Below are 57,230 nucleotides of genomic sequence, written 5' to 3' on the forward strand. Positions count from 1 at the left end.
CGGTGGTGCGCGGGACGGTGCCGGACCACTCGGTGGTGGCCGGGGCGCCCGCGCGGGTCGTGCGCCGGTGGGACCCGGTGGCGGGGTGGCAGCCGCCGATCCGGACGCCCGCGCCGGTCCCGATCCCCGACGGGGTCACGCCGGAGCAGTTGCTGGCGCTCGCCGAGTGGGACGCGGAAGGGGCGGGGGAGTCCGCCTAGGAACCGGCGGGCGGCGTACCTCGACCACGCCTCATGGGCCCTGGAGGGGTGCCGCCCTCGCAGTACAGTTCGGTGAACGTCGGGTGCACCCCACCTCGTTCGACGTGTTGGACTCTGTCACCGAGACAACCGAGACAACCGAGACAACTGAACGACTGAGACGACTGAGACTTTGGACGGAATGTGTCGGACCTCGACCTGCTGACCCAGTCCCTGGCGCGGAACGTCAAGCGCTGGCGCACCGAGCGGGGGTTCACGCTGGACACCCTGGCGGCTCGCGCCGGTGTCAGCCGCGGGATGCTCATCCAGATCGAACAGGCCCGCACCAACCCCAGTCTCGGCACCGTCGTCAAGATCGGAGACGCCCTCGGCATCAGCATCACCACCCTGCTCGACTACGCGCAGGGGCCGAAGGTCAGGGTCGTTCCGGCCGAGCAGGTGGTCCGGCTGTGGCACACCGAGGCTGGCAGCTACAGTCGGCTGCTGGCCGGTACGGAGGCACCCGGTCCGCTGGAGATGTGGGACTGGCGGCTGATGCCGGGGGAGGGCAGCCGGTCGGACCCGCATCCCGGGGGCACGGTCGAGATCGCGCACGTCACGGCGGGCGAGCTGACCCTCACCGTGGAGGGGGCCGAGTACCGGGTCCCGGCCGGCGCGAGCGTCACCTTCGAGGCGAATGCGGCCCACGAGTACGCCAATCGGGGCGAGGTGCCGACCGAGATGGTGCTGACGGTCTCGGTGCCCGGCGTGCACTGAGACGCCGGACCAGGGCGTCCACGGCTTTGTTACCGTGCGGCCCATGCGCGCACCCATCGGAGACTTCGACCACGCCACCCCCGCCCCCGACTGCCTGGACGATCTCGTCCGCCCGGTCGCCGACGCCGTACGCGGCTGGTCCGGCAGCGTGCCCGCCGACCGGTTCCTGTACGTCGAGACGGACCCCGAGTGGGCCGACACCGCGGTGTTCGTCCAGCACTACGGGCAGGACCTGCTCGAACGGTCCGCCAACTGCGTGGTCGTCGCGGGCAAGCGGGGCGGCGAGTCGAGCCTGGCCGCCTGTGTCGTGCTCTCCACCACCCGCGTCGACGTCAACGGCGTGGTCCGCCGCCAACTGGGCGCCCGCAAGGCCTCGTTCGCGTCGATGGACACGGCCACCGGGGAGACCGGGATGGAGTACGGCGGCATCACGCCCGTCGGACTGCCGACGTCGTGGCCGGTCCTGGTCGACGCGGCCGTCGTCGACCTGCCGTACGTCCTGGTCGGCAGCGGACGGCGGCGCGGCAAGCTGCTGGTGCCGGGGAAGGCGTTCGCGGAGCTGCCGAACGCGGTGGTGCTGGAGGGGCTGGGCGTCACCGTCTGAACGGCGGCCCCGGTGCGGCCCCCAGCCCGCCGATCCCGTCCGGGCGATCCGTTCCGCCCGGAACGCCGACGTCGAGCCCCGGGCGGCGGCCCGGAACCCGACGAGGTGTGGCTGAGGACGGGCCTCAGGCGGCGGCGCCCGCCTTGCTGGTGAGCTGGGCCAGGACCTCGGTGAGGCCGGTGACGACCTCGGCGTCGTCGGCCGGGTGGGTCTCGGCGAAGCGGACGACCGAGCCGGGGATGGAGAGCTTGGCCTCCTCCAGGACCGTGGCGCCGGCGATGCCGACGGCCTTGCGGGTCTCGTCCTGCGCCCACACGCCGCCGAACTGGCCGAACGCGGTGCCGACCACGGCGACGGGCTTGCCGGTGAGGGCGCCGGCGCCGTACGGGCGGGACAGCCAGTCGATGGCGTTCTTCAGCACGGCGGGGATGGTGCCGTTGTACTCGGGGGAGAAGAGCAGGAAGCCGTCGGCCTGGCCGGCGGCCTCGCGCAGCCGGGCGGCGGCGGCCGGGAGGGCGGCCTCGTTGTCGATGTCCTCGTTGTAGAACGGGACGTCGGCCAGACCCTCGTACAGCTCGATCTCGACGCCCTCGGGGGCGTGCTTCACGGCCGCCTCGGCGAGCTGGCGGTTGTGCGAACCGGCGCGAAGGCTGCCGACGAGCGCGAGGATGCGTACGGACATGAGCTGACTCCTTGCAAGGATGTGCACGTAGGGAACACGTGAGGAAAAGCCGACGGACCGAGGCCCGCGGGAGAAGCTAAACGGACCGGGGTCCGTTGAAATTTGTAGCAGCTATCCGGACCGGGGTCCACTTGTGTGTGGTGAGCGTTACGCTCTTTTCATGAAAGAGTCGCTGCCGCCCTTCCCGGCGCCTCAGGCCCCCGACCCCCTCGACGGACTGCTGGACCTCGCCACCACCGCTCCCGACCAGCCCCGGCTGCGCGCGGACGCGGCCCGCAACCGTACGCGGCTGCTGGAGGTCGCCGCCCGGCTCGCGACAGAGTGCGGAGCCGCCAATCTGACGATGGAGGCCGTGGCGAGCGCCGCCGAGGTGGGCAAGGGCACCGTCTTCCGGCGGTTCGGCGACCGGTTCGGGCTCCTGGTCGCGCTCCTGGACCACCATGAGCGGGAGTTCCAGGCATCCTTCCTGACCGGCCCGCCGCCGCTCGGCCCCGACGCGCCTCCCGTGGAGCGGCTCCGGGCCTTCGGCGCCGCCACCATCCGCCACGAGTACGCCCACCGCGACCTCTACCTCGCCGCCCGTGCGGACGCCACCCGCAGTCACGCCAACCCGGCCGCCCAGCTCCGCCTGAGCCACCTGTGCATGCTGCTGCGCCGCGCCGGCGTCCGGGGCGACATCGAGCTGCTGGCGCAGACCTTGCTGGGCTACCTGGACATCAACCTCGTCGACCACCTGGTGGAGCGGCGCGGGATGTCCCTCGACCGGCTGGAGCTCGGGTGGGGGGACCTGGTCACGCGGCTGGTCGTGACGGCTTAGCGCAGCCCAAGCGACCGCTTGGTAGCTTTGGCGAGGGTGTCGGGGAGGTGCCTCGTACGCCGGGCGGAGCGGGAGGGGCCACATGACCGACACGAACGTGGTGAACGGCGTCGGCGGCGCGGGCGACGTAGGCGGCCCGAGCGGCGGGCGCGCGGGGGCGGACTTCGTCGGTACCGGCTTCTTCTCGTCCGTGGACGACGTCTCCGCACAGCTCGCGGAAGCCGGCTATCTGGCCTCCACCGCCGTCGCCACCACGGTCTTCCTGGCCGACCGGCTCGGCAAGCCACTGCTGGTGGAGGGCCCCGCGGGCGTCGGCAAGACCGAGCTGGCCAAGGCCGTCGCCCAGGTGGGCGCCGCCCGCCTGGTCCGACTCCAGTGCTACGAGGGCATCGACGAGTCCCGCGCCCTGTACGAGTGGAACCACGCCAAGCAGCTGCTGCGCATCACGGCCGGGCGTGACGAGGCCTGGGACGAGACGCGCTCCGACATCTTCAGCGACGAGTTCCTCCTCACCCGCCCCCTGCTGACCGCGATCCGGGGCGACGAGCCGACCGTGCTCCTCATCGACGAGACCGACAAGGCGGACGTCGAGGTCGAGGGGCTGCTGCTGGAAGTGCTGAGCGACTTCCAGGTCACCGTTCCCGAGCTGGGCACGATCGCCGCGACCCGACGCCCCTTCACCGTCCTCACCTCGAACGCCACGCGGGAACTCTCCGAGGCGCTCCGCCGCCGCTGCCTCTTCCTCCATCTCGACTTCCCCGACGCCGAGTTGGAGCAGCGGATCGTACGGCTCAGGGTCCCCGGCCTGGACGCCGCGCTCGCCGAGTCGCTGGTGCGGGTGGTCGGCGCGCTGCGCGAGATGGAGCTGCGCAAGGCACCCTCCGTCGCCGAGACCATCGACTGGGCGCGCACCCTGCTGGCCCTCGGCGCCGACACCCTGGACGAGGCGGTCGTCCGGGACAGTCTCGGCGTGATCCTCAAGCACCAGGACGACATCGAGAAGGCCGCGCGGAAGCTGACGCTGGTATGAGCGGTTCACCCGTCGTCCCGGATTCCTCCGATGCTCCCGCCTCTCCGCTGGCCGAGCGGCTGACCGCGCTGGTCCGGGCGTTGCGAGGCCACGGGATACGGATCGGACCGGGCGAGACCGTGGACGCGGCAGCCGTGCTGGAGGTGCTGGGTCTCGCCGACCGGGAGCGGATCCGGGAGGGGCTGGCGGCGTCCGTATGGGGTTCGGTGGAGGGCTCACGCTCGGCCCGGGAGGGGGCTCCGCGGCCGGGATCGGTTCGGCAGGGTTCACCGAGCGGCTGGACGCCGACGAGGTCCGGCGCCGGATCGAGGACTTCCGCGACCGGGTACGGACCGAGGCGCGGCGGCGGGTCGCCGAGCGCCGGGGCGCGGACATGATCGCCGAGCGGGGTGTCGCGCGGAGCGCCGACCAGGTCGACTTCCTGGTCGCGAACCGTGAGCAACTCGTCGAACTGCGCCGTACCGTCCAGCCGTTGGCCCGTAAGCTCGCGACCCGGCTGGCCGCCAGGCGGCGCCGGGCCGCACGCGGCCAGATCGACATCCGGCGCACGCTCCGGCGCTCGCTGTCCACCGGGGGCGTACCGCTGCGCCCCGCCCATCGACGGCAGCGGCCGGCCCGCCCGGAGATCGTGCTGCTCTGCGACGTCTCCGGGTCGGTCGCCGGGTTCGCCAACTTCACGATGCTCCTGGTGCAGGCGATGCGGGACCAGTTCAGCAAGGTGCGGGTCTACGCCTTCGTCAATCGCGTCGACGAGGTCACCCGCCTCGTCACCACCGGGCAGGCCGACCCGGCCGAACTCGGCCGCCGGATCGCTGCCGAGGCCACCCTCACCGGTTGGCACGGCAGCAGCGACTACGGGGCCGCGCTCGGTGAGTTCGCCGAGCGCCATCTCGACGCAGTGGGCCCCCGTACGTCGGTGATCGTGCTCGGGGACGCCCGCACCAACGGGTTCGACCCCAACGCGCAGGCCCTGCGGCGCATCGCGGCCCGGGCCCGCCGCGTGCACTGGCTGAACCCCGAGACACCGAGCACCTGGGGGGTGGGTGACTCGGCCGCCCCGGTCTACGCCGGGATCGTCGACATGCACACCTGCCGGAACGCGCGGCGGCTCGGGGAACTGGTGACACGGTTGCTGCCGGTGTGAGGGATCACTCCCGGCCGCCGGTGTCGATCACACAGAAGCGGTTGCCCTCGGGGTCGGCGAGGACGACGAAGTCGGCGTCCTCCGGGTAGTCGTCCCAGTCGACGCGGAGCGCGCCCAGACCGAGCAGCCGCTCGACCTCGGCGGCCTGGTCCCGTGCGTCGCCCGCGTAGAGGTCCAGGTGCACCCGGGGCCGATCCTGCACGGGCGTCTCGCTGAGACCCACGGAGATCTGCGCGCCGACGCCCCGCGGATCCACCAGGACCACCCAGTCGTCCTCCGGCTCCTCGCGGGGGACGTACCCGAGGGCTCCCCTCCAGAACGCCGCCGCCCGCCGCACGTCGGAGGCGCCCAGCACCACCGATCCGATTCTCAGCACGGTCCGATTCTCGCCCCTGCGGATCCGCCGCCGTACGGCGATGCTGGAAACAGGCCTCGACCTCAGGAGGTGCGCCCATGTCCCGCACCGTCACCGTGGGCATCGACGGGTCGCGCGAGAGCCTCGCCGCGGCCGAGTGGGCGGCCCGGGAGGCGCGGCTGCGGGCCCTGCCGCTGAGGCTGCTCAATGTCTGGGAGCCGGTTCCCGAGCCGATGGGGCGGGCGCCGGTGCTGGGGGCGGAGGGTGAGCCGGAGCCGGAGGAGGCCCGGGGCCGTGAGGGGGACCACGGCGCGGGGGTGGGGAAGGTCCTGAGGGAGGCGGCCGACGGGATTCGGCAGCGCCACCCCGGTGTGGACGTCGGCGTCGACCAGCTGACGGGGCGGGCGTCCGAGCAACTGGTGAAGGCGGCTCCGGAGGCCGAGCTGGTGGTCCTCGGCTCCCGGGGGCTCAGCGGCATCGCCGGCTTCCTGCTCGGTTCCGTGGGGCTGCACGTGGTCGCGCACACCGAACGGCCCGTCGTCCTCGTGCGGGCCGGGGAGCGGGCGGCGGACGAGCACGCGCCGGGCCCGGCCGGGGCTCCGGTCGCCGCGACGCCGTTCCGGCCCGTCGTGCTCGGCGTGGACCTCGCGCACCCGGACCCCACGCTGATCCGGTTCGCGTGCGAGGCGGCCGCCGCGCGGGGGACCGCGCTGCGCGTCCTGCACGACTGGAGTCCGCCGCCGCGGTCCGGACTGCGGGAGAGGCCGGGCCTGGGCGAGGATCTCGATGCCGACCTGGGCGGTATGGACGCCGCCGGGCTGAGTGCGGCGCTGCGTCCCTGGCGGCTGGAGTATCCGTCCGTCGAGGTGGTGGAGGCGTCGCGGCGCGGGAAGGCCGCCGAGCATCTGCTGGAGGCGTCCCGGGACGCCTCCCTGCTCGTCGTCGGGCGCCGCGTCCGCCGTTCGCCGCTGGGGGCGCACATCGGTCCGGTGACCCATGCGGTGCTGCACCACGCCGGGGTACCGGTGGCGGTCGTTCCGCACAACTGAAGACATCGATCCTCTCAAGAAGCATCGATATCGATCACAAGACGACCAAAGTCAGTCCTAGAATGCCCTCTTGCAGTCGCACGCTACAGACGTGGCATCGCGTTCCGGTCCGTGCGGTTGAAATCGGGGGCCACGGGGGCCACGGGGGCATCGGGGGATTCGGTGGGGGGAAGAGCTGTGCCTGCGGGCTTATTGCGGTTCATCGCGCTGCGGGCGTGGGCGTATCGCGCTCTCCTGGGCGCGGTCCTGATGACCGTGCTGCTGACCACGGCCGTGCTGGCCGCGCTCACCGCCTACTCGGGCGCGATCGGCGACGCGGCGTTGCGGCGGTCGCTCGCGGAGCAGCGCACCGCCGCCGAGGCCGCTCTGGTGCTCAAGGCCGACGTGCCGGCCGACGAGCGGCAGGCGGCCGACGGCGCCGTACGAGCGGCGGCCCGCACCGTCTTCGACGGGCTGCCCGTGCGGGTGCGCACACTGCTGCGGTCCGGGCCGTACGCCCTGCCGGGAAAGCTGCGGCCGCCCGCCGAGCGGGGCGGGAACCCGGACCTCACGTACTTCGCGGCCCTGGACCGCAGCCAGGTGCGGACCGTGGCCGGTCGGCTCCCCCGCGAGACGGACGCCTCCGGGACGATCGAGGTCGCCCTGCCGCAGAGCGCCGCCCGGCGGCTCGGCGTGGCCCCCGGCACCCGGCTGACCGTCGACGACCAACTGGACGGCCCCGCGGTGCCCGTGGTGATCACCGGCGTGTACCGGCCGGCGGACGTCCGGGCCCCCTACTGGCAACTGGACGACCTGGGCGGCCGCGGGGTGAAGGCGTCGAGCTACACGACATACGGCCCCCTGCTCACCGCCGCGGGCGTGCCGACGTCGGGCCGGGTGAGCGTCGGCGCGTCGGGCTGGCTGGTCTCGGCCGACTACTCCTCGCTGACGACGGACCGGATCGGCCCGCTGCGCGAGGCCGCCCGCTCGGGCAACGCGCAGCTGCGCGAACACCCCGCGCTCAGCAGCGCGACGACGGCGGACACCGCGCTGCCCGACGTGCTGGACCGCGTCGAACGCTCCCTGCTCGTCACACGGGCCGGCATGCTGATCGTCGCCGGGCAGCTCGCCCTGCTCGCCGCCTGCGCCCTGTTGCTGGTCGCGCGGCTGCTCGACTCCGACCGCGCGGGCGAGACCCGGTTGCTGCGTGCGCGTGGTGCCACCCGGGCACGGCTGGCGGGCCTCGCCGCGCTGGAGGCCCTGCTGATCGCCGCGCCGGCGGTGGTGCTGGCGCCGTTGCTGTCGGGCCCGTTGACGCGGCTGCTGGCCGCGCAGGGTGCGCTGGGCCGGACCGGGGTGCGCGTCGAGGTGCCGGTCGGGGGCCGACCCGAGGTGTGGGCGGTCGCCGCGGCCGTGGCCGGGCTGTGCGCGCTGGCGGTGGCCGTCCCGGCGTGGCGGGCGACCCTCGCGGGCACCGTCGCGGTGCGGGCGGGAGCGCTGTCCGCACCGCTGCGCGCCGGGGCGGACGTCGGGCTGCTGGCCGTGGCCGGTGTCGCCTTCTGGCTGCTCGGCAGCCAGGACTCCGGTGCCGTCACCGCCGACCGCGACGGGGTTCTCGGCGTCGACCCGCTGCTGGTGGTGGCGCCCGCCCTGGTGCTGTTCGCCGGCACGGTCCTGGTGCTACGGCTGCTGCCCCTGCTGGCGCGGGTCGGCGAGCGGCTGCTGACCCGAGGGCACGGGCTGACCGCGGCCATGGTGGGCTGGCAGTTCAGCCGTCGCCCGATGCGCGGGGCCGGTCCGGTCCTGCTCCTGGTCATCTCCGTGGCGCTGGGCGTGGTGGCGATCGGGCAGCACGCGTCCTGGCTCCGCTCCCAGGCCGACCAGGCCGACTTCCGCGCGGGCGCCGCGGTACGTGTCGTGGCCTCCGGGGGCGGGGTCGTCGGCCGTACGGACGTGTACGCCGACCTCCCGCACGTGGACGCGGTCGCCCCCGCGGCCCGGGGCACGATGTCGCTCTCCGGCAGCCGCAAGGCGACCGTCGTGGCGCTGAACACGACGGAGGCCGCCGGGACCGTGCTGGCGCGGCGCGACCTGTCGGACGGCCCGCTGCTCGCCGGACTCGCGCCACGCGGCGCCCCCTCGGGCATCGCGATACCCGAGGGCACCACCCGGCTCACCCTGACCGCCGCCCTGCACAGCACCGCGCCGGGGACCGAGGCAGACGTCACGCTCACGGTGCGGGACCGCCACGGAACCTCCTACGACCTGCCGTCCGGCCACCTCCCCGCCGACGGCCGTGAGCACCGGCTGACCCCGGACCTCGACGGCGCGCGGGGGCCGCTGGCGCTGATCGCGCTCCGGCTGAGCACCGCGCAGCCGACCGAGCGCGCCGACCGGCACCGCCTGGTCGTCGGCGGGCTCACGGCGACAACGGGCGACGGTGACGTCCGAGAGGTGACCCTGCCGACGAAGTGGACGACGGCCGTCGAGGCCGACTCCGGCGCCGCCCCACCCGAGGACGAGGCCCGGCCGACCCTGCCCCGGCTCACGTCGACCGCACCCCTCACCCTCTCCTACGACACCGGGTACCAGCTGCCCGAACTGATGCCGCCCGCCCTGCCGCTGGAGGTCAGGCTCAAGGTCGTCCAGCCCGCGGCGCCCGAGATCGTCGCGGTCGCCACCGACCGGTTCCTCGTCGCGTCCGGCGCCCGTGAGGGGCAGCGCGTGGAGGTCACGTTCGACGGCCGTTCCGTGCCCGTACGCATCGTCCGCACCGCGAGCGCCCTGCCCACCACGGAAGCCACCACACAGGACGGCGGGGCCCTGTTCGTCGACCTCCGGGCCGTCAACCAGGTGCTGGAGGCCCGTTACGGAACCAGCCTGAAGCCCACCGAGTGGTGGCTGGGCACGGACGCGCCCGGGGCCACCGCGGCGGCCGCGCGCGCCCTGCCCGACGTCGATCCCGAGCAGGTGACGGTGCGCGACGAACTGGCGGCGAAGCTGCGCGACGACCCGTTCGGGGCGGCCCCGGAAGCGGCGCTGATCGCGGCGGCTGTGGTGACGGTCCTCTTCGCCTCCCTCGGCTTCGCGGTGAGCGCGGCAGGGGCCATGCGCTCCCGGGACGGCGAGTTCGCCGTGCTGCGCGCTCTCGGGACACCGCGCCGCCGGCTGGCCCGGCTGGTCGTCGTGGAACACGGCGTCCTGGTGACCCTGGCGCTGCTGGTCGGCACGGCCCTGGGCACGGTGCTGACGCACGCGCTGGTGCCCCTGGTCGTCCTCACCGGACAGGCCACCCGGCCGATCCCGCCCGTGCTGGTGGAACTCCCGCTCCTGCGGCTGACCGCCCTGCTGGCGGCCCTCGCGGCGGGCCCCGCCCTCGTGACCGTGGCCCTCGCCCTCCGGCGGGCGAAACCCGTGACGGCTCTTCGGGACGAGGTGACACAGTGAACGCGCGGCCGGTGCCCCCTCGGGACGGAGACTCGAACGGAGTGCCCGCTGGGGACAGAGACACGCACGCGGTGCCTGCCCGGGACGGTGACCCGAACACCGTGCCCCCACTGGACGGGGACACGAACACGGCGCCCGCTCGGGACGGAGACACGAACACGGTGCCCGCTCGGGACGGAGACACGAACACGGTGCCCGCTCGCGACAGGGAGACCAAGGCCGTGCCACGGACCGTACGGGCCGGACTGCGGACCCGGCTCAGGGCCTTCGCCGGTACCTCCGTGGCCCTCGCGCTCCTGGTCGCCGTGACCGCCGCGCTGGCCGCCGCGTACCCGCGCGCCGTCGACCGGTACGGGGACGCCGGGCTGCGCCGGGCGGTGGAGCAGGCCCTGCCCGACCAGACGACCGTGCAGATCCAGGTCCCGCTGCCCTGGATGGACTCGGTCGCGGAGATAGAGGCCGCCCTGCGCCCCGCACCGCTGACCGAGGCGCGCGCCGAGATTCTCGCCACCGCCGAGGCGCCGCTGGTCCCCGACCGCGCGCAGTCGTCGTACGGCGTGCGCACCACCGTCGGCCTGGAGGCGTCCGACCCCTGGCTCCCCCAGCCCGCCGGTCGGCCCGCCCAGATGGTGCTCGCCGCCCAGCAGGACCTGGGCTCCCACGCCCGGCTCCGCGCCGGCCGGTTGCCGCGCACCACGAGCGCGCCGGTGACCGCGGCGACCGAGCAGGTCGAGGCCGCCGTCACCGTGGAGACCGCCCGCACCCTGCACATCCAGGTGGGCTCGGTGATCCACGTACCGGGCTCGGGCCGCGGCCCGCTGGCCGTCCGGATCACCGGCATCGTCGCCCCCCGCGCCCCCGAGGGCGCCTACTGGTCGGCGCTGCCGGTGCTGCGCACCCCCGCGCTGAGCCGGCGGCCGGACCTCCCGCCGTCGGAGGTCCACTGGCTCGCCGGCCTGCTCCTCGCCCCCGACGCCGGTCCGGCCCTCCTGGGCACCTCCGGGCGGCCTGAGCGGTACTGGCACGTGGCCCCCGAGGTCGCCACCCTGCGCGGCCACGACCTCGACCGGCTGGCGTCCGCCGTGGCCGCCCTGGAATCGGGGCCGGGAGTGCAACGACTGCGGACGGTCGTGGACGACGGCCTGGAGGCCCAGACCAACCTCGACGAGGTCCTCGCGGACCACGCACGGCTCCGCTCGGGGATCGACCCGCTGCTGCTCCTCGCCGCCGTCGGGACCGGCAGCCTCGCCGTGATCGTCCTCGCCATGGCGGGCGGCGTGGCGGCCGATCGCCGGCGCACGGAGCTGGCCCTGTTGCGCGCTCGTGGAGCCTCACTGCCCGGCCTCGCCGCGCGCCTGCTGGCGGAGACGGTGGTGGTCGCGGTGCCCGCCGGCGCCCTGGGGCTCGCTGCCGCACTGTTGGTCCTGCCCGGTGCCCGCACCGCGCCCGCGGTCGTCACCGCCCTCGCCGTCACCCTCTTCGCCTGCCTCGTGCTCCCCGTGCGCGCCGTAGTGGCGCACCGCACGGTACGGACGCACGACGGGCGGGAGGACCTCACCGCCGCCCGCCCCTCACGGCGCCGCACGGTGGCGGAACTGACCGTCCTGGTGATCGCCGTGGGGGCGGTCGCCGCACTGCGCCGCCAGGGATCCGGCAGCACCGGCCTGGTGGCCGCCGCCCCGCTGCTGACGGGCGTCGTCGCGGCTCTGCTGCTGGCACGCCTGCACCCCCTGCCGCTGCGCGCGCTGAGCAGGGCGGCCGCCCGCCTGCGCGGCCTGGTGATCCCGCTGTCGCTGGCCCATGTGGCCCGCGCCCCCGGCTTCGCGGTGCTGCCGCTGCTCGCCCTGCTCAGCGCCCTGACCACGGCCGCGTTCGGCGGCTCGGTCCTGGAGGGCGTCACGGCGGCCCGCGACCAGGCCGCCCTCCACGAGGTGGGTGCGGACGGCCGGATCGAGGCCACCACCGGTGAACTGCCCCGAAGCCTGCCCGACCGCGTCCGCCGACTGCCCGGCGTCCAGGACATGACGCAAGCGCACATCACCTACGACGCGAAGCCCGAACAAGGCAGCCGGCTGATCCCGCTGGCCGCCGTGGACCCCGAGGGCTACGCCCGGCTCTCACAGCGCACGGGCACGGGACCGTTCGACGCGGCCGGCCTCCGGCAGGCGGACGCCGGGACGGCGGGCGGCGCCGACCGGCCCCTGCCCGCGCTGGCCTCACCCCGCGTGGCCGACGAGTACGGCACCGGCCCCTACTCCGTCCAGCTCCCGGACGGCACCTCCGTCACCGTAACGATCACCCAGGTCCGGGAACGCACCCCGGCCGTGTCCGGTGAGGAGTTCCTGATCGTGGACCGAGCGGGCCTTCCCCGCGGCGAGGCGCGTGCGACGACCCTGCTGCTGACCGGTGACGCCCTCGACGGCCGGGCGCTGCGCTCGGCGGCGGACGGCACGGCGGTGACCGTCCGGCTGCGCGCCGAGGAACGCACCCGGCACGTCGACTCACCCCTCCAGTCGGGCGCGGAACGCCTGTACGGCGTCGCGGTCGCCGCGGGCGCCGGGTACGCGATCCTCGCGCTCGTGCTGACCGTGCTGCGCACCGCACCCGAACGCGGCGCTCTGCTCGCCCGGTTGCGCACGATGGGCATGACCCGGGCCCAGGGCCGCCGACTGCTGATCCTCACGGCCCTCCCGCAGGCGTTCCTGGCCGCGGCGGGCGGCGTACTGACCGGCTGGGTCGCCATCCACCTGCTGGCGCCCGGCGTCGACCTCACGGCGATCGCCCTGGCCTCCCCGTCCGCTCCGGAAGGGGCCGTGCTGCGCACCGATCCGCTCTCGCTGGCGGTCCCGGCGCTCGCCGTGCTGCTCCTGGCCGTCGGGGTGCCCGCCGGCCAGGCCTGGTGGACCAGCCGGCGTGGCGCGGTACGCGAACTGAGGCTGGGTGACGTCTAGGGCCCCGCGACCGAGCCCCCTCCGACCGAGCCACCTCCGGCACCGGCCCGAGTCCCTCCGACCGCCCAGGAGCAGCCGATGACCAGCAGCCCGACCTTCCACGAACTCGCCGACCGCGCGCTCGCCGCGCGTGACGCCGCCGCCTACGGCCAGGACGCCCTGATCAGCTGCGACCGCCTGGTGCGCATCTTCACCGCCGACGGCGTGGAGGTGCAGGCCCTGCAGGGCCTCGACCTCCTCGTGCGCGAGGGGGAGCTGCTGGCCCTGGTCGGCGCCTCCGGCAGCGGCAAGTCCACCCTCATGAACATCCTCGCGGGACTGGACAGACCGACCGCCGGCGCGACCCGCGTCGCCGGCCACGACCTGGTCACGATGTCCGCCAGGGAACGGCTCGCCTACCGCCGCAGCACCGTCGGCTTCGTCCGGCAGCAGACCTCCGCCAATCTCCTGCCCTATCTCACCGCCGCGCAGAACGTCGCCCTGCCCCTGCAGCTGGCCCGTGCCCGAGGCGGACGCCGAGCCCGGGCCGAGCGCTCCCTGGAACTCCTCGACCTGCTGGACGTCGTCGAGTGCCGCGACCGTCGGCCGCAGGAGATGTCCGGCGGCCAGCAGCAGCGTGTCGCCCTCGCCGTCGCCCTCGCCAACGATCCCGCGGTCCTGCTCGCGGACGAGCCCACCGGCGAACTGGACTCCCACACCGCCGAACAGGTCTTCGCCGCGTTCCGCACCGCCAACGAGGAGCTGGGGACGACCATCGTGATCGTCACCCACGACCAGTCCGTCGCCGGCGAGGTCCGCCGTACGGTCGCCATCCGGGACGGCCGCACGGCGACGGAGGTCCTGCGCCACAGCGAGGTCGACTCCGCCACAGGGCAGGAGAACCTGGTCGCCCGGGAATACGCCATGCTCGACCGGGCCGGCCGCCTCCAGCTCCCCGCCGAGTACACCCGGGCCCTCGGGATGCGCGACCGCGTCGCCCTGGAACTGGAACCCGACCACATCGCCGTCCGCCCGGACGAGCCCCGCAACGGCCGGGACCCTCGCAGTGGTGGTGACGGCCCAAACGGCAGTGACGGCCGAAACGGCAGTGACGGCCGGGGCTCGGGGGGAGGGCAGCCGGAGGGCTGAGGCGGGACGGGTCAGGACTCGGTGATCTCGCCGTCCTTCAGCTCCAGCACACGATCGGCGAGGTCGAGGAGCGTCGTGTCATGGGTGGCCACGAGCGCCGTGATCCGTTCGCTGCGGACGACCGCGCGCAGCAGTTCCATCACGGAGTGCCCGGTCTCCGCGTCCAGCTGACCGGTCGGCTCGTCGGCGATGAGGATCGAGGGACTGTTGGCCAGGGCGCGGGCGATGGCGACCCGCTGGCGCTGCCCGCCCGACAACTCGCCCGGCCGCTGCGCCGCGTGGTCCGCGAGCCCCACGAGGGACAGCAGCAGTTCGACGCGCTCCCGCCGCTCGCGCGGATCCGCCCCGCGCAACCGCAGGGGCACGCCGACGTTCTCGGCGGCCGTGAGGATCGGGATGAGCCCGAACGACTGGAAGACGAAGCCGATGCGCTCCCGGCGCAGGGCGAGGAGGGCGTCCTCGTCCTGGTCGCCGAGGTGCAGACCGTCGACGGTCACCCGCCCGCTGTCCGGTTCGTCCAGACCGCCGACGATGTTCAGCAGCGTGGTCTTGCCCGAGCCCGACCGCCCCTTCAGGGCGACGAGTTCCCCCTGGGGGACCTCGAAGGAGACGCCGCGCAGCGCGTGCACGGCGCCGGCGCCCCGGCCGTAGGACTTGTGTACATCCGTCACCCGCAGCATGGCCGCGGTCACCGCCTGGCCCATCGTGCCCCCCGTATGCTCCGCCGATTCCGCAGCGCACCAGTGTCGCACCCGGTGCAACGCCCGGCAAAGTCCCCTGTGTTGGGGCGGTACCGCCTCGCGGAGAGGCGCCCGCACGGGGCCGGCGGTGTCAGCCGAGGCGGGGGATCTCGATCGCCGGGCAGCGGTCCATCACCATGTCCAGGCCGGCCTCGCGGGTGCGGCGGTAGGCCTCCTCGTCGATCACGCCCAGCTGGAACCAGACCGCCTGGGCACCGATGCGGGCCGCCTCGTCGGCGACGGGACCGGCGAGGTCGCTGTTGACGAAGACGTCGACGACGTCCACGCGGAAGGGGATCTCGGAGAGGGAGGCGTAACCCTGCTCGCCGTGGACCGGCTCGGCCTTGGGGTGCACCGGGACGACGCGCTTGCCGTAGCGCTGGAGGACCTGTGCGACGCCGTACGCCGCCCGGTCGCGGTTGGTGGACAGGCCGACGACCGCCCAGGTGTCGCCGAGTTCCGTCAGGATCTTGCGGATCGTGGCGGGGTCGCCGTACATGTGCCGTCTCCTCTGTCCGTCCGTACGAGGCGCGCCCGGTGGCGGGGCCCGTCTGCGCCAACAGCGTGCGGTGTCGGGGGATTCCCGGCGCGGGGCCCTCACGGGTGCGTCCGTGAGGGCGTGCACGGCGCGCTCAGGGCGGCCCGTCGACCGGAAGGCCGTCCTCCGCACTGCGTCCGGCCGGTTCCGCGCCTACGCTCACCCCGTGCTGCGTATCACCGACGCCCGGACCGGCGAACCCGCCGAGATCCGCAGGGCGCTCACCCGGGTCCACGCCCATGTGCCGGGGGAGGACACCTCGGCCCTGCGGGTGCTGCTGGTCGCCGACGTCCTCGCCCGTGCCCTGGAACTGGACGGAAGCCCCGTCCTCCTGGTCGCCGACCCGTCCGCCGAACTGCGGCGCCGCGCCGACGACCTCGGCGTCCGGCCGAACGAGACCATCGCGACGAGGGGCGGACAACGGGTGCTGCGCGTGACCGGCCCGGGGGCGTCGGGGCCGGGGCGCGATGACCACGGTGACGGCGCGGGCGACGGTGCCGAGAGCGCCGTCGGCACCGAGCGCGCCGACACCGACGTCACGGTCGAAGTCGCCCCGGTGCGGGGCACCGAGGCGGCGGCGTCGGGCACCGCCCTTCGGCTGGCCCTGCTCACCCACCCCCGCCGGGCGCCCGCGACCCTCGACGCCACCGCGCTCACCGAGGCCGCCGCCACGCTCGACCACTGGCGCACGGCGGTGGCGGCGTGGGCGACGCGACCGTCACGGCCGGTTCCCGAGCCCGTACGGCAGGCCCTGCGCGCCGCATGGGAGGACGACCTGGACGTCCGCGCGGTGCTCGGCGTACTGCGGGACGTGGAGAGCGCCCCGGACGTACCGGACGGGGCGCGGTTCGAGACGTACGCCTACGCGGACCGGCTCCTCGGACTGGAGCTCACTCGTCAGATCGGAGCATCGGCATGAAGGCGCGCGCCGGAGCGGGCCCGCTGCGCAGACTGATCGTCCTGCGGCACGCCAAGTCCGCCTGGCCGGTGGGCGTCCCCGACCACGAGCGGCCCCTGGCACCACGGGGCCGCCGAGACGCCCCCGCCGCCGGGAGGGCCCTCGCCGACGCGGACTGTCTGCCCGACCTGGCGGTGTGCTCCACGGCCGTACGGGCACGGCAGACCTGGGAACTGGCCGCCGCGGAGTGGGGCACGCCACCGCCCGTACGGCACGACGCGCGGGTGTACGCGGCCGAGGTGCCCGAGCTGCTGGAGGTGGTGCGCGAGACCCCGGACCGGGTGCGGACCCTGCTGCTCGTCGGCCACAACCCGGGTCTGGAGGAACTCGTCCTCGACCTGGCAGGCGACGCCCTCGACGACGCGCTGGACGAGGTGCGCACCAAGTTCCCCACCTCGGCCATCGCCTTCCTCTCCTGGCACGGACCGACCTGGTCGGCACTCGCCCCGGGCACGGCCCTGCTGACGGACCTGATCGTGGCCAGGGGCAGAAAGCAGACGGAGGGGGCCAAGGGAACCAAGGGCGCCAAGCGTGCCAAGGAATGAGGATGCGACGGCCGCCCGCACCCAATCCCGCATCCCGGCCAGCACCCCCCGCCGACCCGCTTCGGGCTGCGCATAGGCTGGCCGGATGCAGGACGAGTACCGCACCGTCGCCCGCGCGGGAGTGCACGAGACCGAGGTCAACCGGTCCCGTTTCCTGTGCGCGCTCGCCCCGGCGGCCACCGAGCAGGAGGCGCAGGAGTTCGTCGCGGCCGTCCGCAGGGAGCACGCCGACGCCTCGCACAACTGCTTCGCGTACGTCGTCGGCGCCGACGCGGCCGTCCAGAAGGCGAGCGACGACGGCGAGCCCGGCGGCACCGCGGGCGTCCCGATGCTCCAGATGCTGCTGCGACGGGACATGCGGTACGTCGTCGCCGTCGTCACCCGGTACTACGGCGGGGTCAAGCTGGGCGCGGGCGGACTCATCAGGGCGTACGGCGGCGCCGTCGGCGAGGCGCTCGACGCGCTGGGCACCCTCACGCGCCGGCGCTTCCGGCTGGCCACGGTGACCGTCGACCATCAGCGCGCCGGCAAGGTGCAGAACGACCTGCGGTCCACCGGGCGCCAGGTCCGCGACGTCCGCTACGGCGAGGCCGTCACCATCGAGATCGGACTGCCCGACGCCGACGTGGACGCCTTCCGCGCCTGGCTCGCCGACACCACCGCGGGCACCGCCGCATTCGAACTCGGCGGGGAGGCGTACGGGGACGCGTGAGCGCCGCCCCCTCCCGCTCCTCGCCCGCCGGTAGCCGCACATATCGGACTGAAGTTCTGAGCCCGTCGTGCGGTGGAGCCCGTGCGGGGCCGCCGCAGCCCCGGCTCTCGCGGGGCTCACCAGCGCGGACGCCCACCGCGTCGGCCCGACACGCCCATGTCCGGTTCTTGTCGGTCCGCGTTAAATGCGTGGACTGTGAGCCTCCGCCGACGGGACACTTCCGACTTCTCAACCTCCGGGAGTGTGATGGGGACATCAGATACGCGAGGGGCGACGCCGGGCAGGAGCGCGGTCGTTCTGGCGCTGCGCCGCTACGGTCAGGAACTGCTGCGCCTGCGACGACTGGCCCTGCCGGCCATGCTGCTGCCGGCCCTGGGCAACATCGGCATCCGCTACGTCGCCCCCCTGCTGATCGCCAAGCTGGCGGGGCAGGCCGCCGACGAAGGGGGTCTCACCCTCGGTTCCGCGCTGCCGTACGTGCTGGCGTTCGGGGTGACGCTGCTGCTCGCCGAGGTCGTGTGGCGGGTCGGGCAGCACTGCCTGAACAGGGTGGACGCGCTCGGCATGGAACACCTCTACGTGAACGGAATGGACGAACTCCTCGCCAAGGACGCGGCGTTCTTCCACGACAACTTCGCCGGCTCCCTGACCAAGCGGGTGCTGAGCTTCGGCAAGCGCTTCGAGGACTTCGTCGACACGCTGACCTTCCGGATCGTGGGCAGTCTGGTCCCCCTGCTGTTCGGGGCCGTGGTGCTGTGGACCTACGAACCGATGCTCGTCGTCGTCCTGCTGGCGATGATCGCGGTGACCGTGGTGGCGGCGACACCGCTGATCCGGCGTCGGCAGCGACTCGTCAACGACCGTGAGGCAGCGGTCGCCCGGGTCTCCGGCCATGTCGCCGACAGCCTCGTGAACATGGAGACCATCCGGGCGTTCGCGGCCGAGGCACGGGAGGCCGAGGAACACCGGGACCGTGTCGCGGACTCCCGGCGCCTGACCCTGCGGTCGTGGGACTACGGCAATCTGCGCGTCGACACCCTGATCGCCCCCATGTCCATCCTGGCCAACGTGCTGGGTCTGGTGGTCGCCATCGCCCTCGGGGGCTCGGGCAGGGGAGTCGAGGAGGTCGTCGTCGCCTTCACCTACTTCTCCAACGCGACCCAGATCATGTTCGAGTTCAACCAGATCTACCGGCGTCTGGAGAACTCGATGACCGAGGCCGCGCAGTTCACCGAGCTGCTGCTCGATCCGCCCACCGTGCTCGACCCGACGGACCCCGAACCGCTCGCCCCCCGCGACACCGGCGTCCGCTTCGAGAAGGTGACCTTCGCCCACGCGGGCGCGAAGCCGATCTTCCAGGGACTCGACCTGGACGTGCCCGCGGGCGCGCGCATCGGTCTGGTCGGCAGGTCCGGCGGTGGCAAGACCACGCTGACCCGGCTCCTGCTGCGGATGTCGGACATCGACGACGGCCGCATCCTCATCGGTGGGCAGGACATCACCCGGCTGCGCCAGACCGATCTGCGCTCACTGATCGCCTACGTCCCGCAGGAACCCGCCATGTTCCACCGCAGTCTGCGGGACAACATCGCCTTCGCCCGGCCAGGCGCGAGCGATGAGGAGATCCACGCCGCGGCCGAGGCCGCGCACGTCACGGAGTTCGTCGGCCAACTCCCGGACGGCTTCGCCACCCTGGTGGGGGAGCGGGGGGTGAAGCTCTCCGGCGGCCAGCGCCAGCGTGTCGCCCTCGCCCGGGCCATCCTGCGCGACGCCCCCGTCCTGCTGCTCGACGAGGCGACCAGTGCGCTGGACTCGGAGAGCGAGATCCTCGTCCAGGACGCCCTGTGGCGGTTGATGGAAGGCCGGACGGCCCTCGTGGTCGCCCACCGGCTGAGCACGGTCGCCGGCATGGACCGTCTCGTGGTCCTCGACCGCGGGAGCGTCGTCGAACAGGGCTCCCACGAGGAACTGCTCGCGGCGAACGGTGCCTACGCCAAGCTGTGGCGGCACCAGTCGGGCGGCTTCCTGGGCGAGAACGCCGAGCCGGATCTCACCGGACCGGTGCCGGAAGCCGGCCTCGACGGGCTGCCCGCGCCGGCACCGGCGACGTGACGGAGTGACGCCGAGGGGAGCCCCGCCCGCCCCCGGCGGGGCTCCGCGGCACCGTGCGGTCGCGGGATCGCGGGATCGCGGGATCGCGGGACCTCGTATCGAGGCCCGTGCGGGACCAGGTGCCCACAGGCGTTAGCGTGGTCGGTGCGAGAGCCGGGACCGGCTGGTCCGGTGCCGGGGCCACAGGTGAAAGAGGGGGACGTATGCAGGTCGGAGCAGTTTCTTGAGAATTCTGCACACATCCGACTGGCACCTCGGCCGGTCGTTCCACCGGGTGAACATGCTCGGCGCGCAGGCCGAGTTCATCGCTCGACTGGTGGCGACCGTGCGGGAGCGCGACGTCGACGCGGTGGTCGTGGCGGGGGACGTGTACGACCGGGCGGTGCCGCCGCTGGCCGCGGTCGAGCTCTTCGACGACGCCCTGCACCGCCTGGCCGAGCTGGACGTGCCCACCGTGATGATCTCCGGGAACCACGACTCGGCACGACGGCTCGGTGTCGCGGCGGGCCTCATCGGCCGGGCCGGCATCCATCTGCGGACGTCGGCCTCGGCCGCCGGCACCCCCGTGATGCTGTCGGACACGCACGGCGATGTCGCCTTCTACGGGCTGCCCTACCTCGAACCCGCCCTGACGAAGGACGAGTTCGGGGTCGAGAAGGCCGGCCACGAAGCGGTGCTCGCCGCCGCCATGGACCGGGTGAGGGCGGACCTGGCGACCCGGCCGGCGGGCACCCGTTCCGTCGTCCTGGCCCACGCCTTCGTCGCTGGCGGCGAGCCCAGCGACAGCGAGCGCGACATCTCCGTCGGCGGCGTCTGCGCCGTGCCGGCCGGTGTCTTCGACGGCGTCGACTACGTGGCGCTGGGGCATCTGCACGGCAGTCAGACCCTCACCGAGCGCGTGCGCTACTCCGGTTCCCCGCTGCCGTACTCCTTCTCCGAGGCCGACCACCACAAGAGCATGTGGCTGGTGGACCTCGGCGCCGACGGTTCGATCGACGCCGAGCGGATCGACTGCCCCGTGCCGCGCCCCCTCGCCCGGCTCCGGGGGCGGCTGGACGACCTGCTCGCCGATCCGGACCTGGCCCGGCACGAGGAGGCGTGGGTCGAGGCCACCCTCACCGACCCCGTCCGGCCCGCCGAGCCCATGGCAAGGCTCTGCGAGCGCTTCCCGCACACGCTCAGCCTCGTCTTCGACCCCGAACGGCCCCCCGGCGACCCGGACGTCTCCTACGCCCGGCGCCTCGCCGGCCGGGACGACCAGCAGATCGCCGAGGACTTCGTGGCCCATGTCCGCGGTACCGGCCCCGACGCCCACGAACGGGCCGTGCTCAGGGACGCGTTCGACGCCGTACGGGCCGACGCGACGGTCCGGGAGGTCGCCCGATGAGGCTCCACCGGCTCGACATCGCCGCCTTCGGCCCCTTCGGCGGCACCGAGTCCGTCGACTTCGACGACCTCTCGGCCGCCGGACTGTTCCTGTTGCACGGCCCGACCGGCGCCGGCAAGACCTCGGTCCTGGACGCCGTCTGCTACGCGCTGTACGGCTCGGTGCCGGGGGCCCGGCAGAGCGGCCAGGGCATGAACCTGCGCAGCGACCACGCGGCACCGGCGGACCGCACCGAGGTCCGTCTCGAACTCACCGTCGCAGGACGCCGGTTGGAGGTCACCCGGCAGCCCCCGTGGGAGCGCCCCAAGAAACGTGGCGCGGGCACCACCGTCGACAAGGCGCAGAGCTGGCTGCGCGAGTACGACGCGGCCGCCGGCGCCTGGAAGGACCTCAGCCGCTCCCACCAGGAGATCGGCGAGGAGATCACCCAGCTCCTGGGAATGAGCCGGGAACAGTTCTGCCAGGTCGTGCTGTTGCCGCAGGGCGACTTCGCGCGGTTCCTGCGCGCCGACGCAGAGGCGCGCGGGCGGCTCCTCGGCCGCCTCTTCGACACCCACCACTTCGCCGCGGTCGAGAAGCGGCTCGCCGACCGCCGTCGGGAGACCGAGGCCAGGGTGCGCGAGGGTGACGCCGCGCTGCTCGCCGACGCCCACCGGATGCAGCAGGCGGCGGGGGACGCCCCGGACCTGCCCGAGCTGTCCCCCGGGGTCCCCGGCCTCGCCGACGCGGTCCTCGCCTGGGCCGCCGTGGCCCGCAGCACCGCCCGGGAACGGCTCACCGTCGCCCACTGCGCGCGGGCGGCGGCGGAGTCGGCCCGGGCCGCGGCCGACCGCGTCCTGGACGACGTACGCGAAGTGGCGCGGCTGCAACGGCGGTTCGCGGAGGCCCGGGAGCGTGCCGCACGGCTGGCGGAACGGGCGGGCGCCCACCGGGAGGACCGGGCGCGGATGGAGCGCGCCCGCAAGGCGGAAGCCGTGGCCCCGGCACTGGAGCTGCGTGACGCGGCCGAGGACGAGCACCGCAGGGCGAGGGCGGAGGAGGAGGACGCGCGAGCACGCCTGTCGGGGGAGTACGCCGACGCCGGAGCCGCCGGACTCGCCGCCGCCGCCCGCAGGGCCTCCGAGGAACTGGGGGCGCTGGAGTCGGCCCGCCGTGCCGAGCGGCGACTCGCCGTACTCCGCACCGAACAGGCCGATCTGGACAGCGAGGAGCGGGCGGACGAGGGCGTCCTGCAGGACGCCGAGGGCTGGCTCGCCGAGTGGGAGACCACCCGGGCCGAACTGCGCGCCCGTATCGAGTCCGCGCAGGAGGCCGCCGCCCGCGCCGAACAGCTCGCCGTGCGGCGCGAACCCGCCGAGCGACGGCTCGCCGCCGCCCGTCAGCGCGACCAGCTCGGCCGAGACACCGACGCCGCCCGGGCGGAGGTGCTCCGCCTCACCGAGCGGGCGGGGCAGGCCCGCACCCACTGGCTGGACCTGAAGGAACAGCGGCTGTCGGGGATCGCGGCGGAGCTGGCCGCCGGACTCGTCGAGGGGCGGCCGTGCGCCGTCTGCGGCGGCACGGAGCACCCCGCGCCCGCCCGGAAGGACGCGGGCCATGTGGACCGCGAGGCGGAAGAGGCGGCGCTCGCCGCGTTCCAGCGCGCCGACGAGGAACGGGCCGGTGCGGAACAGCGACTGGGGCTCGCACAAAGGGCATTGGCCGCCGCGAGCGCCGAGGCGGGCGACGCGCCGACCGAACGGCTCGCCGCGACGGCGGCGGAGCTGGAGCGGGAGCACACGCAGGCCCGGCGGCTCGCCCTCGACCTGCACCCCGCGCAGGAGGCGCTGCTCCACGCCGAACAGGAACGCGACCGACGGGCCGCCGCACGACAGGAGGCGGCCGTCAGGGCCGCGTCCCGCGACACCCGGCGCGACACCCTGGAGCAGGAACGCACCGCCCTGGAGGCCGAGTTGGCCGAGGCGCGGGGCGATGCCGAGAGCGTGGCCGAGCTGGCCGGCCGGCTGGAGGTGTGGGCCGCGAAGCTCGACGGGGCCGCCGAGGCCGCCCGGGCGGCCGAGGACACCGCGCAGCGCCTGAAGGACGCCGACGCGCGCCTGGCGGACGCGGCGTTCCGCGCCGGGTTCGACACCCCGCGGGAGGCGGCCGCCGCCGTGCTCGACGACGCCGCCCACCGGGATCTCCAACACCGCCTCGACGCCTGGCAGTCGGAGGAGGCGGCCGTGCGGGCGGTGCTCGCGGAGGTGGAGACGGCCGCTGCGGCCCAGCAGCCGCCCGCCGACCTCGGGGCCGCCGAACGTGACGCCGAAGCCGCCGCCCGACGGCTCCAGCACGCCGTCTCCGCGTGGGACGCCGCCGAGCGCAGCCGCGTCCAACTCGACGGGCTGTCCGCGCGGGCCACCGCCTCCGTACGCCGACTGGCACCGCTGCGCGAGGAGTACGACCGGGTCGCCCGGATGGCGGGGCTCGCGGCCGGCACCTCCGCCGACAACGAGCGCCGGATGCGCCTGGAGGCGTACGTCCTCGCGGCCCGGCTGGAACAGGTCGCGGCCGCCGCGACCGTACGGCTCCAGCGGATGTCCTCGGGCCGCTACACCCTCGTGCACTCCGACGACCGGGCCGGTCGGGGGCGCAGCGGGCTCGGGCTGCACGTCGTCGACGCCTGGACGGGGCGCGAGCGGGACACGGCCACGCTCTCCGGCGGTGAGACGTTCTTCGCCTCCCTCGCGCTCGCCCTCGGTCTGGCCGACGTCGTCACCGACGAGGCGGGCGGCGTACGGCTCGACACCCTCTTCATCGACGAGGGGTTCGGCAGCCTCGACGACCAGACCCTCGACGAGGTCCTCGACGTCCTCGACGCGCTGCGCGAACGCGACCGCAGTGTCGGCATCGTCAGCCACGTCGCCGATCTGCGCAGGCGGGTCCACGCCCAGCTGGAGGTCGTGAAGGAACGGACGGGATCGGTCGTGCGGCAGCGGGGTCGGTGACCGGCGGGCGGGGACGGGCCGTGCGGCAGCGGGGGTCGGCCACCGGGACGGGCCGTGGGGCAGCGAGGTCGGTGGTGCGCCGCGCAGCGAGGTCACCGACCCAGCGGGCGGCGGGGCAGCGGTGAGGAGTAGACGACGCTCGTCGTCACCGACCCGAGCGCGCCGATCTTGCCCGACACCTCTTCCAGGTGGCGCATCGAACGGGCCGCGACCTTGATCACGAAGCAGTCGTCGCCGGTGACGTGGTGCGCCTCCAGGATCTCGGGCGTGACGGCCACCAGATCGTGGAACGGCTTGTAGTTCCCCGTGGGGTAGCGCAGGCGGACGAACGCCAGGATCGGCAGCCCCAGCCGCTCCGGGTCCACGACGGCCGCGTAGCCCTGGATCACACCCGCCTCCTCCAGGCGCCGCACCCGCTCGGTCACGGCGCTCGCCGACATCGACACGGCACGGGCGAGCTCGGCGAAGCTGGCCCGGCCCTCGCGCTGGAGGGCCTCCAGGATGAGCCAGTCGGTGGCATCGGGCAGATACGGGGAATTCGCGGCCATCACCGATGAATAGCAGGGGAATCCCCGGCCGAACAAGGTCCAAGCCGTGGATCGCCCCTTCAGGAACAGTGATCATCCGCCATAGGTTTCCGGTGAGGGGAACAAGGGCTTCCCCGAGGGAAAGGCCAGCTCATGACCATCGCCACCGCATCCGCCGCCAACGCCGTCCTGCGGGTCGCCCCCGCCGCTCCGGCCGAGGCCGCCGCGTACTTCCGGGCCAGCCTCGCCTTCCACGCCGACGTCTCCGACGTGGCCGCCGCGCTCGCCGCCGACGGCGACCCCGGCTTCGTGGTCCTCGACTCCCGCTCCACCGCGTCCTGGGACCAGGGACACGTACCGGGCGCGGTCCACCTCCCCACCGCTCTCATCCCCGAACAGGCCGAGCGACTGCTCGACAAGTCCGTGCCCGTCATCACCTACTGCTGGGGCCCCGGCTGCAACGGCGCGACCCGCGCCGCCCTCGCGCTCGCCGAACTCGGCTTCCAGGTCAAGGAGATGCTCGGCGGGTTCGAGTACTGGGCGCGCGAGGGCTTCGCGTACGAGACCTGGGAGGGCGAGGGGCGACGCACGGCGGACCCGCTCACCGCGCCCGTGGACGCCGAGGACTGCGGCTGCTGACCCGGGCCGCCGTCCGGTCGATCGCCGGGTTGTGCACGCCACCCGCGTGCCCCTCGCCGGCGGTGACCGCGAAGCGACCCTTTGCTGACAGATTGTCAAGAAGCATGCGGGGGCGGCGAGTTGGGCTGGCGGGCCGCCGTGTAGCTTCTGGGCATGGCTGGATACGCGGACGCGGCGGTGGTGCCCGATGTGGTGCGGTGGGTGGAGTCGAGCGGTGGACCGCTCATCGTGATGCCTGAGGCGGTTCTGCCGTTCTGGGCGGGCGCCGACGGGGACGAGACGTCCTCGGACTACGACCGGGCCTGCGAGGTCGACGGAGACGTCGGCCTGCTGCCCGTCGGCGACACCCGCGCCCTGGTCCTCGGCGACGAACCCGCGTCCACCGCGTATCTGCCCGAGCACGGCACCTTCGTCCGCTGGTACGCGGCCGACTCCGAGACCGAACTCCTCTCCGGCGTTCCGGCGGCCCTCGACAGCGCGGCCTGGGGGCCGGAGTCGAAGTGGCGGGTGCCGGGTCCGGTCGTCCTCCTGGACGCCGTCTGGCCCGGCAGGTCGCTGCGGGAGACCGACCATGTACGGGTGGAGCTGGCTCCCGGCCGCTACGGGGTCAGCGCCGCCCGGGTCTCGACGGGGCCGGAGACCTGGCTCGGCCTGGTCAGAGTGAGACCCCTGGCCGACATGTGAGGCAACCGGCGTGACGGCCGGGCCCCGCCGTGGTGCGCGGCGGTGGGCCCGGCCGGACCGGATCACAGCCGGGACAGCTCGTCCACCAGGTCGTCCAGGCCCAGTGAACCCTGGGACAGCGCGGCCATGTGCCAGGCCTTGGCGTCGAAGGCCTCGCCGTGGCGCCGCCTGGCGTTCTCCCGGCCCAGCAGCCAGGCCCGCTCGCCGAGCTTGTAGCCGATGGCCTGCCCCGGCATCGTCAGATAGCGCGTCAGCTCGCTCTCCACGAAGTCCGCCGGCCGGCTGCTGTGGGCGCCGAAGAACTCCTGGGCCAGGTCCACGGTCCAGCGCTCGCCCGGGTGGAAGGGCGAGTCCGCCGGGATCTCCAGCTCCAGGTGCATGCCGATGTCGACGATGACCCGGGCCGCGCGCATCATCTGCGCGTCCAGGTAGCCGAGCCGCTCCTCCGCGTCCTTGAGGAAGCCCAGTTCGTCCATGAGCCGCTCCGCGTACAGGGCCCAGCCCTCGGCGTTGGCGCTCACCCCGCCGATCGTGGCCTGGTAGCGGGACAGGTCGTCCTTGACGTACACCCACTGCGCGAGCTGGAGATGGTGGCCCGGAACGCCCTCGTGGTACCAGGTGGAGACGAGGTCGTACACCGGGAAGCGGGTCGCCCCCATCGTCGGCAGCCAGGTGCGGCCCGGGCGGGAGAAGTCCTCGGTCGGGGCCGAGTAGTACGGGGCCGCCGCGCCGCCGGGCGGGGCGATGCAGGACTCGACCTTGCGCACCGGCTCGGCGAGGTCGAAGTGGGTGCCGTCCAGCGCCTCGATCGCCTCGTCCATCAACGACTGCAGCCAGGCGCGCACCTCGTCGACCCCCTCGATGTGCCGCCCGTGCTCGTCCAGGTGCGCGAGCGCCACCCAGGGCGTCTCGGCGCCGGGCAGGATCTTCGCGGCCTCCTCCTTCATCTCGCCGAGGAGACGGTGGAACTCGGCCCAGCCGTACGCGTACGCCTCGTCGAGGTCCAGGTCCGAACCCGTGAAGTAGCGGACCAGCCTGCCGTAGCGCTCCCGGCCGACCGTGTCCGGCGCCCCCTCCACCGCCGGGGCGTACACGTCGCGCATCCAGTCGCGCAGTTCCACCACGGCCCGGGTCGCCCCGCGCGCGGCCTCGTCCAGCTCGGCACGCAGCGACTCGGGCCCGGCCGCCGCGAAGTCCTCGAACCAGCCGCGCCCCGAACCGTCCGTGTCCGCCCACTCGGTGAGCTGGCCGATGAAGGTCGCGGTCGGACGGGGGCCCGCGTACAGCTTCCGCTCCAGGCCGAGCGCGAGGGACTCGAGGTACCCGGCGTAGGCCGTCGGCACCGCGCGCAGCCGCTCCGCGATCGCCGCCCAGTCCTCCTCGGTCTCCGCCGGGGTGATCGTGAACACCTCACGCACCTCGTGCGGCGGCGTGACCATGTTGCCGACGGCGCGCAGTCCCTCCTCGGCCTCGTGCACGGCCAGCTCCGCCGTCAGCCGCTCGCGCAGCAGGCGCGCGCACCGGCGCTCGACGTCGCTGTCCGCGCCCGGTCGCCGCTCCGCCTCGTCGAGGCGCGCGAGCGTCGTCCGGATCAGCTCCGCGCGAGCCTCCTGACCGGCCGGCGAGGTGTCCGGCAACTTGCCGGAACTCTCCTTCACACCCAGATACGTACCGGTCACGGGGTCGAGGGCGATGAGATCGTCGACGTACGCGTCGGCGACCTCACGGGGCAGGGGGCTCTTGGTGTCAGACATGCCGACAATCTTGTACGGCCACGGGATCGGCGTCAGCTGCTTAACCCGCGCTTGAGCCTTACGTCGGCCGGATTCCGCTCAGGGCGTGATGCGGGTGACGAGGGTGCGGTGCGCCGGGGGCCGGACGGTGTTCGCCGGTTCAGGGTGCGGGCCGGTCGGTGTCCGGAGGCAGCAGGGGCCCGCACTCCCACTGCTGGAAGATCAGCCGGGTCTCCACCCGCGCCACCTCGCGCTGTGACGTGAACTCGTCGAGGACCAGGCGCTGCAGATCCGCCATGTCCGCGACCGCGACGTGCACGAGATAGTCGTCCGGCCCGGTGAGGTGATACACGGTCCGCGACTCCGGCAGCGCCCGGATCCGCTCCACGAACGGTCCCACCAACTCCCGCCGGTGCGGCCGGACCTGCACCGACAGCAACGCCTCCAGCCCCCGCCCCAGCTTGGCCGGATCCAGCCGCAGCTGATGGCCGAGGATCACGCCCGCACGGCGCAGCCGTGTCACCCGGTCCAGGCAGGTGGACGGTGCCACCCCGACCTGGGCCGCGAGATCCCGGTACGTCGTCCGGGCGTCGTTCTGCAACAGTCGCAGCAGATGGAGGTCCACCGGATCGAGTACGACGGAATCGGCCATTGTTCGAACGTAGCACGGTGCTCGCACCCCGGGGCCCGGCCGATGTTCACTCTGATCTCCATGAACTCTGCGAGCACGCACGCGTACGACCACGCACGCACCACGCCGAGGGCACTGGCCACCGAGGCCGTGCACGCCGGCCGCGACGACCTCGCGCGCCAGGGCCTGCACGCCCCGCCGATCGACCTGTCGACCACCTACCCCTCGTACGACAGCCGCGGCGAGGCCGCCCGCATCGACGCCTTCGCCGGCGACGGCGCCCAGCCGGAGGGCCCGCCGATCTACGGACGGCTCGGCAACCCGACCGTCGCCCGATTCGAGACCGCCCTCGCCCGCCTCGAAGGCACCGAGAGCGCGGTCGCCTTCGCCAGCGGCATGGCGGCCCTCAGTGCCGTCCTCCTCGCGCGCGCCTCAATAGGCCTGCGCCACGTCGTCGCCGTACGCCCCCTGTACGGCTGCAGCGACCATCTCCTCACCGCCGGGCTGCTCGGCACCGAGGTCACCTGGGTCGACCCGGCCGGCGTCGCGGACGCGCTGCGCCCCGACACGGGCCTGGTCATGGTCGAGTCCCCGGCCAACCCGACGCTCGCCGAGATCGACCTGCGGGCCCTCGCGCACGCCTGCGGCTCGGTCCCGCTCCTCGCGGACAACACCTTCGCCACGCCCGTCCTGCAACGTCCCGTCGAGCAGGGCGCCCGGCTCGTCCTGCACAGCGCGACCAAGTACCTCGGCGGGCACGGGGACGTCATGGCCGGAGTCGTGGCCTGCGACGAGGAGTTCGCCGGACGGCTCCGCCAGGTCCGCTTCGCCACCGGCGGCGTCCTGCACCCGCTCGCCGGCTACCTCCTGCTGCGGGGCCTGTCCACGCTCCCGGTCCGCGTCCGGGCGGCGTCCGCGACCGCCGCCGAACTCGTCCGCCGTCTCGCCGCCGACCCGCGCGTCGCCCGGGTCCACTACCCGAGCATCGGCGGCGCCATGATCGCCTTCGAGGTCCACGGCGATCCGCACGAGGTCATCGCCGCCGTCCGCCTCATCACCCCGGCGGTGAGCCTCGGCAGCGTGGACACGCTCATCCAGCACCCGGCCTCGATCAGCCACCGCATCGTGGAGGAGTCGGACCGCCGCGGTGCCGGGGTGAGCGACCGACTCCTGCGCATGTCGGTGGGCCTGGAGGACACGGACGACCTGTGGTCGGACCTGGATTACGCGTTGGGGGAGCTGGCCACCGGCCTGCCGAGAGAGTGGAGCAAGGAGGAGGGGGCCGCGTTCTCGACGGGCCGCGCCTAGAAGCGTGTGGCGGGTGGGGTCCCGCGGCGGGCCGTCGGGTTCCGGGGCGGGCCGACGGGGCCTGAGCCGTGTCGGTTGGTGTGGGCCGAGGCAGGTACCCGGCGGGCGGGACGGCGGGCCCCGAACCCCCGTGCCATGCAACCACCGCCCGGCGACCGCGCCCCCTCAGGGGCGCGGGGAACTGCGCGACCAGCCCCCACTCACCCGCACCCGACCCGCCCCGTCGGTCACCCCGCCCGCCGCCCCTCCACCGCTTCCGAGACCCCCGCTTCGGAGACCCCCGCCTCGGAGAGTCGCGCGGTGATCACCAGCGTCCCCTCCTCGATCTGGTAGTCGAGCGGCAGCTCAAGCCCCCGCATCGCCGCGACCATCCCCGTGTTGGACGACTGCGTCACCACGTACACGTTCTCGCAGCCCGTCTCGGCCGCCATCTCCACGAGGCGGCGGAGCAGTTCACCGCCGATGCCCCGCCGCTGCCACTCGTCCTCGACGAGCAGCGCGATCTCGGTCTCGTCGCCGTCCCAGAGAAGGTGTCCCAGCCCGACGAGGCGCCCCGAGGCCGTCTGCACGGCGAGCGTCCGCCCGAAACGCGGGCTGAGCAGGTGCTTGAGATACCGGTCGGCGTCCCCCACGGGCCCGTGGTATCGCATGGTCAGCGTGCGCGCGGAGCACCGCTCGTGCATCGCCTTCGCCGCCCGCAGGTCGCCGACGTCGGCGCGGCGCACCGTGATGTCGCTGCCCTCCGGCAGGGTCAACACGTCCTGACTGCGCGGGATCCGCGGCCCCAGTCGCGCGTCCAGCTCCACCAGCGCCCGGGCCCGCGCGAACTCGGTCGGCGTGAACGGCAGATAGGGCCGCTCCACGGTGATCACCCCGCCTTCCGGAGCCCGCAGCCGCATCACCGTGTCCTCCAGGACGCCCTCGACCGGGACACCCTCCTGGGCCCGCCCCGAGCCGGGAGCGGTGGCGGGCAGCGAGCGGATCGTGCAGCGGCCGAGCAACTGCCGCAGCGCGAGCGGGAGTTCCGCCGCGTCCAGCGCCGTGCGTGTGGCCAGACCGAGGATCCGGGTGGGCGCGTCCACCAGGTCGTGGGCGTCACCGCGCTCCATCCAGGTCCCGGTGCCGCCCGATTCCGACACGGCCCGGCCGATCTCGGTCGCGGACAGTTCCTCGGGGGCCCTGAGCAGGAACTCGTCGACCGTGCCCTCGGCCAGCGGATGCGTCTGCAGGCTCAGGATGTCGACCCTGAGTTCCGCGAGCGCCGTGCACAGCGCGGCCAGCGAACCCGGTTCGTCCTTCACAGTCGTCCGCATACGCCACATCAACGTCGCACCCGTGACCACCGGGGCGACCGTCTCCGACGGCCCGGCCTGCCGCCCCTCGGCGAGCGGCGGCCGGGCGTCGGTATCCTTCGGCGGCGGCGCGTGGCCGTGGCGCCGTTCCCACCAGCCGCGAAGCCCGGTGAGGGCGGAGCGCAGCGGGTGGTGCTGGGGGCGGCCGTGGCTCGCCCGCGTCACATCAGACATGTCTCGAGTCATGTGACCACTGTGGACGAACGGTGTTGCGTGATCACGAACGCTTTGTGACTGACCGGTAAAAGCATCGTTCCGCACCTTTTGTTGCTTTTTCTATGAATGATGCTGTCGGAACCGATGTCAACGGTGACCGGAGAGGTCAGACCAGCGCCGCACGCAACCGCCGCGACTGGGTCACCACCCGCGACGAGCCCTTCCTCTGCGCCGCCTCCGCGAGATACGGCAGCGGCCCGTGTGCCCCGGACCGCTCCGCGCATTCGGCGGCGACCGCCACCAGCTCCCCGAGACCGCGCGCCGGCGCCTTCCCCTGGGCCGCTCCCTCGCCCACGAGTTCGGCCAGCATCGGCGGCAGTGCCTCCCGCAGCACCGACCACGCGGTGCCGTACGCCCCGGTGGCCGCCACCACGCGCATCGCCTCGGCCAGGCGCGTCGGCCTGACGCTCGCCACCACCGCGAGCCGCCCCAGACCGGTGCCCAGCCGCTCCGCGTCCAACCGGCCCCGTGCCGCCAGCCCCAACAGGGCGTCGACGGCGGCGAGCCGGTCCTCCGCGCGCCGCGCGCCCAGCCCGTACGCGACGCAGAGATGCACGGCGTCGCCGGCCTCGCCCTCCGCCTCGGCGAGCGCCGGCAAGAACGAGAACCCCGTCCTGGTGTCCTCGATCACCGCCTGCGACAGGTCACGGAGCACACGCCCCGCCATCAGTTCCGGGCGGCCCGGCACCACGGCCAGCCAGTGCCGCCAGTCCCGGTGGTTCCAGTGGGGACAGCGCCAGCTGCCCCGGTACACGGAGAGGGGACGGCCGAGGCGCCGGAACTCCGGCGGGAAGAAGGCGCTCCGCAGCTCCGGAAGCTCGCCGAACTCCACGAGGATCCTCGGCCCGGCCGTACGGCAGCGCTCGACGGGCTGGGACGGTATGTCCGTCCGCAGCCACTCGGCCAGCCGGTCGCCCTCCGCCGTCCCCAGCCGCCCGGCCGCCGCCGCGGCGGACGCGAGCGCGGTCGGGTCCTCGCGCCGCACACGCAGCAGCGCCTGCGCGAAGTCCGCCTCGCCGGGCCGGGAACCCGACCGCCGATGGACGTCGAGCCGCTCCACCAGCTCCGCCGCCTCCAGCGTCCCGGTGCTCCAGGTGGGCGTCGCCAGCAGGAACGGCATCGGGTCGGTCCGGACGCGGTACGCGATCTCCCGCAGCCGCGCCTCGAAGACGTCGGCCGGGCCGCTGTGCACACAACCGCGGGAGTCGGCCGACTCATGGAGCTCCGGAGCGAGGCCGACCGTACGGAGCTGCTTGACGAGAGCCGCGACGACGATCTCCAGGCCGTGGGGGGACTCGCTGAAGTACCGGTCGACGGACTCCGGGGCCAGGTCCGCCCACCAGAGCCGCGCCGCCGCCGGACGCAACGCTTCCACCAGCGCGTCCCGGTTCCGGTGCGCGTGGCGCACGAGTCCGTCCAGCGCCCGCTCGAACGCGCCGACCTCGCCGTCCGCGACCAGCAGGGCGCCGACCTCCTCGGCCACTTCGGCCACCGACTCCGGCGCGGGCGCGAGGCGGGTCGGGGAAGGAACGGGCGGGAGCAGTTCCTCGTAGGCCTCAGGGGCGGACTCCGTCATCGAGGCGCCGAGGAGCTGCTGAGCCCGGGCGCGGAGTCCCGGGCTCAGCCGGGAGGCGTGGTCGGCGATCTCTTCGCGCGCCCGCATCGCTTCGACGTTCCGGCCGAGGTCGCCCAGGTCACCGAGATGGTGCTGCACCAGCTTCAGCGCCCGCTCCTGCACATCGGTGTCCTCGTGCCCGAACGCCCCGGCCACCACGGGCAGCACGTCGGTCGCGAGGGACGCGTCCTTCTTCAGCGCCCTGCCCAGAAGCACGAGCTGGGCGCGGACCAGCTTCTTCTCGGTGCGGAAGAGCACCGCGTCGGTCAGCTCGGCGAGCCGGCGCGGCCCCAGCCCGCCGTCGAGCACGAGGTCCGCCAGGACCGCCTGGGCGTGCGCGGCCACCGTGGACGACGCGTCCGCACACAGCGCCGTCCAGTCGGCGATCCGCTCCAGCCGCTCGTCGCGGGTGAGGTCGAGCGCGGTCAGCAGCCCGAGGAAGACCTTGTCGTCCGCCGTGGAACCGCCACCGCGCAGCAGCCGGGCCACGCATCCGTCGACCATGGCCTTGCGGTCGAGGAGGCCCTCACGGGTCAGCTGGGTGAGGGCGTACGTCCAGTCGTTCGGTCCGACGTCGTACCGCCAGGCGCTGCGGGCGCCCACCTCCTCCGTCTCGAACAGCGCGGCTACGAGCTCCGCCAGGTGCGGGTCGCCGCGCAGGTTCCCGATGACCGTGCCGGCCGGGCGGCGTGCTCGCCCGACGTGGTCCATCCAGCCCCGTACGTAGGCCTCCGAGGTGGGCACCGGGCAGCCGGCGAGGCGCACGAGGCCGGCCATCAGCTCGTACTGGACGCGGGCGGAGAGCGGACGCTCCGCGAGCCGGCGCACCAGCTCGCCGAGCCACTCGGGGTCCCGGTCGCCGAGCACCTCGATGAGCACCGCCGGAGGGGCCTGCCGCCACCGCAGGTCGGACCCGGTGAGCCAGGCCGCCACGGCGGCGGCACCCGTCTGACAGGCGGCGCCGGCGACATGCAGCGCGGGATACGCCCGCTGGGCCGGAGAGCGCCACGGCTCCGCCCGCAGCTCCCTGCGCAGCTGCTTCAGCTCCGGGACGCACGCACGCCGTTCGGTGTCCGTCATGCCGTCCACCAAGGCGACGACATCGCTCACCTTCCCCGCGCGCACCGCCCTGATCAGCGTCTGCGTACTCATCGCGCACCCCCGTCGATCCCGGCCCCGCTCGCTTCCACCGACGCGCCCCGGCGGACCATCCGTACCGCCAGCGCGTGTTTGCACGGGCCGCGGCCGCCCCGGTACTTCGCCCACCAGAGGCAGGAGCAGCTGAGCGTGCCCGCGCTGTCCCGCACCCGGTGGACATGGCCGTCCTCGGCGGTGACCGTGGCGAGGTCGCCGTCCAGAGCGACCGCCCCGGCGGCCATCAGGGCGCGGGCCGCGCGCAGACGGGGGTTGTGGCGCTCGACGCGGTCGGCCTCGTAGGGGAGTTCGCGATGGAAGTACGCCGCCTCGGCCGTGTCGTAGCCGACCCGGCCGGAGGTGCCCAGCCGGGTCAGCGCCGCCCGGACCCGGTCGGCGGGCAGACCGGAGGAGAGGGCCAGGTCCCCGATGTCGACGCGCGGTTCCCAGGCCAGGAGCACCGCGATCAGCTCCGCGTCCTCGGCGGCCTCGTCGGTGGCCAGCGCGTCGAGGACCCCGCCCTCGCCGGAGAAGCCCCGCGCGGCCTCCGGGGACAGGGTGAGGGTGAGTCGCATCCCCGGGAGCACGATCTCCCAGGCGCCGGGCAGGGCGGTGGCGCCGGTGGCCGGTGGGCCGTACACGCGCAGGGCCGTGGCATGGCGCAGCACCCGCTGCAGGGCGGCCAACCGCTCCGGGCCCGGCAGGCAGACCGCGCCCGGGACGGGCCGTGTCGTCAGCCGCAGGGTGCGCCCGGCGGGCACGACCCACTGGGCGCCGCGTGAGGCTCCGCGCGCGCCCCCACGCGGCAGTGATCGCAGGAAGCGCACGGCCTCGGCGGCGGGCAGCTCGGCCCGCAGGTCGAACCCGGCCGCGATCACCTGAGCCTCGGCGAAGCCGCGCAGCCAGCGGTCCGGCAGCGGCACCTTCTTCTCCACCACCGGACCGGCTGTCGTGGTCACCGCCAACTCCTCCGGGCCCACCCGTAGATGGAGCGGATCGTCCCCACCGACCCGGGACAGGGCCTCCCGCAGGGGGTTGTTGACGTCCACATTGGTCGTGCCGTGTCCCACCTCGCCGCCGTCGAGGCCCGGCCCCAGTACGTCCAGCCGCGCGTAGACCCCGCCGCAGCCCGAGAACGACTCGAACCGCAGGCGGTCCCCGTTGCCCGTCACCACCGGGTCCAGCGAGGACCGCAGCTGCTGCTGGTGGTGCCGCGCCGCCGCCACGTCGGCCACTGCCAGCAGCCCCGCCGCGGCCACCTGAGGAGAGGTCAGGAAGCCGGTGAAGAACCGCGGATGGTCCTGGACCCCCGTCGGGGTCGCGCCCCGCGAGGTCTCCAGCCCCAGCCGGTGTCCGCCCGTCACGGACTCCAGCACGGAGGGTCGCGTGTAGGCCACGGCCTGCAAAGATCGCGTCATGGGAAAACGGTAGGGGCGACCACTGACAATCGCCCCTGACCTGCTAGAACGCGGCCTCGGATCGATCTTGCGCGGCGTCGGTCACTGCCCGACGAGACCGGGCTGGAGCACCTTCGTGTACAGCACGGTCCCGTCCTGCTCCCGCAGCCGGACCGTCAACTCCCCGCTGTGACCGTCGATGTCGACCTCGCCGAAGAACTGGTAGCCGCCCGCCGGAGAGACGTTCGCCGTGGTCGGTGCCTTGACGAAGACCCGCTCGGGGCCGAAGGTGCCGTCCAGCGCGTTCGCCGGGAAGGCACCGGCGTTCAGCGGTCCGGAGACGAACTCCCAGAACGGCTCGAAGTCGGTGAAGGCGGCCCGCGAGGGCTGGTAGTGCTGCGCCGAGGTGTAGTGCACGTCCGCCGTCAGCCACACCGTGCCGGTGATCCGCCGATGCTTGATGAACCGCAGCAACTCGGCGATCTGCAGCTCCCGCCCCAGTGGAGCGCCCGGGTCGCCCTGCGCCACGGCCTCGATGTTCGGCTTGCCGTCCCCGGTGTCGGGCACGACCAGACCGAGCGGCATGTCGGAGGCGATCACCTTCCACACAGCACGCGACCGGGACAGCTCCCGCTTGAGCCACTCCAACTGCTCGACGCCGAGAATGCCCACCGGGTCGGTGGTCTGCGTACCGGGCGAGTTGGCCTCGCGGTACGTCCGCATGTCCAGCACGAACACGTCCAGCAGGGGGCCGTGGCGCACCACCCGGTGCACACGGCCCTCCCGGGAGCCGGGCCGCAGCGTGGAGATCGGGAAGTACTCGCCGAACGCCCGCCGCGCCCGCGCCGCCAGCACGTCCACGCTCTTCTCGGTGTACCGCGTGTCGGTGAGGATCTCGCCCGGGTACCAGTTGTTGGTGACCTCGTGGTCGTCCCACTGCACGATTGCCGGGACCTGGGCGTTGAACCGCTTGAAGTTCTCGTCCAGCAGGTTGTACCGGAAGTTGCCCCGGAACTCGGCGAGCGTCTCCGCGACCTTGGACTTCTCCTCGGTGGTGATGTTCCGCCAGGTGCCGCCGCCGGGGAGCGGGGCCGTCGCCGCGATCGGGCCGTCGGCGTAGATGGTGTCGCCGCTGAACAGGAAGAAGTCCGGGTCCAGCGCGCCCATCGCGTCGAAGATCCGGTAGCCGCCCCGGTCGGGGTTGATGCCCCAGCCCTGCCCGGCCAGGTCGCCCGACCACACGAACCGTGCCCCGGAGCGGCGCTTCAGGGAGGGCGTACGGAACGTCCCGGTGACCGGTTCCCCGGTGCGGCGCGGGTCGTCGGGGTCGGCGAGCAGCACCCGGTAGTGGATCTGCTCGCCCGAGGGCAGCCCGCGCAGCCGCGTCGTACCGGTGAAGTCCGTCCCGGCGCCCAGCAGCGGGCCGTGCCATCTGCGCGGGTTGCGGAACGACTCGGTGGCCGACGTCTCGACGATCATCCGCGCCGGACGGTCCGACCGCACCCACACCAGCCCGGAGTGCGCGGTCACGTCCCCGGCCTGCACGCCCCAGCCGGCCCTGGGCCGCCCCGAGAGGGCCAGCGCGGGCGCCGAGCCGAGTGCGAGGGAACCGGGCAGCGCCAGCGCCGCCGACGCGGCGAACGAGCCGCGCAGCACGCTGCGGCGACCGGGCAGGGAACTCGGCGGACGGTGTGACATGAATGCGCCTCCAGCGACGGATCCGGCCAATGTGCACAGCCACAACTACGTGTGCGCCGCAGCGCACACGGAAACGACAAGTGAACAACTGCGCGGGGCGCGGGGGAAGCCGACACCGCGTGCCGCTCGGGGGTACCTGTGCGTTGCCGGGTGCGGGTCGGGTGGGGGCTTCTCGCGCAGTTCCCCGCGCCCCTCAGAAGGCAGGGGCTGCGCCCCGTGCTTTTGCCTCTGAGGGCCGAAGGCCCTTCAGGGGCGCGGGGAACTGCGCGAGAAGCCCCACCGGGCGGTCAGAGGGGGGGCGAAGGGACGGGTAGGGGCGACGGGGGGAGGAAACCCGGATCACCCCACCACGGCCGCCAACAACCGCACCCCCTCCCGAATCCGCCCGGGAGACAGATGCGCGTACCCCAGAACCAACCGCACCCGCCCGTCCGGCACCCGCCCGTACTCCACCACGCCCCGCACCCGCACCCCACCCGCCCGAGCCCGCTCCAGAAACCCCTCGACCGCCCCGTACCGGTCCGGCAGCGCCACGATGACATGCAGCCCGGCGGCGATCCCGGACACCTCCGCCCCCGGAAAGTGCTCGGCGAGCGCCGCCACCAGCACGTCACGCCGCTCCCGGTACGCCCGCTGACACCGCCGCAGCTGCCGGTCGTAGTCCCCCCGCTCCACGAACCGCGCGAACAGCGCCTGGTCGATGGTGGGATGCCCGAGATCCATGGTCCGCTTGCGCTCGACGACCTCTTCCGCCAGCCACGCCGGCACGAGCAGCCAGCCGAGCCGCAGCCCCGGTGCGAGGGACTTGCTGACGGACCCGGTGTAGGCGACCCGCTCGGGGTCGAGGCCCTGCAGCGCCCCCACGGGAGCCCGGTCGTAGCGGAAGTCCCCGTCGTAGTCGTCCTCGACGACCAGCCCGTCCACCGTCCGCGCCCAGTCGAGGAGTTCGCCCCGCCGCCGCGCGGAGTACGCGATACCGGTGGGGAACTGGTGCGCCGGCGTCGTCACCACCGCCCGCACTCCCGCCTCCCGCAGCGGCCCGACGGCCAGCCCCTCGTCGTCCAGCGGCAGCGCCACGGTGGCGAGCCCGGTGGCCGCGTAGAGCGTCCCGTGCTCGGGGCTCCCGGGGTCCTCGACGCCGACGACGCGGGCCCCGCGCGCGTGGAGCACGGCCCCGAGCAGCGTGCTGGCATGGGCCACCCCGGAGACGACGACGATCCGCTCCGGGTCGGCGACCACGCCGCGCCGCCGGGTGAGCAGTTCGGCGAGCGCGACGCGCAGCCGGGGCAGCCCGCGCGGATCGGGATAGCCCAGCTCGTGGTGCGCCAGCTCCGCGAGGACCCCCCGCTGGGCCGCCGCCCACGCCGCCCGGGGGAACAGCGACAGGTCGGGCGTCCCGGGCACGAAGTCGGCGCGCGCGCCCGGCGGACGCGGAGCGAGGTCCCGCGCGGGGGGCGGCGCCGTCGTGTGCACGACGGCTCCCACCCAGGTGCCCGCGCCCCGGCCGCTGAGCAGGTACCCCTCCGCGACCAGTTGCTCGTACGCCTCCGTCACCAGGCCGCGCGAGACGCCGAGGTCGGCGGCCAGCTCCCGGCTCGCCGGCAGCCGCGTCCCCCGCGCGAGGCGCCCCGACCGGATCGCCTCCCTCAGCGCCGCCTGCAAGGTGCGTCCACGCGCGCGTGCGGGCGCGTCCGCGACGGGCAGCAGCAACTCCCAGGCGGCGGCCCAGGGAGCGGACCCGGGGAGCGTGCCACGGTCGGAATTGGACCCCGATGACGTCATGGAAGTGGACCTTAAACCGGACCGCCCCGCTGCCTAGCGTCACGACCATGCATCCCACGCCCACCGCCCCGCCGACCACCCGGCCCCCTTCCGCGATCACCGGATCCCTCCTCGCCGCCCTCGCCTGCGTGCTCGTCGGCGGTTCGTTCACCGCCAACAGCGTCCTCGGCGACTACCCGTACGCGGGCGGCCAGTTCCTCCGCTACGGCCTCGCCTGTCTGCTGCTGCTCCCGCTGCTCGGCCGCGGCGGTACGGCACCCCTGCGCCGACTCACCGCACGCCAGTGGGCTCGGCTGGGGCTGCTCGCGGCGGTCGGCATGGTCGGCTTCAACATCGCCGTGCTCGCGGCAGAACGCTCGGCGGAACCGGCGGTGCCGGGGGTCTTCGTGGGCTGCGCCCCGGTGGCCGTGGCGGTCCTCGTCCCGCTGACGGAGGGCCGCCGTCCCCGGCGGACGGTCCTGCACGGGGCGCTGCTGGTGGCGGCCGGCGCGTTCGCCGTCCAGGGCTGGGGCCGTACGGACGGCGCGGGCATCGCCTTCTCGCTGTGCGCGCTGGCGGGCGAGATCGGCTTCGCGGTGCTGGCCGTGCCGGTGCTGCGGCCGCTCGGCCCGCGGTTGCTGTCGGCGACCGTGTGCGCGGTGGCCGCGATCGAGTCGGCCGTCGTCGGCCTGGCCGTAGACGGCGGTGCGTGGCTGCGGCGCCCGGACGGCACGGAGTCCGCCGCGCTGCTGTGGCAGGCGGCGGTGGTCACGGTCGTCGGGTTCGTGTGCTGGTACATGGGTGTGCAGCGCATCGGTGCCGAGCGCGCCACCCTCTTCTCCGGCCTCATCCCGGTGGCCGCCGCCTGCACGGCCCCCCTCGTCGGCACGGGCTCCTACGGTGCCGCGCAGGCCGTCGGCAGCGTGCTGGTGGGCGCCGGGGTCGCCCTCGGGTCCGGGGCGACGATCCGCCGCCGGGCGGCGGATCGACTGGCGGCCCGGTCAGCGGCTGCCGTCGAGGATGACGCGGGCGACCAGGGCGGGGTCGTCGTTCATGGGGCAGTGGCCGCAGCCGGGCAGCCGCACCAGCCGGGCGCCGGGGATGACCCGCTTGGCGCGGACGCCCTGGCGGCGGACGAGCAGCCAGTCCCGGGTGCCCCAGGCCACGGTGACGGGCAGACCGGGTACGTCGTCGGTGAACAGGACGCTGCCACCGGCCCGGAGGGTCTCGTCGAACCCGGTGGCCCCCGCCAGGGCGAGCGTCTCGGCGACCACCGCCTCGGGTGAACGGCGGCCCGGGCGGGCGTAGATGGTGCTCGTCAGGGCGGTGCGGCCGGCCGCCGACCGGGACAGCCGCTCGACCAGCGGGAGCGGCAGGCGCCGTGAGATGTGCCGCATGGTGAGCAGGACGCCGAACGCATAACGCCGCTCGGCCTCGTTCCAGAACCCGGCCGGGGACAGCGCCGTGACGGACCGTACGAGCTTCTCGCGGCCCAGTTCCAGGGCGAGCAGGCCGCCCAGGGAGTTGCCCGCCACATGGGGCCGGTCGAGGTCCAGCGCCTCGCAGAAGGCGCCGAAGACGGCGGTCGTCGTGGGCAGGTCGTAGGTGAGACCGTCCGGCAGCGCGGGTGAGGCGCCGAAGCCGGGCAGGTCGACGGTGATCACCTCGCGCTCGGCCGCCAGGATGTGCGTCACCGGGTCCCAGGCCTGCCGGTGGTGGCCGATGCCGTGCAGCAGGAGCAGCGGTTCTCCGGCGCCCTCGCGGGTGTAGGAGACCGTCACGGACCGCGGACCGAGCGGGGAGGGGACCTGGAAGGAGACCGTGGCGGCGGACATGGTGCAGCTCCTCGTGTGGGCGACGGACGGGCCGGCGTGCGGCGGTCGTAGACAGCTTGTCAGCAATTGCTACCGGCGGGTAGTCCCCGCCGACGACAAGGCGCGCGCTTCGTGGGAATCGCCTGGACACGGCCCCGCCCCTCGGGTTGGGATGGAACGGTGACCACCGACATGGCGATCGACGTCTTCGAAGAGCACCGTTCCGTCCTGATGGGAGTCGCCTACCGGATGCTCGGCCGGGTCGCCGACGCCGAGGACGTGCTCCAGGAGGCCTGGCTGCGCTGGTCCGGCGCCGACCGCTCCGATGTGGGCGAACCGCGTGGCTACCTGGTCCGGATCACCACCCGGCTCGCCATCGACCGGCTGCGCCAGGTCCAGTCGCGCAAGGAGGCGTACCCCGGCCCCTGGCTCCCGGAGCCCTATGTCACCGACTACGCGGCCACCGTCCCGGACACCGCCGAGCGGGCCGTCCTCGCCGACACGGTCTCCCTCGCGCTCCTGGTGGTCCTGGAGTCCCTCTCCCCCCTGGAGCGCGCTGTGTTCGTGCTCCGGGAGGCCTTCGGCTACCCGTACGCCGACATCGCGGCCATGATCGACCGCGCCGAGCCGGCCGTGCGCCAGCTCGCCGGGCGGGCCCGCCGGCACGTCGACGAGCGGCGCCCGCGCTACGAGGTCGACCCAGGCGAACGGCGCGCGCTGACGGAGAAGTTCCTCGCCGCCGCGCAGGACGGCGATCTCGGCGGACTGATGGCGCTGCTGGCCCCCGACGTCCGTCTGGTGGGCGACGGCGGCGGCATCGGCAAGGCCCCGGTGCGGGTCCTCGAAACCGCCGACAGGGTGGGCCGGTTCGTGCACGGCGCGGCCGGCAAGGGCCTGCTGGACGTCTCGTTGCGGTTCATGGAGATCAACGGCGGTTTCGCCGTGGTCCTCGTCTCCGGCGGCGAGGTCGACAGCGTCTTCCAACTCGACGTCGCCGACGGGCTCGTCCAGTGCGTCTACATCGTGCGCAACCCGCAGAAGCTGCTCTCCGTGGCGGCCGTGAAGCCTTGATGAACGCTGCCGGGCGACCGGCCTGTCGGATGCCCGAGGGTTCGACGATTGGTCTTGACCAAGGGTGGGGGCACGCCTATGGTCGCAAGAAAGTGCAACAACCTTTAATAAACAAGGGCGCTAAAAACGCCGCCGGGCCACGGCGAAGCAGCGGAGGACAGGGTGGGGACCCAGCAGCTGGAATCGGTGCCGGAACCGAAGTACTGGCATCTGAAGACCGTGCTCAGTGAGGCATTGGACTCCGAGTTCTCGGTGGGGGAGATCCTGCCCAACGAACGTGACCTCGCGGCCCGCTTCGGCGTCGCCAGGGCCACCCTCCGCCAGGCGCTGGAGCAGCTCGAACTGGAGGGCCGACTGCAGCGCCGTCGCGGCGTCGGCACCACCGTCGCGCCCCCGCGCGTGGGTGTCGCCGTCGGCACCGAGGAGCACGCGTGGCCGGGCACCGCCGGCGACGCCTGGCAGGCCGTGGACTGCACGGCCTCAGCACCGCCCGCCGCGGTCGCCGACATCCTGGAGAGCTCCCACGGCGAGCAGGTGCACGTCGTACGCCGCTCCCGCATGTCGCACGGCCAGCCCGTCGCCGCCGAACTGCTCTACGTCCCGGCGGACTCGGTACCCGCCCTCTCCGCCATAGACGCGCCCTCCGGTGCCGCACGCGCGCGTGCCGTCCTGCGCGAGCTGCAGCGCCTGGAGCTGGAGGGGCAGGAGCGCTCGGTGGAGCTGGGCTCCGCCCGCGCGGACGACGCCAAGGAACTCGACCGGCTGCCGGGCGCGCCCGTCCTGGTCGTCACCACCCGCTTCTTCGCCGAGGGGCGCACGGCGGCCGTCTCCCTGGCCACCTACCGCGCTGACACGTGCCGACTGACGTTCGGCGCCTCGGGCGGCGTCGAGATCCACCACGGGCCGGAGCGCCGCGCGTCCTGACGGCGCCGACAGCGTTGTCTGTCTCCCGCCGCGAGCCGCCACCACGCTGCACCATGACGAACCGCCGCGCCCCGGCCCCCGGGGCGCGGCGGTTCGTCATGGTCGCCCGTGGTTCAGCGGCGGGCCGTCACCGTGCCCTCCACCGCGAAGAGCTGTTCCTCGACGTGGTCCAGGGCGAGCCGGAGCGCGCCCATGGCGACGGCCGCCTCGCCCAGCCGGGAGAGGGCGACGCGCGGCGGCCGCAGACAGTAGCGGGCCAGCTCGCGGTGCAGGGGGTCGAGGACGTCGTCGATGCCGGCCGCCCAGCCGCCGACGACGACCAGCTCGGGATCCAGGGCGAGGACGAGGGCCGTCACGTCGTGGACGAGTCGCTGTATGAAGCGGTCGACGGCCTCCCGGGCCCGCGGGTCGCCCTCGCGCGCGTGCTTGAAGACCTCGGCGACCGCCTGCTCGTCCAACGGGTGCAGGGGCTCGCCCGTGGTCGACAGCAGCGCCTCGGGAGTGGCCTCCCTGCCCAGCAGGTGCAGCGCCCCGATCTCCCCGGCCGCGCCGCCGTACCCCCGGTGCAGCCGCCCGCCGATCAGCGAACCGGCGCCCGGGCTCAGCCCCGCCAGCACGAACACCACGTCGTCGGACTCGGTGGCGGCACCCTTCCAGTGCTCGGCGACGGCGGCCGCGTTGGCGTCGTTCTCGACCAGCACGGAGCATTTGAAGGAACGGCTCAGCCGCTCGCCCAGGTTCAGTCCCGTCCACTCCGGCAGGGCCGCGCACAGGCGTACGGCGCCGTCGGCCTCGATGACCCCCGGGCTGCCCACGCCGACCGCGCGCAGAGAACCGCGCGACACACCTGACCTGCGCAGCAGCTCGGCGACGGTCGAGCGCAGCCGCTCCAGCCGGTCGTCCGCCGACGCGGACTCGGAGACCTCCTTGGACAGCGAGCCCAGCACCCGCCCGTCGAGATCGGCGAGCAGCGCGGCCACCCGGTGCGAGCCCACGTCCAGTCCCAGCAGATGGCCGGCCTCGGCCCGGAACCGGTAGCGCCGCGCCGGGCGCCCCTGCCGCCGGGCGGCCCCCTCCTCGGCGGCCCGCTCGACCACCAGCCCGGCCTCGACCAACCCCTCCACGACGCCCTCGACCGTGGGCCGGGACAGTCCGGTGACCCTGGTGATCTCGGTCAGCGTCGCGTGATCCGTGGCCCGCAGCGCGTGCAGCACCACGGCCGAGTTGATTCTTCGAAGCAGAGAAGGATCCCCGCCGGTCAGTGGCCCCAACGCCCGTCCTCCCAGCTCGCGCCCGTGTCTGCCGGATCGTACTCGCCACGACGCACCCGGGCGAGTGTCCGCCGCCTCCGACCTGCGGGATCTCTGACGCCCCCGCACGACGGGCCGGCCCGGGTGCCACGACACCTGACGCCGCAGCCCGGTCGCGGGACCGCCGGCACCGCCTCCTGACGCCGTGCCAATTGTCAGTGGTGACCGCTTTACTGGACCGCATGAGCAGCATCACCCACCACCTCGCCGTGATCGACCGGCTGCGCTCCGAGGAGTTCCCCCCGGAGCCCGGCCGGTCGGACGTCGGCACGGCCGGACCGGGGTACCACGTCGCCGAGTTACGCACGAGCGCCGACTTCTGGGAGGACGACGGCTCACGGCGCGAGGAGACCGAGGAACAGTACGAGGCGGAGCGGGACGCCCTGTCGGAGCTGCTCACCGCGCGCTGGGGCGCCCCGGCGGTGTTCAGCCTGTGGAGCGTCCTCGACCGGTCGCTGGACGGCGAGGACATACCCGAGCCGTGGGCGGGACTCAGCTCGCACGTCCCCGACCTGCACCTCTGGCAGGTCGACGGACGCTGGGTCGCCCTCGGCGTCTCCCAGTGGGACAAGGAACTGCCGTTCCAACTCGTCGCGCTGATAACGGAGACGGACCCACCGTGACCGGCGGGGGCCAAGGGAGGCGCCCGGGCAGTCACGCGGCAGGCCGGCTGGTCAGTCCTCCGCCGCCACCCGCAGCCGGGCGAACTCCTCCGCCATCGTCGCCGCCGTCCAATGAGCGTTCAGACCGCTCGGGTTGGGCAGCACCCACACACGCGAGTCCCCGATCGTCCGCTCCTGCGGTCCGACCGTGGCCTTGCGGTCGCCGAAGGCCGCGCGGTACGCGGTCACACCGACCACCGCGAGCCAACGCGGTCGCAGCCGCTCCACCTTGGCGGTCAGCAGCCGGCCGCCCTCCAGGTACTCGTCGGCCGTCAGCTCGTCGGCGCGTGCCGTGGCCCGGGCGACGACATTGGTGATGCCGAGCCCGTACGACGGCAGCTCGCCCTGCTCGGACGGCTTCAGGAGCCGTGGCGTGAAGCCGGACAGGTGCAGCACGGGCCAGAAGCGGTTGCCGGGGCGGGCGAAGTGGTGGCCCGAGGCCGCCGTCATCAGCCCCGGGTTGATGCCGCAGAAAAGGACCCGGAGGCCGTCCGCGAGGACGTCCGGCACCAGCCGGTCGCGGGCGGCCTCCAGTTCGGCCTGGGTGTAGCGGGTCAGAGGATCGCTCCCGGCGTGTAGCCGGCGGCCTCCGGGCGCTGCTTGACGATCTCCTCGATCCGGCCGACGACGACGGCGACCTGGTCGGCGGCGGCGCCCGTGAAGGAGAGCTTGTCGGCCATGAGCGCGTCCAACTGGGCCCGGTCCAGCGGGATGCGGTCGTCGGCGGCGAGCTTGTCGAGCAGTTCGTTGCGCTCGGCGCCCTGCTCGCGCATGGCCAGCGCGGAGGCGACGGCGTTCTCCTTGATGGCCTCGTGCGCGACCTCGCGGCCGACGCCCGCCCGGACGGCGCCCATCAGCACCTTGGTCGTGGCGAGGAAGGGGAGGTAGCGGTCCAGCTCACGCGCGACGACCGCCGGGAACGCGCCGAACTCGTCGAGGACGGTCAGGAAGGTCTCCAGCAGACCGTCCAGCGCGAAGAAGGCGTCCGGCAGCGCGACCCGGCGCACCACGGAGCAGGACACGTCGCCCTCGTTCCACTGGTCGCCGGCCAGCTCACCGGTCATCGAGGCGTAGCCGCGCAGGATGACCATGAGGCCGTTGACGCGCTCGCAGGAGCGGGTGTTCATCTTGTGCGGCATGGCGGACGAGCCGACCTGGCCGGGCTTGAAGCCCTCGGTGACCAGCTCGTGCCCGGCCATCAGCCGGATGGTCTTGGCCAGCGAGGAGGGGGCGGCGGCCAGCTGCACCAGCGCGGTCACCACGTCGTAGTCCAGCGAGCGCGGGTAGACCTGGCCGACCGAGGTGAACGCCTGCGCGAAGCCGAGGTGCCCGGCGATCCGGTCCTCCAGCTCCGCCAGCTTCGCGGCGTCGCCGCCCAGCAGGTCGAGCATGTCCTGGGCCGTGCCCACCGGGCCCTTGATGCCGCGCAGCGGGTACCGGCCGAGTAGCTCCTCGACCCGGCCGTACGCCACGAGCAGTTCGTCGGCGGCGGTCGCGAACCGCTTGCCGAGGGTGGTGGCCTGCGCGGCCACGTTGTGCGAGCGGCCGGCCATCACCAGCTCGCCGTACTCCCCGGCCAGCTTGCCGAGGCGCGCCAGCACGGCCACCGTACGGTCGCGGACCAGCTCCAGGGAGAGCCTGATCTGCAGCTGCTCGACGTTCTCCGTGAGGTCCCGGGAGGTCATGCCCTTGTGCACGTGCTCGTGCCCGGCGAGGTCGTTGAACTCCTCGATCCGCGCCTTCACGTCGTGCCGGGTGACCTTCTCGCGCTCGGCGATGGAGGCCAGGTCGACGGTGTCGAGGACCCGCTCGTAGTCGGCGAGCGCCTCGTCCGGCACCTCGATGCCGAGGTCCTTCTGGGCCCGCAGCACGGCCAGCCAGAGCTGCCGCTCCAGCCTCACCTTCTGCTCGGGCGACCAGAGCGTGGCGAGCTCGGCGGAGGCGTAGCGTCCGGCGAGGACGTTCGGGATGCGGGGCTTGGCTGGCGCAGAAGTCACGTGTACGGATTCTACTGGCGATTCGTGCAGGTGAGCGCCGAGGGTCTCTTCGGAGGAACCTACGAAGACGTCGGAGGCGCCCTGCGGAGAGGTTGGAGGTGCCTGCGTGAGGTCGGTGGCGCCTGCGTGAGGTCGGCGGGAGGCTAGGCGGAGGACTTCGTGCCGTCGGCCAGCTCCGCCAGGATGTCGCCGTGGCAGGGTTCGGGCGCGCACCAGCAGGCCAGCGTCCTGCCACGCAGCTCCGGGACGAGGGCCATCAGCTCGGGGTCGGCCGTCAGGTACTCCCGGTACTTGGCCATGACCTCGGCCCGCGTCCCGTCGCGCTTCTTCTTCTCGGTGTCGTACTGGAAGGGGTTGAAGAGCGGGTGCTGCGGCAGGTCCCAGTGGCCCATGGTCCAGCGGCGGCCGATGTAGACGACGTCGCTGGGCGCGTACTCCAGCCGGGGGCCGAAGTCGCGGATGCGGCCCTTGAGGTTGATCACGGTCGTGGTCACAGGCGCCTCCCGGTCGGACGGGTCCCTACGCTAGCGGGCCCTCGTACGGCAGCAACTCGGGCCGCTTGGCCGGCATGCCGTCGCCCGAGGAGCGGCCCGTGAGACGGCGCCCTATCCACGGCAGCAGGTACTGCCGGGCGAAGCGCGCGTGGGCGACCTGGCGGGCCGTCCAGCCGGGCGGCGGGGTGACGGGCATCGGGGTCCGCCACTCCGGGTCCTCCGCCTCGTGGCCGAGGGTCTGCCACACCGCCTCGGCGACCCGGCGGTGCCCCTCGGCGGTCAGGTGAAGCCGGTCCACGTCCCACATCCGGGGGTCGCCCAGGGAAGGCGCGCCGTAGAGGTCGACGACGAGGGCGCCGTGCCGGGCGGCCAGTTCGTCGACGCACGCGAACAGCTCCTCCATGCGCGGCCGGAAGCGCTCCAGGACGGGGCCCTGGCGGCCGGGGCTGCGCATCAGGACGAGCTGCTTGCAGGAGGGGGCGAGGCGTTCCACGGCCTCCTCCAGCAGGCCGCGCACCCGGCCCATGTCGCACTTGGGCCGGAGTGTGTCGTTCAGACCGCCGACCAGGGTGACGACGTCCGCCTCCATCGCGGCCGCGACCTCCACCTGCTCGGCGACGATCTGGCCGATCAGCTTTCCGCGCACCGCGAGGTTGGCGTACCGGAAGCCGGGCGTGCGCGCGGCCATGCGGCCCGCGAGAAGATCGGCCCAGCCCCGGTACGTACCGTCGGGGAGGAGGTCGGACATGCCCTCCGTGAAGGAGTCGCCGACCGTGACGAGGCTGGAGTAGGCGGGCCCGGGGGCGGCGGGGCCGGACGGGCTGGGATTCGTCTGCATGGCGTCGGAAATGGTACCCCGTGCACATACCCAGCGGTCGGTCACCCTGTTCGGCGGCTGACAGCCCGACCGGCTGACGGCCTGATCGGCTGACGGCCTGATCGGCTGACGGCCTGATCGGCTGACGGCCGGACGGACGGTCCGACCGTCAGCAGGTCGAGCGGCCGTAAGGAGCCCGGCTCAGAGCTCAGACGGCGGGCTGTCCGAACAGCTCCCTCAGGACGTCCTCCATGGTGACGATGCCCGCGAGTCGTCCGTCCTCGCCCAGCACGGCCGCCAGATGGGTCCGGCTGCGGCGCATCGCGGTGAGCACGTCGTCCAGCGGAGTGGTCTCCCGCACCCGGGCGATGGACCGCATGCTGCGGACGGAGAACGGCACGTCCCGGGGGGCCGCGTCGAGCGCGTCCTTCACATGGAGGTACCCCACGATCCGGCGCCCCTCGTCGACCACGGGGAACCGGGAGAACCCGGATTCGGCCGACAGCCGCTCCAGCTCCTCGGGGGTGACCCCCATCCCCGCGTAGACGACCCGCTCCAGTGGGAGCACCACGTCCCGCACGGGCCTGCGGCCCAGTTCGAGGGCGTCGCGCAGCCGCTCCTGCGCACGGTCGTCGATGAGGCCGGCCTCGCTGGAGTCCGCGACGAGCCGGGCCAGCTCGGTGTCCGAGAAGGTCGCCGCGACCTCGTCCTTCGTCTCGATCCGCATCAGCTTCAGCAGCGTGTTCGCGAACGCGTTGACCGTGAAGATCACCGGGCGCAGCGCACGCGACAGCGTCACCAGCGGCGGACCGAGCAGCAGGGCGCTGCGCACCGGCTCCGCGAGGGCGATGTTCTTCGGCACCATCTCGCCGAGCAGCATGTGGAGATAGGTGGCGAGCGTCAGGGCGATCACGAACGAGATCGCGTGGCCCGCGCCCTCCGGCACGCCCACCGCGTGGAACAGCGGCTCCAGCAGGTGCTCGATCGCGGGTTCCGCGACCACACCGAGCACCAGGGTGCACAGGGTGATGCCGAGCTGCGCGGCCGCCATCAGCGCGGACACGTGCTCCAGGCCCCACAGCACACTGCGGGCCCGGCGGTCGCCCTGTTCGGCGTACGGCTCGATCTGGCTGCGGCGTACGGAGATCAGGGCGAACTCGGCGCCCACGAAGAAGGCGTTGACGACCAGCGTCGCCAAGCCGATCAGCAGCTGGACGGCGGTCATCGGGTCTCCTCCTCGTGCTCCTCGGCGGTCGCGACCGGCGCGTGCAGCAGCACTCGCGCGGCCCGGCGCCCGGCCGCGTCCACCACGTCGAGCCGCCAGCCGACGACCTCCACGGTGTCCCCGACGGCCGGTATACGACCCAGCTCGGTGGCGACGAGGCCCGCGAGCGTCTCGTAGGGCCCCTCGGGCGCGCGCAGGCCGACGCGGGCGAGCTGGTCGGTGCGGGCCGAGCCGTCGGCCGAGTACAGTTCGCGGCCGTTCCCGTCGGTGCCGACGGGGGCCAGGTCGGGTGTCTCGTGCGGGTCGTGCTCGTCGCGGACCTCGCCGACGACCTCCTCGACGATGTCCTCCAGGGTCACGACGCCGGCGGTCCCGCCGTACTCGTCGATGACGACGGCCATGGTGCGCTTGCCCGAGAGCCGGTCCAGGACCCGGTCGACGGTCAGCGACTCGGGGACGAACAGCGGCTCGCGCAGCAGTTCGGCGACAGAGGTGCGCAGCCGGCGCTCGGCGGGCACGGCGAGGACGTCCTTGATGTGAGCGGTGCCGACGACCGAGTCGAGGCTGCCGCGGTAGACGGGGAAACGGGACAGGCCGGTGGCCCGGGTCGCGTTCGCCACGTCCTCGCAGGTCGCCTGGGCGTCGAGGGCGATGACCTGGACGCGCGGGGTCATCACGTTCTGTGCGGTCAGGTCGGCCAGGTTGAGCGTGCGCACGAACAGCTCGGCGGTGTCCTCCTCCAGGGCGCCCTCCTTGGCCGAGTGCCGGGCGAGGGCCGCCAGCTCCTGGGGGCCGCGCGCGGAGGCCAGCTCCTCGGCCGGCTCGATGCCGAAGAGCCGTACGAGACGGTTGGCGGTGTTGTTGAGGTGGGTGATGAACGGCCGGAACGCGGCGCTGAACCAGCGCTGCGGGTTCGCCACCTTCTTCGCCACCGGCAGCGGCGAGGAGATCGCCCAGTTCTTGGGCACCAGCTCGCCGACGACCATCAGCACGACGGTCGACAGAGCCGTACCGATGACGAGGGCCACGGAGCTCGACGCGGAGCTCGGCACGCCGACCGCCTCCAGCGGGCCCGCGATCAGCTTGGCGATCGACGGCTCGGCGAGCATGCCGACGACCAGGTTGGTGACGGTGATGCCGAGCTGGGCGCCGGAGAGCTGGAACGTCAGGTTCCGTACGGCCTTGAGGGCGCCCGCGGCGCCCCGTTCGCCGCGCTCCACGGCTCGTTCCAGCCGGCCCCGGTCGACCGTGGTCAGCGAGAACTCTGCGGCGACGAAGGCACCACAGATCAGCGAGAGCAGCACCGCCACCAGAAGGAGGAGCACTTCGGTCATCGGGTCACCTCCGTCCCATGGTCGGACAGAGGCGGGAGGAATGCGCGACGTCGGGCAGCGGGGCCGGTGACACGTCGGGCGCCGGTGCCGGTACGACGTCGGGCGCCGGTGCTGGTACTGGGAGGCTCGCCCATGGGCGGACGCTCACAACCTTTCCGTAGAAGTTGACGGGTCCACCCATGGTAAAGGATCGGCAAAGGCGTGTCGGTCCCTGTGGGAGGAGGTCAGTCCACGAGCGGCTTCACCCAACGCCGCCACTTCTCCTCCGGCGCGTACCCGGCCGCGCGCCAGGCATGCTGGGCCGTCTCGTTGCGGACGAGCACCATCGCGTCCCCGCGCCGCCCGCCGAGCCGTACGAAGCGTTCCTCGGCGGCGGTGAGCAGCGCCGAGCCGATGCCCCTGCGGCGGCGCCCGGGGTCCACCGCGAGCCGGTACAGATGGCATCGCCAGCCGTCGAAGCCGGCGATGACCGTGCCCACCAGCTCTCCGTCCAGCTCGGCGAGGATCAGCGACTCGGGGTCGCGGGCCACCAGCCGCTCGACGCCGTCGCGGTCGTCACTGATGCTCGTGCCCTCGGCGGCCACCTTCCAGAAGGCGAGCACGGCGTCGAGGTCGTCGGGCGTCGCGGCCCGTATACGCAGGTCGGTCATGATCGGATCCCACCACGGGGGCCGCCCGACGGCCTGGAATTCCAGGATCCGGACGAAAGCCGGGCGCCGATCAGCAGCGGCACCCGGGGCCGCTGCACGGGGCCCGGCACGGGGGTCCCACCGCTCGAGCGCAGCCGAGAGTGGGGGAGGTCGTCGGAACCGAGGAGCCGGTCCACCTCCTCGACCGTGCGCAGCAGATGGTCCACCCGCTCGCCCGGCGACCCCCACGGCAGACCCGCCTTCTCGTGCTCGGCGGGCACGTATCCGGTACCGAGTCCCAGCTCCAGCCGTTCGCCGGTCAGCGCGTCCGTGGTGGCGACCTCGCGGGCCAGCAGCGTCGGGTTCCAGAAGCCCGCGTTGAGCACGTAGGTGCCGAGCCGCGGCCGCTCGGTCGCCTCCGCCGCGGCCACCAGGGACGGGAACGGGGCCGGCATGCCCAGATGGTCGGGGACCAGGATCACGTCGTAGCCGAGCTGTTCGGCGCGGCGGCACTTCGCGCGCCACTCCCGGGCCGACGTGGGGCTGAGCAGGCTGACTCCGAAGCGGAACGGGCGCGGCATGAACTCTCCTCACTGGCAAGGGACTTGAGTCGGCAGACCGCGAGTGCATCACTCGTGCGCGATGGCCGCCAGCACGTTCATCCGGGACGCCCGCAGGGCCGGCAACAGGGCCGCCACCACGCCCACGACCGCGGAGCCGACCACGACGGCGACGACCGTGCCCCACGGGATCGCCAGCGCCTTCATCCCCTGCAGTGCCAGCACCTGCTGCACGCACACGCCCCAGACCAGGCCCAGCGCGAGGCCGAGGACGGCACCGAACACGGCGATCACCACCGACTCCAGCCGGATCATCCGCCGCAACTGCCGCCTGGCCAGCCCGATCGCGCGCAGCAGACCGATCTCCCGGGTGCGCTCCACCACCGACAGGGCGAGGGTGTTGACCACGCCGAGCACGGCGATGACGATCGCGAGGCCCAGCAACGCGTAGACCAGGTAGAGCAGTACGGCGATCTGGCCCCGCACCAGCTCCTTGTAGTCGGCCTGGTCGCGGACCTGCACCTGCGGATAGGCCTCGAGGGTCCGCTCCAGGTTCGCGCGCAGCTCGTCGGCGTCCACGCCGGAGCCGGCGTTCACGTACAGCGCCGAGTCCTGCCCGTCGGGCACCTGGGACTCGATGGTGCCCGTCCCGAAGAACAGCCCGCCCTGCATCCCGAAGCCGTCGGCGGTGTCCTGGTCGGTGAGCGCGGCCACCTTCAGCTCGGCGCTCTTGCCGGCGGGGAACCGCACCGGGATCGTGTCGCCGACGCTCACGTCGTGCTCCCGCGCGAACTCCACGTCCATGCCGATGGCGCCGTCCGCGAGCGCGGCCGCGCTGTCGCCCCGGGCGTAGGTGACGTTCGCGACCTCGTCGAGCCGCGCGTCGTAGGCCGCGGCGGTCGTCTCGATCCGGTCGCCGTCCGGCAGCCGGACCGCGACCGGGGTGAACCGCTGCCGGACGACGAGGCCGACGCCGTCGGTGGCGCGGACCTTGTCGGTGACCTCCTGGGGGAACGGCAGGAAGTTCTGGTTCTGGACGACGAAATCGGCGCCGAGGGTCTTGTCGATCTCCTGGTCGAAGGACTTCGTCATCGACGCGCTCGCCACGGACATGCCGCCGACCAGAGCGATGCCCACCATCAACGCGGCGGCGGTGGCCCCGGTCCGGCGTGGGTTGCGCAGGGCGTTGCGCTGGCTCATCCGGCCCACGGAGCCGAACAGCGCGGGGAACGCCCCGCCCAGGACGCGGATCACCGGCCGCACGAGCAGAGGTCCCGCGACGACCGTCGCGACGAGGGTGAGGACCACACCGAGGCCGAGCAGGGAGGCCGCCGACCCCGTGTCGGACGACAGCGCGCACCCCACCAGTGCGGCGGCACCCGCCGCCCCGACGACCGCGCCGACCACCGCGCGGACCCTCAGGGGCCGCCCGACCCCGGCGATCTCGGCGTCCGCGAGCGCCGCCATCGGCGACACGGCCGAGGCCCGGCGCGCCGGCAGGTAGGCCGCCACGAAGGTCACGCCGAGCCCCACGACGTAGGCCGCGACGGGCGTTCCCACGCCGATCACCATCTCGGTCGACTTCAGGTTCATCCCGAAGGCGCCCATGAGCGCGATCAGTCCGAAGGCCAGCCCGATGCCCACGGCGAGACCGAGCGTCGACCCGACCAGGCCGAGCAGCGCCGCCTCGGTCAGCACCGACCGCCGCACCTGCCGCCGGTCGGCACCCAGCGCGCGCAACAGGCCCAGCTCGCGGGTGCGTTGGGCGATGAGCATCGAGAAGGTGTTGACGATGAGGAACATCCCGACGAGCGTCGCGATGCCGGCGAATCCGAGCATCACGTACTTGATGACGTCGAGAAAACCGCCGAGCGAGGCGGCGGCCGACTCGGCCTGCTCGTCGGCCGTCTCGTACTCGTACGCCGTCGGCCCCAGCGCGGCGGCGATCCGCCGTTTGAGCACGTCGTCGCTCACCCCCGGCCCGGCGGTCACCGAGATGCCGGTGGCGGCGTCGGGGTCGCCCAGCAGCTCGGTCTGCGCGACCCGGGTGTCGAGGAAGACGAGTGCGGAGCCGGGGTTGGTGGTGGTGAAGGTGGCGATGCCGACGACCTTCACCTCGAAGGAGCCCGGCCGGGCGAGGACCCTCAGGGTGTCGCCGATCCGCACGTCCCTGTTCTTCGCGGTGTCCGCGTCCAGCAGCGCCTGGCCGGGGCCCTCCGGCGCGTGCCCGCTGGTCAGCTTCACCGGGCTGCGGTCGGTGGGGTGCCAGTCGGTGGCGATGGTCGGGGCGCCCGTCGTCGGTCCCACCGTCTCGTTGTCGCTGTCGACGACCGTGACGTTCTCCACGGACACGTCCACGTGGGCGTCCGCGACGCCGTCGATGCCCGCGATCCGCTGGGCCAGCGAGGCGGGCACCGTCTCCTCCGCACCGGTGGGCAGCTGGCCCTCCAGCCCGTCGTCCTTGGGGCCCACGGTCACATCGGCCGAGGTGGAGGCGAAGAGCCGGTCGAAGGTGCGGGTGACCGTGTCCGAGAAGATCAGGCTGCCCGCGACGAACGCGACGGACAGGATCACCGCGAGTGCCGAGAGCAGCAGCCGCCCCTTGTGTGCCAGGAAACTCCGCAGGGTCGCCTTGAGCACGGTCTCAGTCCTCGTCGACGTCGATGGGCCCGGCGGTCCCGGTGGCCCCGGTGACCGGGGCGGTCCCGTCGGCCGGGGCGCTCCCAGGGGCGAAGGCCGCCCGGACGGTGTCGAAGCGCTTCATACGCTCCAGGACCGCCTCGGCCGAGGGACGCTCCATGCGGTCCACGATCCGCCCGTCCGCGAGGAAGAGCACCAGGTCGGAGTGGGCGGCGGCGCCCGGGTCGTGGGTGACCATGACCACCGTCTGCCCCAGCTGGTCCACGGCCTCGCGCAGGAAGCCGAGCACTTCGAGCCCGGCCCGGGAGTCGAGGTTGCCGGTGGGCTCGTCCGCGAAGATCAGCTCGGGCCGGGAGGCGAGCGCGCGGGCGCAGGCGACGCGCTGCTGCTGACCGCCGGAGAGCTGGGCGGGCCGGTGCTTGAGCCGGTCCCGCAGACCGAGGGTGTCGATGACCTGGGCCAGCCACTTCTCGTCGGGCTTCTTGCCGGCGATGTCCATGGGCAGGGTGATGTTCTCGACCGCGTTCAGGGTCGGGATCAGGTTGAAGGACTGGAACATGAAGCCGATCCGGTCCCGGCGCAACCGGGTCAGGTCGCGCTCCCTGAGCCCGGTGATCTCGGTGTCCCCGAGCCACACCTGGCCGGCCGAGACGGTGTCGAGTCCGGCCAGGCAGTGCATCAACGTCGACTTCCCCGAGCCCGAGGGGCCCATCACGGCGGTGAAGCGGCCGCGCGCGATGTCCACGTCGACCGCGTCGAGGGCGAGGACCGCCGTCTCGCCCGAGCCGTACGCCTTCGTCAGGCCCCGGGCGCGGGCGGCGATGCCGTCGGCTTCCGCGCGGCCGAGGGGGTGCTCAGCGGCAGCAGTGGACAAAACGGCCTCCAGGCTCGAACCAGTTCGAATTCCGGGCGTTCTCGGCCGAGCCTAGTGTGACCCAGGGCACAGCCGAAATCCCCCAGAGGTCCGAGGCCGTCTCCGCCGCAGGTCGGGTTTTCAGGGTCGATGTAAGGGGCACCCATCGGTCGGCCCTCGATGGCTGCGACCAAGGCGCCCTTGCCTCCGCTAGCACTCCGGCGCTAGCGTCGAACCATGGCCAAGACCCAGCTGAACGTGCGGGTGGACGAGGACACGGCCCGAGCCGCCCGAGAGCGAGCCCTGGAGCGCGGGATGAGTGTGAACCGGTACATCGAGGAGCTGGTCAGGCAGGACACCGGCGAGGCGGGGCACACCTTCGTCGAGTCCGCCGCCGACTTCATGAAGCAGTACGAGGCGGTCTTCGCCGAGGAGTTCGGCACCGGGCCCGAGAACGGGCGCGAGGGACGTCACTGATCCCTTGAGTCAGCTCCGCATCGACCTCGCCTGGCTCCTGATGGTCGCCGAACGCAAGACGCCCGGCGATCCCCAGGTCACCGACTGGGGCGCGCTCGTCGCGGCCGTCGCCCGGCACGAGGCCCAGATCTTCGACGTCGCCGTCTACGACACCCCGCACGCCCGCGCCGCCGCCCTGCTCCAACTCCTCCTGCACGTACCGGCGTTGGAGCGCTCCAACGCACTGTTCGCCTCCGCCGTCGCCTACGGCTACCTCGTGGCCAGCGGCGTCAAGGTCGTCACCTCCGCCGAGCAGGTGCGCGAACTGGCCCGACTCGTCAAGAGCGGCGAGGCCGGCCTGCACGACATCACGAGGGAGCTGCTCCAGTGGAGTCAGTGACCCCCGGCCGCCGCGCCCGGCCCAGCACGCAGTAGGAGCTGGGCAGCCGCGGCCCCTGCTCGGGCACCAGGACCTCCCGGACCGCCCCCACCTCGAACCCGGCGGCCCGCAGCGCGTCGACCGGGTCACGGGAGACGTGGCAGCCGCCGAACAGCAACGGCCACACCGAGCCGTCCAGTGCCCGCTGGGCCGTCCGCATGGCCCGGCCACCGCCCCGGCCGTGCTCGAAGAACCGCAGTTCACCACCGGGACGCAACACCCGGCGGACCTCGCTCAGCGAGCGTCGTACGTCCCGCACACTGCACAGCACCAGGGACACGACGGCCGCGTCGAACGCCTCGCTCTTGACCGGCAGCGCCTCCGCCGCGCCCGGCACCACGTCCACCGGCACCTCGGCGCGCAGGGCGGCCTCCAGGGCCAACCGCCGCAGCGAGTGCTCGGGTTCGATCGCCACCACCTCGGAGACGGTGCCGGGGTAGCGGGCGAAGTTCAGGCCGTTGCCGGCCCCGATCTCGATGACACGGCCTGACAGCCCGGCGAGCAACTCCTCGCGCAGCGGGCCGATCCTCGGCTCCGCCGACACGCTCAGTCTGGCGTAGAAACGGGCGAAGAGGGGGTGGTGCACGGCGTTCTTCGCGGCACGGGCGCGGACCATGGGAACCTCCCGAAGAGGGCGGCGGATACCGCGATTGTCCCCCGGGAAGCACCCGCTCACCCGTCGCACGGAGGTGGGGAACGACTGTGCGACGGGTGGCGTGGGGCGGCGGTGCCGCGTCAGGCGATGAAGTTGCGGACCTGCTCGTACACCCCGTGGTCGTTGTTCATCTCGTTGTGAGAGACACAGCCGACCTCGACGTTCGTCGCGCCGCTGAGGATCGCGGTGGTGTCCGGGGTGAGCGCGTCGTCGCAGTTCGACCAGTAGCTGGCGTAGGACACGCTGCCCGGCGTCTCGTCACCGGAGTTGAGCGAGGTGAGGAACGAGCTGCCGGTGTACATCTCGCCGCACGACGTGTAGAGCCAGCGGCACCAACCGGCGACGGTCGTCCCGTGGTTCACACCGGCCGTGGAGACGAAGTCGTCCACGTACGAGGTCCCGCCGAGGTTCTTGAGGTAGTAGCGGGAGCTGAGCGCGCCCATGGAGTGCACCACCACGTCGACCTTCGCGGCGCCCGTCGTGGCGCGCACGCTGTCGATCTTGGTCTTGAGCTGTGCCGCCGTGGTGGCGTTC

47 protein-coding genes and 4 pseudogenes (1 of these 51 only partly in view) are annotated in these 57,230 nt (G+C 73.5%); 25 read left to right on the plus strand and 26 right to left on the minus strand.

Features of this window, described 5'->3' with window-relative positions:
- The 3 genes and pseudogenes from GWK25_RS17475 to GWK25_RS17485 form a co-directional block, all read left to right on the plus strand.
- A pseudogene (locus GWK25_RS17475) lies at positions 1–200 on the plus strand (acyltransferase); the annotation flags it as partial.
- A 183-nt stretch (positions 201–383) separates the two neighbouring features.
- Positions 384–956, plus strand: coding sequence for a helix-turn-helix domain-containing protein (locus GWK25_RS17480; RefSeq protein ID WP_215451122.1), 573 nt, complete (start codon positions 384–386; stop codon positions 954–956).
- Positions 957–999: 43 nt separating this feature from the next.
- Positions 1,000–1,560 carry a YbaK/EbsC family protein gene (locus tag GWK25_RS17485; protein ID WP_215451123.1) on the plus strand — a complete coding sequence of 187 codons (561 nt, stop codon included), beginning with the start codon at positions 1,000–1,002 and terminating at the stop codon, positions 1,558–1,560.
- A gap of 124 nt (positions 1,561–1,684) precedes the next feature.
- Here GWK25_RS17485 and GWK25_RS17490 read toward each other — a convergent pair whose 3' ends face one another.
- Complete coding sequence (locus GWK25_RS17490; RefSeq protein ID WP_215451124.1) at positions 1,685–2,242, minus strand: NAD(P)H-dependent oxidoreductase; 558 nt, start codon at positions 2,240–2,242, stop codon at positions 1,685–1,687.
- Between the two features lie 160 nt (positions 2,243–2,402).
- On the opposite strand from GWK25_RS17490, the gene GWK25_RS17495 reads away from it, so the two are divergent.
- The 3 genes and pseudogenes from GWK25_RS17495 (at position 2,403) to GWK25_RS17505 (ending at position 5,233) form a co-directional block, all read left to right on the plus strand.
- The gene (locus GWK25_RS17495; protein WP_215451125.1) at positions 2,403–3,059 is read left to right on the plus strand and encodes a TetR/AcrR family transcriptional regulator; all 657 of its coding nucleotides are present in this window, start codon (positions 2,403–2,405) and stop codon (positions 3,057–3,059) included.
- A gap of 82 nt (positions 3,060–3,141) precedes the next feature.
- Positions 3,142–4,089, plus strand: coding sequence for a MoxR family ATPase (locus GWK25_RS17500; protein WP_251828898.1), 948 nt, complete (start codon positions 3,142–3,144; stop codon positions 4,087–4,089).
- Positions 4,086–5,233 (plus strand): annotated as a pseudogene (locus GWK25_RS17505) (VWA domain-containing protein). Before GWK25_RS17500 ends, GWK25_RS17505 begins: the two are co-directional and overlap by 4 nt.
- 4 nt (positions 5,234–5,237) lie before the next feature.
- Here the strand turns inward: GWK25_RS17505 and GWK25_RS17510 are convergent.
- Positions 5,238–5,609 carry a VOC family protein gene (locus GWK25_RS17510; protein ID WP_215451126.1) on the minus strand — a complete coding sequence of 124 codons (372 nt, stop codon included), beginning with the start codon at positions 5,607–5,609 and terminating at the stop codon, positions 5,238–5,240.
- Between the two features lie 77 nt (positions 5,610–5,686).
- Between GWK25_RS17510 and GWK25_RS17515 the strand changes: the two genes are divergently transcribed.
- From GWK25_RS17515 to GWK25_RS17530, 4 genes are all read left to right on the plus strand, one after another.
- Positions 5,687–6,637, plus strand: coding sequence for a universal stress protein (locus GWK25_RS17515; protein WP_215451127.1), 951 nt, complete (start codon positions 5,687–5,689; stop codon positions 6,635–6,637).
- A 249-nt stretch (positions 6,638–6,886) separates the two neighbouring features.
- A complete protein-coding gene (locus tag GWK25_RS17520) occupies positions 6,887–10,063 on the plus strand; it encodes an ABC transporter permease (RefSeq protein WP_215457410.1) in 3,177 nt (1,058 codons plus the stop codon).
- 191 nt (positions 10,064–10,254) lie between these two features.
- Positions 10,255–13,014, plus strand: a complete 2,760-nt coding sequence (locus tag GWK25_RS17525; protein ID WP_308404253.1) for an ABC transporter permease — start codon at positions 10,255–10,257, stop codon at positions 13,012–13,014.
- A 78-nt stretch (positions 13,015–13,092) separates the two neighbouring features.
- Positions 13,093–14,142 carry an ABC transporter ATP-binding protein gene (locus GWK25_RS17530; protein WP_215451128.1) on the plus strand — a complete coding sequence of 350 codons (1,050 nt, stop codon included), beginning with the start codon at positions 13,093–13,095 and terminating at the stop codon, positions 14,140–14,142.
- A gap of 11 nt (positions 14,143–14,153) precedes the next feature.
- On the opposite strand, the gene GWK25_RS17535 is transcribed toward GWK25_RS17530, so the two are convergent.
- Entirely contained in the window at positions 14,154–14,846 is a 693-nt protein-coding gene (locus GWK25_RS17535) for an ABC transporter ATP-binding protein (RefSeq protein ID WP_215451129.1), read from the minus strand.
- 127 nt (positions 14,847–14,973) lie between these two features.
- Complete coding sequence (locus GWK25_RS17540) at positions 14,974–15,381, minus strand: CoA-binding protein (RefSeq protein ID WP_215451130.1); 408 nt, start codon at positions 15,379–15,381, stop codon at positions 14,974–14,976.
- A gap of 205 nt (positions 15,382–15,586) precedes the next feature.
- On the opposite strand from GWK25_RS17540, the gene GWK25_RS17545 reads away from it, so the two are divergent.
- From GWK25_RS17545 to GWK25_RS17570, 6 genes are all read left to right on the plus strand, one after another.
- Positions 15,587–16,339 (plus strand): hypothetical protein, encoded by a 753-nt coding sequence (locus GWK25_RS17545; RefSeq protein WP_215451131.1) that lies wholly within the window; start codon positions 15,587–15,589, stop codon positions 16,337–16,339.
- Positions 16,336–16,923, plus strand: a complete 588-nt coding sequence (locus GWK25_RS17550; RefSeq protein WP_215451132.1) for a histidine phosphatase family protein — start codon at positions 16,336–16,338, stop codon at positions 16,921–16,923. Before GWK25_RS17545 ends, GWK25_RS17550 begins: the two co-directional genes overlap by 4 nt.
- 85 nt (positions 16,924–17,008) lie before the next feature.
- Positions 17,009–17,635: a YigZ family protein gene (locus GWK25_RS17555; protein ID WP_215451133.1), complete on the plus strand. Its 627-nt coding sequence runs from the start codon at positions 17,009–17,011 to the stop codon at positions 17,633–17,635.
- Positions 17,636–17,881: 246 nt separating this feature from the next.
- Positions 17,882–19,747: an ABC transporter ATP-binding protein gene (locus GWK25_RS17560; protein ID WP_215451134.1), complete on the plus strand. Its 1,866-nt coding sequence runs from the start codon at positions 17,882–17,884 to the stop codon at positions 19,745–19,747.
- 223 nt (positions 19,748–19,970) lie between these two features.
- Entirely contained in the window at positions 19,971–21,134 is a 1,164-nt protein-coding gene (locus tag GWK25_RS17565) for an exonuclease SbcCD subunit D (protein ID WP_215451139.1), read from the plus strand.
- Positions 21,131–24,121, plus strand: a complete 2,991-nt coding sequence (locus tag GWK25_RS17570) for an AAA family ATPase (protein ID WP_215451143.1) — start codon at positions 21,131–21,133, stop codon at positions 24,119–24,121. Before GWK25_RS17565 ends, GWK25_RS17570 begins: the two co-directional genes overlap by 4 nt.
- A gap of 92 nt (positions 24,122–24,213) precedes the next feature.
- Here the strand turns inward: GWK25_RS17570 and GWK25_RS17575 are convergent, their stop codons facing one another.
- The gene (locus GWK25_RS17575) at positions 24,214–24,669 is read right to left on the minus strand and encodes an Lrp/AsnC family transcriptional regulator (RefSeq protein WP_215451147.1); all 456 of its coding nucleotides are present in this window, start codon (positions 24,667–24,669) and stop codon (positions 24,214–24,216) included.
- A gap of 132 nt (positions 24,670–24,801) precedes the next feature.
- On the opposite strand from GWK25_RS17575, the gene GWK25_RS17580 reads away from it, so the two are divergent.
- Both GWK25_RS17580 and GWK25_RS17585 read left to right on the plus strand, forming a co-directional pair.
- A complete protein-coding gene (locus GWK25_RS17580) occupies positions 24,802–25,287 on the plus strand; it encodes a rhodanese-like domain-containing protein (protein WP_215451151.1) in 486 nt (161 codons plus the stop codon).
- A gap of 153 nt (positions 25,288–25,440) precedes the next feature.
- The gene (locus tag GWK25_RS17585) at positions 25,441–25,971 is read left to right on the plus strand and encodes an immunity 21 family protein (RefSeq protein WP_215451155.1); all 531 of its coding nucleotides are present in this window, start codon (positions 25,441–25,443) and stop codon (positions 25,969–25,971) included.
- Between the two features lie 62 nt (positions 25,972–26,033).
- Here the strand turns inward: GWK25_RS17585 and GWK25_RS17590 are convergent, their stop codons facing one another.
- Both GWK25_RS17590 and GWK25_RS17595 read right to left on the minus strand, forming a co-directional pair.
- Positions 26,034–27,725, minus strand: coding sequence for a DUF885 domain-containing protein (locus GWK25_RS17590; protein ID WP_215451158.1), 1,692 nt, complete (start codon positions 27,723–27,725; stop codon positions 26,034–26,036).
- A 139-nt stretch (positions 27,726–27,864) separates the two neighbouring features.
- Positions 27,865–28,356 (minus strand): Lrp/AsnC family transcriptional regulator, encoded by a 492-nt coding sequence (locus GWK25_RS17595; protein ID WP_215451161.1) that lies wholly within the window; start codon positions 28,354–28,356, stop codon positions 27,865–27,867.
- A 60-nt stretch (positions 28,357–28,416) separates the two neighbouring features.
- On the opposite strand from GWK25_RS17595, the gene GWK25_RS17600 reads away from it, so the two are divergent.
- On the plus strand, positions 28,417–29,643 hold the full coding sequence (locus GWK25_RS17600) for a PLP-dependent aspartate aminotransferase family protein (protein WP_215451166.1): 1,227 nt from the start codon (positions 28,417–28,419) through the stop codon (positions 29,641–29,643).
- A 227-nt stretch (positions 29,644–29,870) separates the two neighbouring features.
- On the opposite strand, the gene GWK25_RS17605 is transcribed toward GWK25_RS17600, so the two are convergent.
- From GWK25_RS17605 to GWK25_RS17625, 5 genes are all read right to left on the minus strand, one after another.
- Positions 29,871–31,169, minus strand: coding sequence for a GNAT family N-acetyltransferase (locus GWK25_RS17605; protein ID WP_374200617.1), 1,299 nt, complete (start codon positions 31,167–31,169; stop codon positions 29,871–29,873).
- Positions 31,170–31,317: 148 nt separating this feature from the next.
- On the minus strand, positions 31,318–33,978 hold the full coding sequence (locus tag GWK25_RS17610) for a DUF6493 family protein (protein WP_215451172.1): 2,661 nt from the start codon (positions 33,976–33,978) through the stop codon (positions 31,318–31,320).
- Positions 33,975–35,378, minus strand: coding sequence for an SWIM zinc finger family protein (locus GWK25_RS17615; RefSeq protein WP_215451175.1), 1,404 nt, complete (start codon positions 35,376–35,378; stop codon positions 33,975–33,977). Before GWK25_RS17615 ends, GWK25_RS17610 begins: the two co-directional genes overlap by 4 nt.
- Positions 35,379–35,459: 81 nt before the next feature.
- Positions 35,460–37,055 (minus strand): alkaline phosphatase, encoded by a 1,596-nt coding sequence (locus GWK25_RS17620; protein WP_215451178.1) that lies wholly within the window; start codon positions 37,053–37,055, stop codon positions 35,460–35,462.
- Positions 37,056–37,394: 339 nt separating this feature from the next.
- On the minus strand, positions 37,395–38,837 hold the full coding sequence (locus GWK25_RS17625; RefSeq protein WP_215451181.1) for a PLP-dependent aminotransferase family protein: 1,443 nt from the start codon (positions 38,835–38,837) through the stop codon (positions 37,395–37,397).
- Positions 38,838–38,884: 47 nt separating this feature from the next.
- Between GWK25_RS17625 and GWK25_RS17630 the strand changes: the two are divergent.
- Positions 38,885–39,706, plus strand: a pseudogene (locus GWK25_RS17630) (DMT family transporter); the annotation flags it as partial.
- A gap of 111 nt (positions 39,707–39,817) precedes the next feature.
- On the opposite strand, the gene GWK25_RS17635 reads toward GWK25_RS17630, so the two are convergent.
- Positions 39,818–40,651, minus strand: coding sequence for an alpha/beta fold hydrolase (locus GWK25_RS17635; protein ID WP_184896793.1), 834 nt, complete (start codon positions 40,649–40,651; stop codon positions 39,818–39,820).
- Between the two features lie 159 nt (positions 40,652–40,810).
- On the opposite strand from GWK25_RS17635, the gene sigJ reads away from it, so the two are divergent.
- Together sigJ and GWK25_RS17645 are read left to right on the plus strand one after the other, a co-directional pair.
- Complete coding sequence (gene sigJ / locus GWK25_RS17640; protein WP_215451185.1) at positions 40,811–41,701, plus strand: RNA polymerase sigma factor SigJ; 891 nt, start codon at positions 40,811–40,813, stop codon at positions 41,699–41,701.
- Between the two features lie 162 nt (positions 41,702–41,863).
- Entirely contained in the window at positions 41,864–42,625 is a 762-nt protein-coding gene (locus tag GWK25_RS17645; RefSeq protein ID WP_215451189.1) for a GntR family transcriptional regulator, read from the plus strand.
- A gap of 113 nt (positions 42,626–42,738) precedes the next feature.
- Here GWK25_RS17645 and GWK25_RS17650 read toward each other — a convergent pair whose 3' ends face one another.
- A complete protein-coding gene (locus GWK25_RS17650; RefSeq protein ID WP_215451192.1) occupies positions 42,739–43,896 on the minus strand; it encodes an ROK family transcriptional regulator in 1,158 nt (385 codons plus the stop codon).
- Positions 43,897–44,117: 221 nt separating this feature from the next.
- On the opposite strand from GWK25_RS17650, the gene GWK25_RS17655 reads away from it, so the two are divergent.
- Complete coding sequence (locus GWK25_RS17655) at positions 44,118–44,558, plus strand: hypothetical protein (protein WP_215451195.1); 441 nt, start codon at positions 44,118–44,120, stop codon at positions 44,556–44,558.
- Positions 44,559–44,609: 51 nt separating this feature from the next.
- Here the strand turns inward: GWK25_RS17655 and mug are convergent, their stop codons facing one another.
- The 10 genes and pseudogenes from mug to GWK25_RS17705 form a co-directional block, all read right to left on the minus strand.
- Positions 44,610–45,107: a G/U mismatch-specific DNA glycosylase gene (mug, locus tag GWK25_RS17660; RefSeq protein ID WP_215451198.1), complete on the minus strand. Its 498-nt coding sequence runs from the start codon at positions 45,105–45,107 to the stop codon at positions 44,610–44,612.
- A 44-nt stretch (positions 45,108–45,151) separates the two neighbouring features.
- Positions 45,152–46,594 (minus strand): adenylosuccinate lyase, encoded by a 1,443-nt coding sequence (gene purB, locus GWK25_RS17665; protein WP_184896805.1) that lies wholly within the window; start codon positions 46,592–46,594, stop codon positions 45,152–45,154.
- 143 nt (positions 46,595–46,737) lie between these two features.
- Complete coding sequence (locus tag GWK25_RS17670; RefSeq protein ID WP_215451202.1) at positions 46,738–47,088, minus strand: DUF4326 domain-containing protein; 351 nt, start codon at positions 47,086–47,088, stop codon at positions 46,738–46,740.
- Between the two features lie 25 nt (positions 47,089–47,113).
- Entirely contained in the window at positions 47,114–47,926 is an 813-nt protein-coding gene (locus GWK25_RS17675) for an SGNH/GDSL hydrolase family protein (protein ID WP_215451206.1), read from the minus strand.
- Positions 47,927–48,113: 187 nt separating this feature from the next.
- Positions 48,114–49,130 carry a hemolysin family protein gene (locus tag GWK25_RS17680; protein WP_215451209.1) on the minus strand — a complete coding sequence of 339 codons (1,017 nt, stop codon included), beginning with the start codon at positions 49,128–49,130 and terminating at the stop codon, positions 48,114–48,116.
- Positions 49,127–50,464 carry a hemolysin family protein gene (locus GWK25_RS17685; protein ID WP_215451212.1) on the minus strand — a complete coding sequence of 446 codons (1,338 nt, stop codon included), beginning with the start codon at positions 50,462–50,464 and terminating at the stop codon, positions 49,127–49,129. Before GWK25_RS17685 ends, GWK25_RS17680 begins: the two co-directional genes overlap by 4 nt.
- 224 nt (positions 50,465–50,688) lie before the next feature.
- Positions 50,689–51,114: a GNAT family N-acetyltransferase gene (locus GWK25_RS17690; RefSeq protein WP_215451216.1), complete on the minus strand. Its 426-nt coding sequence runs from the start codon at positions 51,112–51,114 to the stop codon at positions 50,689–50,691.
- Positions 51,115–51,176: 62 nt separating this feature from the next.
- Positions 51,177–51,674, minus strand: a pseudogene (locus GWK25_RS17695) (LLM class flavin-dependent oxidoreductase); the annotation flags it as partial.
- Between the two features lie 48 nt (positions 51,675–51,722).
- Entirely contained in the window at positions 51,723–54,293 is a 2,571-nt protein-coding gene (locus GWK25_RS17700; RefSeq protein WP_215451221.1) for an ABC transporter permease, read from the minus strand.
- 4 nt (positions 54,294–54,297) lie between these two features.
- Positions 54,298–55,167 carry an ABC transporter ATP-binding protein gene (locus GWK25_RS17705; RefSeq protein WP_215451226.1) on the minus strand — a complete coding sequence of 290 codons (870 nt, stop codon included), beginning with the start codon at positions 55,165–55,167 and terminating at the stop codon, positions 54,298–54,300.
- A 216-nt stretch (positions 55,168–55,383) separates the two neighbouring features.
- On the opposite strand from GWK25_RS17705, the gene GWK25_RS17710 reads away from it, so the two are divergent.
- Both GWK25_RS17710 and GWK25_RS17715 read left to right on the plus strand, forming a co-directional pair.
- Complete coding sequence (locus tag GWK25_RS17710) at positions 55,384–55,623, plus strand: toxin-antitoxin system HicB family antitoxin (protein WP_215451230.1); 240 nt, start codon at positions 55,384–55,386, stop codon at positions 55,621–55,623.
- Between the two features lie 4 nt (positions 55,624–55,627).
- Entirely contained in the window at positions 55,628–56,002 is a 375-nt protein-coding gene (locus tag GWK25_RS17715; RefSeq protein WP_215451235.1) for a fic family toxin-antitoxin system, toxin component, read from the plus strand.
- On the opposite strand, the gene GWK25_RS17720 is transcribed toward GWK25_RS17715, so the two are convergent.
- Together GWK25_RS17720 and GWK25_RS17725 are read right to left on the minus strand one after the other, a co-directional pair.
- On the minus strand, positions 55,971–56,657 hold the full coding sequence (locus GWK25_RS17720) for a class I SAM-dependent methyltransferase (RefSeq protein ID WP_215451239.1): 687 nt from the start codon (positions 56,655–56,657) through the stop codon (positions 55,971–55,973). The genes GWK25_RS17715 and GWK25_RS17720 overlap by 32 nt on opposite strands.
- Positions 56,658–56,776: 119 nt before the next feature.
- Positions 56,777–57,230: the 3' portion of a triacylglycerol lipase gene (locus tag GWK25_RS17725; RefSeq protein ID WP_215451242.1), read on the minus strand. It continues 233 nt past the right edge of the window; 454 of the gene's 687 nt are visible here — the last part of the coding sequence; the start codon falls outside the window, past its right edge; it ends in the stop codon at positions 56,777–56,779.

It is taken from the genome of Streptomyces sp. ATCC 21386, assembly GCF_018728545.1.
Classification (GTDB): Bacteria; Actinomycetota; Actinomycetes; order Streptomycetales; family Streptomycetaceae; genus Streptomyces.

Excerpts from the sequence above, each read along its gene's own strand:
- GWK25_RS17620 (WP_215451178.1), bottom strand. The coding sequence starts at position 37,055 with ATGTCACACCGTCCGCCGAGTTCCCTGCCCGGTCGCCGCAGCGTGCTG.
- GWK25_RS17675 (WP_215451206.1), bottom strand. The coding sequence starts at position 47,926 with ATGCAGACGAATCCCAGCCCGTCCGGCCCCGCCGCCCCCGGGCCCGCC.
- GWK25_RS17680 (WP_215451209.1), bottom strand. The coding sequence starts at position 49,130 with ATGACCGCCGTCCAGCTGCTGATCGGCTTGGCGACGCTGGTCGTCAAC.
- GWK25_RS17485 (WP_215451123.1), top strand. The coding sequence starts at position 1,000 with ATGCGCGCACCCATCGGAGACTTCGACCACGCCACCCCCGCCCCCGAC.
- GWK25_RS17550 (WP_215451132.1), top strand. The coding sequence starts at position 16,336 with ATGAAGGCGCGCGCCGGAGCGGGCCCGCTGCGCAGACTGATCGTCCTG.
- GWK25_RS17600 (WP_215451166.1), top strand. The coding sequence starts at position 28,417 with ATGAACTCTGCGAGCACGCACGCGTACGACCACGCACGCACCACGCCG.
- GWK25_RS17555 (WP_215451133.1), top strand. The coding sequence starts at position 17,009 with ATGCAGGACGAGTACCGCACCGTCGCCCGCGCGGGAGTGCACGAGACC.
- GWK25_RS17500 (WP_251828898.1), top strand. The coding sequence starts at position 3,142 with ATGACCGACACGAACGTGGTGAACGGCGTCGGCGGCGCGGGCGACGTA.
- GWK25_RS17535 (WP_215451129.1), bottom strand. The coding sequence starts at position 14,846 with ATGGGCCAGGCGGTGACCGCGGCCATGCTGCGGGTGACGGATGTACAC.
- GWK25_RS17575 (WP_215451147.1), bottom strand. The coding sequence starts at position 24,669 with ATGGCCGCGAATTCCCCGTATCTGCCCGATGCCACCGACTGGCTCATC.
- GWK25_RS17655 (WP_215451195.1), top strand. The coding sequence starts at position 44,118 with ATGAGCAGCATCACCCACCACCTCGCCGTGATCGACCGGCTGCGCTCC.
- GWK25_RS17585 (WP_215451155.1), top strand. The coding sequence starts at position 25,441 with ATGGCTGGATACGCGGACGCGGCGGTGGTGCCCGATGTGGTGCGGTGG.
- GWK25_RS17625 (WP_215451181.1), bottom strand. The coding sequence starts at position 38,837 with ATGACGTCATCGGGGTCCAATTCCGACCGTGGCACGCTCCCCGGGTCC.
- GWK25_RS17605 (WP_374200617.1), bottom strand. The coding sequence starts at position 31,169 with ATGTCTGATGTGACGCGGGCGAGCCACGGCCGCCCCCAGCACCACCCG.
- GWK25_RS17635 (WP_184896793.1), bottom strand. The coding sequence starts at position 40,651 with ATGTCCGCCGCCACGGTCTCCTTCCAGGTCCCCTCCCCGCTCGGTCCG.
- GWK25_RS17595 (WP_215451161.1), bottom strand. The coding sequence starts at position 28,356 with ATGGCCGATTCCGTCGTACTCGATCCGGTGGACCTCCATCTGCTGCGA.
- GWK25_RS17720 (WP_215451239.1), bottom strand. The coding sequence starts at position 56,657 with ATGGTCCGCGCCCGTGCCGCGAAGAACGCCGTGCACCACCCCCTCTTC.
- GWK25_RS17685 (WP_215451212.1), bottom strand. The coding sequence starts at position 50,464 with ATGACCGAAGTGCTCCTCCTTCTGGTGGCGGTGCTGCTCTCGCTGATC.
- GWK25_RS17590 (WP_215451158.1), bottom strand. The coding sequence starts at position 27,725 with ATGTCTGACACCAAGAGCCCCCTGCCCCGTGAGGTCGCCGACGCGTAC.
- GWK25_RS17710 (WP_215451230.1), top strand. The coding sequence starts at position 55,384 with ATGGCCAAGACCCAGCTGAACGTGCGGGTGGACGAGGACACGGCCCGA.
- GWK25_RS17610 (WP_215451172.1), bottom strand. The coding sequence starts at position 33,978 with ATGAGTACGCAGACGCTGATCAGGGCGGTGCGCGCGGGGAAGGTGAGC.
- GWK25_RS17530 (WP_215451128.1), top strand. The coding sequence starts at position 13,093 with ATGACCAGCAGCCCGACCTTCCACGAACTCGCCGACCGCGCGCTCGCC.
- GWK25_RS17540 (WP_215451130.1), bottom strand. The coding sequence starts at position 15,381 with ATGTACGGCGACCCCGCCACGATCCGCAAGATCCTGACGGAACTCGGC.
- GWK25_RS17570 (WP_215451143.1), top strand. The coding sequence starts at position 21,131 with ATGAGGCTCCACCGGCTCGACATCGCCGCCTTCGGCCCCTTCGGCGGC.
- GWK25_RS17490 (WP_215451124.1), bottom strand. The coding sequence starts at position 2,242 with ATGTCCGTACGCATCCTCGCGCTCGTCGGCAGCCTTCGCGCCGGTTCG.
- GWK25_RS17515 (WP_215451127.1), top strand. The coding sequence starts at position 5,687 with ATGTCCCGCACCGTCACCGTGGGCATCGACGGGTCGCGCGAGAGCCTC.
- GWK25_RS17560 (WP_215451134.1), top strand. The coding sequence starts at position 17,882 with ATGGGGACATCAGATACGCGAGGGGCGACGCCGGGCAGGAGCGCGGTC.
- GWK25_RS17690 (WP_215451216.1), bottom strand. The coding sequence starts at position 51,114 with ATGACCGACCTGCGTATACGGGCCGCGACGCCCGACGACCTCGACGCC.
- GWK25_RS17615 (WP_215451175.1), bottom strand. The coding sequence starts at position 35,378 with ATGACGCGATCTTTGCAGGCCGTGGCCTACACGCGACCCTCCGTGCTG.
- GWK25_RS17495 (WP_215451125.1), top strand. The coding sequence starts at position 2,403 with ATGAAAGAGTCGCTGCCGCCCTTCCCGGCGCCTCAGGCCCCCGACCCC.
- GWK25_RS17520 (WP_215457410.1), top strand. The coding sequence starts at position 6,887 with ATGACCGTGCTGCTGACCACGGCCGTGCTGGCCGCGCTCACCGCCTAC.
- GWK25_RS17580 (WP_215451151.1), top strand. The coding sequence starts at position 24,802 with ATGACCATCGCCACCGCATCCGCCGCCAACGCCGTCCTGCGGGTCGCC.